Annotated in this window: 52 protein-coding genes, 2 tRNA genes and 1 other RNA gene (1 of these 55 running past the window's edge); 40 read left to right on the top strand and 15 right to left on the bottom strand. The window is 65.8% G+C overall.

Annotated elements, in window-relative coordinates; genetic code table 11:
* The 4 genes from V5A19_RS03070 to V5A19_RS03055 form a co-directional block, all read right to left on the bottom strand.
* On the bottom strand, positions 1-3,154 hold the 5' portion of the coding sequence (locus V5A19_RS03070) for an efflux RND transporter permease subunit (RefSeq protein ID WP_332318190.1). Its footprint begins 146 nt before the window's first position; only the first 3,154 of its 3,300 coding nucleotides appear in the window; it begins with the start codon at positions 3,152-3,154; its stop codon lies beyond the left edge, outside the window.
* Positions 3,155-3,188: 34 nt separating this feature from the next.
* Complete coding sequence (locus V5A19_RS03065) at positions 3,189-4,250, bottom strand: efflux RND transporter periplasmic adaptor subunit (protein ID WP_332318191.1); 1,062 nt, start codon at positions 4,248-4,250, stop codon at positions 3,189-3,191.
* Positions 4,251-4,291: 41 nt separating this feature from the next.
* Positions 4,292-5,641: a TolC family protein gene (locus tag V5A19_RS03060; protein ID WP_332318192.1), complete on the bottom strand. Its 1,350-nt coding sequence runs from the start codon at positions 5,639-5,641 to the stop codon at positions 4,292-4,294.
* Between the two features lie 181 nt (positions 5,642-5,822).
* On the bottom strand, positions 5,823-6,146 hold the full coding sequence (locus tag V5A19_RS03055) for an ArsR/SmtB family transcription factor (RefSeq protein ID WP_332318193.1): 324 nt from the start codon (positions 6,144-6,146) through the stop codon (positions 5,823-5,825).
* Between the two features lie 288 nt (positions 6,147-6,434).
* On the opposite strand from V5A19_RS03055, the gene gpmI reads away from it, so the two are divergent.
* The 7 genes from gpmI to V5A19_RS03020 all read left to right on the top strand — a co-directional run bounded on the left by gpmI (position 6,435) and on the right by V5A19_RS03020 (position 14,745).
* Complete coding sequence (gene gpmI / locus V5A19_RS03050; RefSeq protein WP_332318194.1) at positions 6,435-8,009, top strand: 2,3-bisphosphoglycerate-independent phosphoglycerate mutase; 1,575 nt, start codon at positions 6,435-6,437, stop codon at positions 8,007-8,009.
* Positions 8,010-8,023: 14 nt separating this feature from the next.
* Entirely contained in the window at positions 8,024-9,202 is a 1,179-nt protein-coding gene (locus V5A19_RS03045) for a murein hydrolase activator EnvC family protein (protein ID WP_332318195.1), read from the top strand.
* A gap of 184 nt (positions 9,203-9,386) precedes the next feature.
* On the top strand, positions 9,387-10,685 hold the full coding sequence (locus tag V5A19_RS03040) for a S41 family peptidase (RefSeq protein ID WP_332318196.1): 1,299 nt from the start codon (positions 9,387-9,389) through the stop codon (positions 10,683-10,685).
* Positions 10,686-10,799: 114 nt separating this feature from the next.
* Positions 10,800-11,633 (top strand): divergent polysaccharide deacetylase family protein, encoded by an 834-nt coding sequence (locus V5A19_RS03035; protein WP_332318197.1) that lies wholly within the window; start codon positions 10,800-10,802, stop codon positions 11,631-11,633.
* A gap of 12 nt (positions 11,634-11,645) precedes the next feature.
* Positions 11,646-12,212 (top strand): DJ-1 family glyoxalase III, encoded by a 567-nt coding sequence (locus V5A19_RS03030; protein ID WP_332318198.1) that lies wholly within the window; start codon positions 11,646-11,648, stop codon positions 12,210-12,212.
* A gap of 749 nt (positions 12,213-12,961) precedes the next feature.
* Entirely contained in the window at positions 12,962-14,287 is a 1,326-nt protein-coding gene (locus tag V5A19_RS03025; protein ID WP_332318199.1) for a hypothetical protein, read from the top strand.
* Positions 14,288-14,352: 65 nt separating this feature from the next.
* Positions 14,353-14,745 carry an HIT family protein gene (locus V5A19_RS03020; RefSeq protein WP_332318200.1) on the top strand — a complete coding sequence of 131 codons (393 nt, stop codon included), beginning with the start codon at positions 14,353-14,355 and terminating at the stop codon, positions 14,743-14,745.
* A 198-nt stretch (positions 14,746-14,943) separates the two neighbouring features.
* Here the strand turns inward: V5A19_RS03020 and V5A19_RS03015 are convergent, their stop codons facing one another.
* The 3 genes from V5A19_RS03015 to V5A19_RS03005 form a co-directional block, all read right to left on the bottom strand.
* Positions 14,944-15,396 carry a hypothetical protein gene (locus tag V5A19_RS03015; RefSeq protein WP_332318201.1) on the bottom strand — a complete coding sequence of 151 codons (453 nt, stop codon included), beginning with the start codon at positions 15,394-15,396 and terminating at the stop codon, positions 14,944-14,946.
* Between the two features lie 15 nt (positions 15,397-15,411).
* Positions 15,412-16,419, bottom strand: coding sequence for a sulfite exporter TauE/SafE family protein (locus tag V5A19_RS03010; protein ID WP_332318202.1), 1,008 nt, complete (start codon positions 16,417-16,419; stop codon positions 15,412-15,414).
* A 272-nt stretch (positions 16,420-16,691) separates the two neighbouring features.
* On the bottom strand, positions 16,692-17,615 hold the full coding sequence (locus V5A19_RS03005; protein ID WP_332318203.1) for a carbohydrate kinase family protein: 924 nt from the start codon (positions 17,613-17,615) through the stop codon (positions 16,692-16,694).
* 193 nt (positions 17,616-17,808) lie between these two features.
* On the opposite strand from V5A19_RS03005, the gene V5A19_RS03000 reads away from it, so the two are divergent.
* From V5A19_RS03000 to pgl, 10 genes are all read left to right on the top strand, one after another.
* A complete protein-coding gene (locus V5A19_RS03000) occupies positions 17,809-18,438 on the top strand; it encodes a TetR family transcriptional regulator C-terminal domain-containing protein (RefSeq protein WP_332318204.1) in 630 nt (209 codons plus the stop codon).
* On the top strand, positions 18,431-19,084 hold the full coding sequence (locus V5A19_RS02995) for an RNA polymerase sigma factor (protein WP_332318205.1): 654 nt from the start codon (positions 18,431-18,433) through the stop codon (positions 19,082-19,084). Before V5A19_RS03000 ends, V5A19_RS02995 begins: the two co-directional genes overlap by 8 nt.
* Positions 19,069-19,818 carry an anti-sigma factor gene (locus V5A19_RS02990; RefSeq protein WP_332318206.1) on the top strand — a complete coding sequence of 250 codons (750 nt, stop codon included), beginning with the start codon at positions 19,069-19,071 and terminating at the stop codon, positions 19,816-19,818. Before V5A19_RS02995 ends, V5A19_RS02990 begins: the two co-directional genes overlap by 16 nt.
* A 184-nt stretch (positions 19,819-20,002) precedes the next feature.
* The gene (locus V5A19_RS02985; protein WP_332318207.1) at positions 20,003-21,358 is read left to right on the top strand and encodes an NAD(P)/FAD-dependent oxidoreductase; all 1,356 of its coding nucleotides are present in this window, start codon (positions 20,003-20,005) and stop codon (positions 21,356-21,358) included.
* A 114-nt stretch (positions 21,359-21,472) separates the two neighbouring features.
* Entirely contained in the window at positions 21,473-24,328 is a 2,856-nt protein-coding gene (locus V5A19_RS02980) for a bifunctional transaldolase/phosoglucose isomerase (RefSeq protein ID WP_332318208.1), read from the top strand.
* Between the two features lie 17 nt (positions 24,329-24,345).
* Positions 24,346-25,320 carry a phosphogluconate dehydrogenase (NAD(+)-dependent, decarboxylating) gene (gene gnd, locus V5A19_RS02975; protein ID WP_332318209.1) on the top strand — a complete coding sequence of 325 codons (975 nt, stop codon included), beginning with the start codon at positions 24,346-24,348 and terminating at the stop codon, positions 25,318-25,320.
* Between the two features lie 9 nt (positions 25,321-25,329).
* Positions 25,330-26,865 carry a glucose-6-phosphate dehydrogenase gene (gene zwf / locus V5A19_RS02970; RefSeq protein WP_332318210.1) on the top strand — a complete coding sequence of 512 codons (1,536 nt, stop codon included), beginning with the start codon at positions 25,330-25,332 and terminating at the stop codon, positions 26,863-26,865.
* Entirely contained in the window at positions 26,865-27,842 is a 978-nt protein-coding gene (gene glk, locus V5A19_RS02965; RefSeq protein ID WP_332318211.1) for a glucokinase, read from the top strand. The genes zwf and glk overlap by 1 nt, the downstream gene beginning before the upstream one ends.
* Before the next feature lie 35 nt (positions 27,843-27,877).
* On the top strand, positions 27,878-29,290 hold the full coding sequence (locus V5A19_RS02960; protein ID WP_332318212.1) for a glycoside hydrolase 100 family protein: 1,413 nt from the start codon (positions 27,878-27,880) through the stop codon (positions 29,288-29,290).
* Between the two features lie 7 nt (positions 29,291-29,297).
* Complete coding sequence (gene pgl / locus V5A19_RS02955) at positions 29,298-30,032, top strand: 6-phosphogluconolactonase (protein WP_332318213.1); 735 nt, start codon at positions 29,298-29,300, stop codon at positions 30,030-30,032.
* Positions 30,033-30,238: 206 nt separating this feature from the next.
* On the opposite strand, the gene V5A19_RS02950 is transcribed toward pgl, so the two are convergent.
* Entirely contained in the window at positions 30,239-31,480 is a 1,242-nt protein-coding gene (locus tag V5A19_RS02950; RefSeq protein ID WP_332318214.1) for a cation:proton antiporter, read from the bottom strand.
* A 128-nt stretch (positions 31,481-31,608) separates the two neighbouring features.
* On the opposite strand from V5A19_RS02950, the gene V5A19_RS02945 reads away from it, so the two are divergent.
* The 11 genes from V5A19_RS02945 (at position 31,609) to V5A19_RS02895 (ending at position 38,608) form a co-directional block, all read left to right on the top strand.
* Positions 31,609-31,941, top strand: a complete 333-nt coding sequence (locus V5A19_RS02945) for an HvfA family oxazolone/thioamide-modified RiPP metallophore (protein ID WP_332318215.1) — start codon at positions 31,609-31,611, stop codon at positions 31,939-31,941.
* 328 nt (positions 31,942-32,269) lie between these two features.
* Entirely contained in the window at positions 32,270-32,707 is a 438-nt protein-coding gene (locus V5A19_RS02940) for an HvfX family Cu-binding RiPP maturation protein (RefSeq protein WP_443081418.1), read from the top strand.
* Positions 32,708-32,780: 73 nt separating this feature from the next.
* Entirely contained in the window at positions 32,781-33,302 is a 522-nt protein-coding gene (locus tag V5A19_RS02935; protein WP_332318217.1) for a DsrE family protein, read from the top strand.
* Positions 33,303-33,472: 170 nt separating this feature from the next.
* Entirely contained in the window at positions 33,473-33,988 is a 516-nt protein-coding gene (locus tag V5A19_RS02930) for a hypothetical protein (protein WP_332327699.1), read from the top strand.
* Between the two features lie 58 nt (positions 33,989-34,046).
* Positions 34,047-34,487: a hypothetical protein gene (locus V5A19_RS02925; protein ID WP_332318219.1), complete on the top strand. Its 441-nt coding sequence runs from the start codon at positions 34,047-34,049 to the stop codon at positions 34,485-34,487.
* Positions 34,488-34,618: 131 nt separating this feature from the next.
* On the top strand, positions 34,619-34,837 hold the full coding sequence (locus tag V5A19_RS02920; protein WP_332318229.1) for an EAL domain-containing protein: 219 nt from the start codon (positions 34,619-34,621) through the stop codon (positions 34,835-34,837).
* Between the two features lie 116 nt (positions 34,838-34,953).
* Positions 34,954-35,574 carry a TetR/AcrR family transcriptional regulator gene (locus V5A19_RS02915; RefSeq protein ID WP_332318220.1) on the top strand — a complete coding sequence of 207 codons (621 nt, stop codon included), beginning with the start codon at positions 34,954-34,956 and terminating at the stop codon, positions 35,572-35,574.
* 79 nt (positions 35,575-35,653) lie between these two features.
* The gene (locus V5A19_RS02910; protein WP_332318221.1) at positions 35,654-36,208 is read left to right on the top strand and encodes a carboxymuconolactone decarboxylase family protein; all 555 of its coding nucleotides are present in this window, start codon (positions 35,654-35,656) and stop codon (positions 36,206-36,208) included.
* Positions 36,205-36,993, top strand: coding sequence for a peroxiredoxin-like family protein (locus tag V5A19_RS02905; RefSeq protein ID WP_332327698.1), 789 nt, complete (start codon positions 36,205-36,207; stop codon positions 36,991-36,993). The genes V5A19_RS02910 and V5A19_RS02905 overlap by 4 nt, the downstream gene beginning before the upstream one ends.
* 79 nt (positions 36,994-37,072) lie before the next feature.
* On the top strand, positions 37,073-37,447 hold the full coding sequence (locus tag V5A19_RS02900) for a DsrE/DsrF/DrsH-like family protein (protein WP_332318223.1): 375 nt from the start codon (positions 37,073-37,075) through the stop codon (positions 37,445-37,447).
* A gap of 39 nt (positions 37,448-37,486) precedes the next feature.
* Positions 37,487-38,608, top strand: coding sequence for an alkene reductase (locus tag V5A19_RS02895; protein WP_332318224.1), 1,122 nt, complete (start codon positions 37,487-37,489; stop codon positions 38,606-38,608).
* Between the two features lie 500 nt (positions 38,609-39,108).
* Here V5A19_RS02895 and V5A19_RS02890 read toward each other — a convergent pair whose 3' ends face one another.
* On the bottom strand, positions 39,109-40,050 hold the full coding sequence (locus tag V5A19_RS02890) for a hypothetical protein (RefSeq protein ID WP_332318225.1): 942 nt from the start codon (positions 40,048-40,050) through the stop codon (positions 39,109-39,111).
* Positions 40,051-40,385: 335 nt separating this feature from the next.
* Between V5A19_RS02890 and V5A19_RS02885 the strand changes: the two genes are divergently transcribed.
* The 9 genes from V5A19_RS02885 (at position 40,386) to V5A19_RS02845 (ending at position 47,916) form a co-directional block, all read left to right on the top strand.
* Positions 40,386-41,306, top strand: coding sequence for a DUF1207 domain-containing protein (locus tag V5A19_RS02885; protein ID WP_332318226.1), 921 nt, complete (start codon positions 40,386-40,388; stop codon positions 41,304-41,306).
* A 109-nt stretch (positions 41,307-41,415) separates the two neighbouring features.
* Positions 41,416-43,428, top strand: a complete 2,013-nt coding sequence (locus V5A19_RS02880) for a UvrD-helicase domain-containing protein (RefSeq protein ID WP_332318227.1) — start codon at positions 41,416-41,418, stop codon at positions 43,426-43,428.
* A 317-nt stretch (positions 43,429-43,745) separates the two neighbouring features.
* Positions 43,746-43,985, top strand: coding sequence for a hypothetical protein (locus V5A19_RS02875; RefSeq protein ID WP_332318228.1), 240 nt, complete (start codon positions 43,746-43,748; stop codon positions 43,983-43,985).
* Positions 43,986-44,300: a cell division protein ZapA gene (locus tag V5A19_RS02870; protein WP_332319573.1), complete on the top strand. Its 315-nt coding sequence runs from the start codon at positions 43,986-43,988 to the stop codon at positions 44,298-44,300.
* A gap of 38 nt (positions 44,301-44,338) precedes the next feature.
* A non-coding RNA gene (gene ssrS, locus V5A19_RS02865) (6S RNA) lies at positions 44,339-44,516 on the top strand.
* A 4-nt stretch (positions 44,517-44,520) separates the two neighbouring features.
* A complete protein-coding gene (locus tag V5A19_RS02860) occupies positions 44,521-45,141 on the top strand; it encodes a 5-formyltetrahydrofolate cyclo-ligase (protein WP_332319574.1) in 621 nt (206 codons plus the stop codon).
* 173 nt (positions 45,142-45,314) lie between these two features.
* The gene (rny, locus tag V5A19_RS02855; RefSeq protein WP_332319575.1) at positions 45,315-46,856 is read left to right on the top strand and encodes a ribonuclease Y; all 1,542 of its coding nucleotides are present in this window, start codon (positions 45,315-45,317) and stop codon (positions 46,854-46,856) included.
* 143 nt (positions 46,857-46,999) lie between these two features.
* The gene (locus V5A19_RS02850) at positions 47,000-47,782 is read left to right on the top strand and encodes a TIGR00282 family metallophosphoesterase (protein ID WP_332319576.1); all 783 of its coding nucleotides are present in this window, start codon (positions 47,000-47,002) and stop codon (positions 47,780-47,782) included.
* 57 nt (positions 47,783-47,839) lie between these two features.
* Positions 47,840-47,916: transfer RNA gene (locus V5A19_RS02845), tRNA-Arg, on the top strand.
* A 270-nt stretch (positions 47,917-48,186) separates the two neighbouring features.
* On the opposite strand, the gene V5A19_RS02840 is transcribed toward V5A19_RS02845, so the two are convergent.
* The 4 genes from V5A19_RS02840 to pdxH form a co-directional block, all read right to left on the bottom strand.
* Positions 48,187-48,263, bottom strand: a tRNA-Arg gene (locus tag V5A19_RS02840).
* A gap of 12 nt (positions 48,264-48,275) precedes the next feature.
* The gene (locus tag V5A19_RS02835; protein ID WP_332319577.1) at positions 48,276-48,716 is read right to left on the bottom strand and encodes a hypothetical protein; all 441 of its coding nucleotides are present in this window, start codon (positions 48,714-48,716) and stop codon (positions 48,276-48,278) included.
* 828 nt (positions 48,717-49,544) lie between these two features.
* The gene (locus tag V5A19_RS02830; protein ID WP_332319578.1) at positions 49,545-49,847 is read right to left on the bottom strand and encodes a hypothetical protein; all 303 of its coding nucleotides are present in this window, start codon (positions 49,845-49,847) and stop codon (positions 49,545-49,547) included.
* Between the two features lie 190 nt (positions 49,848-50,037).
* The gene (gene pdxH / locus V5A19_RS02825; RefSeq protein WP_332319579.1) at positions 50,038-50,628 is read right to left on the bottom strand and encodes a pyridoxamine 5'-phosphate oxidase; all 591 of its coding nucleotides are present in this window, start codon (positions 50,626-50,628) and stop codon (positions 50,038-50,040) included.
* 267 nt (positions 50,629-50,895) lie between these two features.
* Between pdxH and V5A19_RS02820 the strand changes: the two genes are divergently transcribed.
* On the top strand, positions 50,896-52,062 hold the full coding sequence (locus V5A19_RS02820; protein WP_332319580.1) for a glycosyltransferase: 1,167 nt from the start codon (positions 50,896-50,898) through the stop codon (positions 52,060-52,062).
* 16 nt (positions 52,063-52,078) lie between these two features.
* On the opposite strand, the gene V5A19_RS02815 is transcribed toward V5A19_RS02820, so the two are convergent.
* Positions 52,079-53,065 (bottom strand): tetratricopeptide repeat protein, encoded by a 987-nt coding sequence (locus V5A19_RS02815; protein WP_332327697.1) that lies wholly within the window; start codon positions 53,063-53,065, stop codon positions 52,079-52,081.
* Positions 53,066-53,299: 234 nt separating this feature from the next.
* On the opposite strand from V5A19_RS02815, the gene V5A19_RS02810 reads away from it, so the two are divergent.
* Together V5A19_RS02810 and V5A19_RS02805 are read left to right on the top strand one after the other, a co-directional pair.
* A complete protein-coding gene (locus V5A19_RS02810; protein WP_332319582.1) occupies positions 53,300-54,568 on the top strand; it encodes a hypothetical protein in 1,269 nt (422 codons plus the stop codon).
* Positions 54,569-54,590: 22 nt separating this feature from the next.
* Positions 54,591-55,586, top strand: a complete 996-nt coding sequence (locus V5A19_RS02805) for a lysylphosphatidylglycerol synthase domain-containing protein (RefSeq protein WP_332319583.1) — start codon at positions 54,591-54,593, stop codon at positions 55,584-55,586.
* Here V5A19_RS02805 and V5A19_RS02800 read toward each other — a convergent pair.
* Positions 55,551-56,630, bottom strand: coding sequence for a glycosyltransferase (locus V5A19_RS02800; RefSeq protein ID WP_332319584.1), 1,080 nt, complete (start codon positions 56,628-56,630; stop codon positions 55,551-55,553). The two genes, V5A19_RS02805 and V5A19_RS02800, sit on opposite strands and share 36 nt — an antisense overlap.
* Positions 56,631-56,867 lie beyond the last annotated feature (237 nt).

Below are 56,867 nucleotides of genomic sequence, written 5' to 3'. Positions count from 1 at the left end.
TGGGGTCGAACAGGATCACGAAGGCCCCCACCATGGCCGCCGCGGCGGTGAGCACGATGGGCCGCAGGCGAACTGCCCCCGAGCGGATTACCGCCTCCTTGAAGGCGACGCCGCCTGCGGTCTCGATGTTGATGAAGTCCACCAGCAGGATGGAGTTGCGCACGATGATGCCGCCCAGGGCGATCATTCCGATCATGGAGGTAGCCGTGAAATGGGCCCCGAACAGGGCATGGCCCGGCATGACACCGATCACTGTCAGCGGGATGGGGACCATGATGATGATCGGCGTCAGGTAGGAGCGGAACTGGCCCACGATCAGCAGGTAGATCAACACCAAGCCAACGGCGTAGGCGGCGCCCATGTCCCGGAAGGTCTCGTAGGTGACCTGGGACTCGCCGTCCCATTTCATGGCGTTCTTGTACTCGTAGGGCGGTTGTTGGGTGAAGAACTGGGGCAAGGTGTAGCCCTGATCGATCTCGGTGCCCCGCAGGTCCGACCAGATCTCATATAGCCCGTAGAGGGGGCTGTCGTTGGCCCCCGCCTTATCGCCGGTGACGTAAACCACCGGTTTGAGGTTCTTGTGATAGATGGTCTGGTCGCGGCTGGTTTCCATGGGAGTAACCAGTTCCGACAGTGGCACCAGCCGGCCCTCGCGCGATTGCACCCGCATGCCCAGCAGGTCCTCGATGCGCGCCTTTTCCTCCTCCGGCAGCTCGGCGCGGACCAGCAGCGGGTACTTCTCGCTGGGTCGGTGGAGGGCGGAGATGTCTTCCCCCTTCAGCGCCATGTGGATGGCCTGGACGATGCGGCGTTCGGAGACCCCGGCACGGGCGGCCTTCTCCTTGTCCACTAACAGCCGGGTCTTGGGCGCATCTGCTTCCACGGTGGAGTCGACGTCGGTGACGCCCTCCACCGCCTCGAAGCGCTTCCGGACCTGCTTGGCAACGTCTATCTGGCCCTCATAGGAGGGGCCGTAGATCTCGGCCACCAGCGGTGCCTGAACCGGCGGTCCAGGCGGCACCTCCACCACCTTGACGTTGGCGCCAAAGCGCTCGCCGATGCGGTGCAGGTCGCTGCGGATGGCCATGGCGATTTCGTGGCTAGCCCGTTCCCGGTCCTCCTTGTGGGCCAGGTTGACCTGGATGTCGGCCATGTGGTCGGCGCTGCGCAGGTAGTACTGGCGCACCAGGCCGTTAAAGTTGATCGGCGAGTGGGTGCCCACGTACTCCTGATAGTCGGTGACCTCGGGCACCGTGGCCAGGTAATCGCCCAGCGCCTGGGTCGCGCGGGCCGTGGTTTCCAGGGCGGTCCCTTCGGGCATGTCCACCACCACTTGGAGCTCGGACTTGTTGTCGAAGGGCAGCATCTTGAGGGTCACCGCCTGGAAGTAGGTCAGCGACAGGGCCCCTCCCATGAGCATGATCACCACGGCGAACATGCCCCACCGCATGGCTCGGCTGTCGAAAAACGGCGTCAGGAACCAGCGGTAGAACCGGAAAGTCCAGCCTTCCTCCGGGTGGCGGTCGGGCCCGCCCTGGTCGAGGTGGTGGCCCTCGTCGGGTATCTCTTGATCGCTGTCTTGGCCCTCACTGCTTTGGCTGCGGCGAAGCAGAAGGTAGGCCATCCATGGGGTTATGACGAACGCCACCACCAGGGAGAAGAACATGGCGAAGGAGGCATTGATGGGTATGGGGCTCATGTAGGGCCCCATCAGCCCGGTAACGAAGGCCATGGGCAGCAGCGCGGCGATCACCGTGAAGGTGGCCAGGATGGTGGGGCTGCCCACCTCGTCGACGGCGAAGGGCGTGGCCTCCTCAAGCGATCGCTCGCCGAGCATGTGGTGGCGGTGGATGTTCTCCACCACCACGATGGCATCGTCCACCAGGATGCCGATGGAAAAGATCAGGGCGAACAGCGACACCCGGTTGATGGTGAAGCCCCACATGTAGGAGGCGAACAGGGTCAGCCCCAGGGTTATGGGGATCACCACCAGCACCACGCCGGCTTCCTTGCGGCCGAGGGTGAGGCCGATAAAGATCACCACCGAAATGGTGGCAAGGGCCAGGTGGAACAGCAGTTCGTTGGCCTTGTGGTTGGCGGTGTAGCCGTAATCGCGGGTGACCGAGTAGTTGATACCTTCGGGCACCACATGGCCCTCGACCTGCTCGAAGCGCGCCTCCACCGCGTCGGCCACATTCACCGCGTTGGTGCCCTTTTTCTTGGCCACCGCCACGGTCACCGCCGGCGCCCGCCGGCCGGACTCCAGGCCCTTGTGGGCGGCCCCGGCTCCGGTTCCCATCCAGACGTAGTGGTCGGGCTCCTCCGGGCCCTCGGAAATCTCGGCGATGTCCTTGAGATACACCGGGGCCTGGTCGGCCACCCCCACCACCAGGTTCTGCACCTCCGCCACCGAATTGAGGAAGCTGCCCGTCTGAACCAGCACCGATTCATTGCCCCGAGTCAGCTCGCCCGAGGGCAGCGAGCGGTTGGAGACCTTCAGGGCATCACGTATGGCGCCGGGGCTGATGCCGAACTCGGCCATCTTGTCCGGCTGCATGAGCACCCGCACAGTGCGCTGCGGCCCGCCCAGGGTGTAGATATCGGCGGTGTTGGGGACCTTCTTGAGCTCGTGCTCAACCGCATGGCCGGCCTGGCGCAGCTCGTAGCCGGTGAACCGGCTATCTGCCTCGGGGAAAAGGGTCAGGGTGATGACGGGGACGTCATTGATGCTCTTGGGCTTGACGATCGGCTCGCCCACCCCCGCCTCCGGCGGCGCCCAGTCGCGGTTGGCCATGACTTTGTTGTAGGTCTTGACCAGGGCGTCGGTGCGATCCGAGCCCACCTCGAAGCGCACCGTGATCACCGCCATGCCGGGCTTGGAGGCCGAATAGACGTACTTGGCCCCTTTGATCTCGGTCATTACCTGCTCGGCCGGGGTGGCTACCAGGGACTCCACCTCCTCCGCCGAGGCACCGGGGAAGGGGATGAAGATGTCCACCAGAGGCACCTTGATCTGAGGCTCCTCCTCGCGCGGCGTCATGATCACTGCCAGGCCCCCCGCCAGCAGGGCGAGCAGCCCGAGCAGGGGAGTCAGGCGGGCGCGCATGAACTTGGCGGCGATGCGTCCGGCGATGCCGTGGGTCTGCTCGGCCATGGGGCTCGTCCTTATCCCGGGGCGCTAGTAACCGCTAATGGGCGGATTCGGAGGGTGTTTGCGAAGCGACTTGGCGTTCCTTGAGGTGACGCAGGGCCTGCTCGGGCTCCAGGGCGATGCGCTCGCCCGCCTCCAGACCGGCGAGTACCTCCCGGCCCTGGGGTTTGGCCTCGCCCAGCTCCACCAAGCGGAAGCTCACTCGCCCGTCCGCCACCACATAGACGCCGGTGATCTCGCTGCGCCGGACGATGGCTCGCTCCGGTACCATCAGGCTCTGGAAGGTGCCCAGGTGGAATTCGGCGCGCCCGAACATGCCCGCCGAGGCCGGAGCGGCTTGCGGCAGGCGCAGGCGCACCTGGAAGGTGTGGGTCTGTTCGTCGCCCTGGGGCACGATGGTGATGCGCTTGGCATCGAAGCGCCGATCCAGGGCGGGGACGTGGATGGTGGCCGGGCCGTCGCCCATGAGGTCCGGGATGCGGCTCTCCTGGACCCGGGCCATCAGGCGTAGACGGGCCGAGTCGAGCACGCTGATCAATGGCGTGCCGGGCTGGGCCAGCTCACCGCTATCGATGTGCTTGGCCACGACCACGCCGTCGAAGGGAGCCCGGATGGTAGTCTTGGCCAGCCGGATTTCCAGCTTGCGGATCTCGGCCTGTGCCTGGCTGCGGCGGGCCTCGGCCTGATCCAGGGCGGCGGTAGCTTGGTCCATTTGTTGCTCGGAGGCCGAGTCTTGCTCGTACAGGTTCTTGGTCCGCTGGAAGGATTGGCGGGCTTCCTGGAGTCGGGCTTCGGCGGCCGCCAGAGAGGCCTGGGCCACCTCCATCCGGGCCTTGAGGTCGGCATCATCCAAGCGCACCAGGACCGCCCCGCTGTCTACCGTGTCTCCCACATCAAAAGGCAGCCCCTGCACGGTGCCGCTGACCTCGGCCGAGAGGCGGGCCCGGTTGCGCGCCTCGATGGTTCCTGGGGCCGTGCGGATTCGATCCACCGCCTCCGGTTCAACGGTGGTGGTTTCGAAGCGGACGGCCTGCTCGGCCGGGGCCGCGGGTGCGGTGATTAGGCCGAGGCCGGCGAGGGCAATGACAAGCCTGTGCATGGGGGGTACTCCTGTAGCCGTTGGCAGGCCGGGGCGGGGCTTCAGTCGGCCTTCGCCTGCAGCCTTTCGAGAACCGGGACGCGGCCCACCGCCCGCTGGAGCTGGGCATGGCTGAGCCGCAGGTCATAGATCGCGGCAAGCCGGCGCAAACGGGCCTGACGGCGATCCGCTTCGGCGTCCAGGACCTCAGTGATGGTGGTGGCGCCTTGCTCGTAGCGGTTGGCGTTGGTGCGCAAGCTCTCACGGGCGCTGTCCACGGCGTGGCGGACCGTCTCCAGGCGCCGGCGGGCGTTGACCAGGTTGAGCTTGGCCTCCTTCACGGCCAGGCGGCTCTTGCGCATGGTATCGGTGAGGCGGGCCCCCGCGGCGAACTGCTCGGCGGTAGCTGCGTCACGGCTGGCCCAGCGGCCGCTTCCGAAAAGCCGCCAGCGCATCTGCAGCCCCACTAGCCAGCTTTGATCGGCCACCTCGTCGCGATGGTCCTCAAGCCGGGCCTCCAGATTCAGTTGCGGCAGGAGCTCGGCACTGGCAGCGTCCACCTGGGCCCGCGCCTCCTCCAGACTGGCGCGCTGGCGGGCGATTTCCGGGCGCTGGGCCAGGGCCTGCTCGGTCAGTGCCTCCAGGGAGGGCGATTTTTCGGGTAATCGGTCCTGAAGCTCGCCCTCCAGGTTCAAAGGGGTATCCAGGGCCCGGCCCAGCCGCTCGTTGAGGGAGCTCTCGGCCAGGGCTAGGGCGTTTTTGCGCGCCAGCAGGCGTTCCTCCAGCTCACTGACCCGAGTGCGGGCCTGAAGCATGTCCGAGCGCAGGGCGGATCCGGCCTCGAAGCGATTTTCGGCCATGCGCAGATGGCTGCGGGCGGCTTTCAGGGCCTCGCGGGTCACCTGGACCCGCGCCTGGCCCAGCTGGACCTTCAAAAAGGCTTTGGTGGCGGACAGGGCCACTTCCAGCCGGGTGCCCTGCAGGGCCTTGCTGGCCCGCTCCCGGCCCGAGCGGGCCTGAGCCACCTCGGCCCGGGTGGCCCCGCCCCGGTACAGCGGCTGGCGAACCGCCAGTGCCGAGCGGATGTCGGTGGTGGTGTCGGGGTCGTTCACCACATCAGTGCCAAAATCTTGTGGGGTCGCCGCGCCCTGGTTGATCTTGGTCCTAAAGGCCCGACCGGGGTTGTCAGTGGCGGTAGCGCCGATCTCCAGATCCACTTGCGGCAGATAGCCGCTGCGGGCGGCGTCCATTCTGTGGGCCGCGGCAGTGGACTGGTGGCGGCGGGCTTCCACCCGGTTGTTGTTTTCCAGGGCCTGCCGGACAGTGGCCTCCAAGTCCAGGGCCAGACTGGGGCCCGAGAGCATGGCGGTCACTACCGACAGGAGAGCGAGGAGGGGATAGTATTTTGGCATTTTATAAAATAACCAAATTCTAATTATGTTGGCCATAAATAAATCCGAGCGCCCTGCCCGGATGGTCGGATAGACGGGTGGCTGCATAGCTGGTGCTCCCAATGCGTAGGCCCCTTACCACAAGTTAGGAGGCCAACCTGGGACTGGAGCGAGTCGCCCCGATTTCACCAATCAGCCTACCCTATTGGCGGTCTTCCTCGAAGGGGCAGAATACCTCACGCATCAGGGAGATAAGCTTGAGGGTGCGGGGATCACCGACCCGGTAGTAAACCTTGTTGGCGTTCTTACGGGCTTTGAGGATGCCCTTGTCCCGCATGATGCCCAGGTGCTGGGAAATATTGCTCTGTGAGGTTCCCACCTCTTCCACGATCTCCTGAACGCTGAGCTCCTGGTCGTTCAGTGTGCACAGGACCTTGAGTCGCAGGGGATGGGACATCGCTTTCAGAGAGCGAGAGGCCTGCTCGATGTTCTCGTCGCCCTCGAGCAGGTTGTCTGTGGAGTCCATGGACCCTTCCTCCCCCAGTATTTTGGGACGTTTACCGATTAATAATAATATTATATACGGGAGTCAAGAGGCGCGCTAGGATATCGACTAGTCCCCGGGCCTCACAGGCGGGGTCGGTTTTGATAGAATTTAGAACCATTCCACCCTGCGCCCAACCCGGCGGGCGCGGTTAGGGTAGCCTGACACCTTTGAAGGGTGTTGGCGAATCCCGCGCCCGCCTCCTAATAAGGCCCCGGCGGGGTTCCGAGGCCGACAAACGATCCGCGGGTTGAGCAAGAGGGAAGCCTGATGGCGCTGCCGCATCGTCCCATGGTGCTGATGATTCTCGATGGCTGGGGCTACCGGGAAGACTCGGGATCCAATGCCGTCGCCGCCGCCCGTCTGCCCGTTCTGGATAGGCTCTGGAACGATTACCCCCACACCCTGATTCAGGCCTCCGCTGCCTCCGTGGGTCTGCCCTCCGGTCAGATGGGCAGCTCCGAGGTGGGCCATCTCAACATCGGTGCCGGCCGGGTAGTCTATCAGGAGTACGCCCGGGTTAACCGAGCCATCGAGGACGGCTCGTTCTACACCAACCACGAGCTTATCGCGGCCGTCGATGCCGCCAAGGAAAGCGGGGGCGCCGTCCATATCATGGGCCTGCTCTCCGACGGCGGCGTGCACAGCCACCAGTCCCATATCGAGGCCATGGTTAAGCTGGCGGTGGCGCAGGGGGCGCCCCGGGTCTTTGTGCATGCCTTCCTGGACGGCCGCGATACCGCGCCCCAGAGCGCCCACCGCTACATCAAGCGGCTCCACAAGCAAATGGCCGAGGTGGGTGGCGGCCGTATCGCCACCGTGATCGGCCGCTACTACGCCATGGACCGCGACCGCCGCTGGCAGCGGGTTCAAGAGGCCTACGACCTGCTCACCCAGGGCCAGGGACATGCCGCCCGCGGTGCCACCGAGGCGGTGGATAGGGCCTACGAGCGCGGCGAAAGCGACGAGTTCGTCCGGGCCACGGCTATTGTCGATGACCAGGGCGAGCCCATCGGCACCATCGGTGACGGCGACGCTCTGGTGTTCATGAACTTCCGCTCCGACCGCGCCCGTCAGATCACCCAGCCCTTCATCGAACCGCAATTCGACAAGTTCACCCGCGCAATGGTCCCGCAGCTGGCGCACTTCGTTTGCTTGACGGAGTACAACGACGCCTTCGATGTGCCTATTGCTTTTCCGCCACAGCGGCTCAAGAAGATCTTCGGCGAATATCTGGCCGAACGCGGTCTGCGCCAGCTACGCATCGCCGAGACCGAGAAATACGCCCACGTCACCTTCTTCTTCAACGGCGGCGAGGAAACCCCCTTCCCCGGAGAGGACCGCATTCTGATCCATTCGCCGCAGGTAGGCACCTACGACCAGGCGCCCGAGATGTCCGCCTATGAGCTCACCGACGAGGTAATCAAGGCCGTCGATGCCGGGACCTACGACGTCATTGTCATGAACTACGCCAACGCGGATATGGTAGGCCATAGCGGCGACTTCGATGCCACTGTGGAGGCCCTGGAGGTGGTGGACGACTGCGTCGGCCGGGTGGTGGAGTCGGTCCAGGCCCACGACGGCGAGCTGCTGGTCACCGCCGACCATGGCAACGCCGAGCAGATGGCTGACCCGGAAACCGGCAAGCCCCACACCGCTCATTCCACCAATCCTGTCCCCTTCATCTATGTCGGCTATCGCTCGGTGACCATGGCCGAAACCGGCGCCCTGGAAGATGTTGCCCCGACCCTGCTCCATCTCATGGAGCTGCCCCAGCCGGACGAGATGACCGGTCACGCCCTGGTCCGGCTCCGGTCCCCCGCCGAGCAGGCCCAGGGAGTGTGAGGCCGAAGGTGTGGATGCGGTTGGTGGCGGTGGGGGCATGCGCGCTTGCCGCGGTTCCGGTCGCCCCGCCTGCCCAGACCGACGCGGAAGAGCGCTTGCGCCAGAAGCAGCAGGAGCTTGAGCGGCTCAAGGAGACCGCGCGGGATCTGGCGGGCGAGCTGGAGCGCACCCGTTCGCGCCAGGCCAGCGCCCGGCAGGCGGTCTTCGATCTGGAAGAGGATATCGCCGCACTGCGCGAAAAGCGCCGGGCCAACCAGGATGAGCTGGGGGCGGTCCGCGACCGGCTTACCGAGCTCGAGGATCGCCGGGACCGCCTCCGGCGGCGAGTCGAGCATCAGCAGCAGCGTTTGGCCGCCTATCTGCGTGCCGCCCACCGCGCCGGTGATCACGGCTTCTTGCGCCAGCTCTTCGGGCACTCGGATCCCAGTGCGGTGGGACGTTCCCTGACCTACCTGGGGTATTTGCACCGTGCCCGGCGGGATCTGGTCGCCCAGCTACGCGCCGACCGCAAGCGCTTGGGCCAGGTAATGGCCGAGCTTAGGGATCAGCGCGACGAGGCCGAGCGCCTCGAGAAACGCCTGGCGTCCCAGAAGGCGGAGCTCGATCGCCGCCTTGCCGAACGTCAGGGGCTGCTAGAGGAGCTGTCGGAGCGTGCCGATCGCCAGAACCAGCGCCTTGCCGAGATCCGCTCCGACCAATCGGCCCTAAAGGAGGTGATTGAGCGCTTGCAAGCGCTTGGGCGGCAGGGCGTCCAGGTCGATGTCGACGACCAGTCGGTGACCGAGCTCAAGGGCGAGCTGGCCCTGCCGGTTGCCGGGGCGGAGATCCTTGCCCGTTATGGCGCCCCCCGCCAGCGCCAATCGCTTCAATGGCGGGGGCTGCTACTGGGCGCCGAGGCGGGCTCCAAGGTGCGCGCCGTATTTCGCGGCCGGGTGGCCTATGCCGAGCGCTTGCGCGGTTACGGCCTGCTCACCATCGTCGATCACGGCGACGGCCTGCTATCCCTGTATGCCCACAACCGCGCCCTGTATAAAGAGGTTGGGGAGTGGGTAAAAACCGGCGAGGCCTTGGGTGCCGTCGGCACTAGCGGCGGTCGTCGCCGGCCCGCTACCTACTTCGAGATTCGCCGAGACGGCCAGCCGGTTGACCCCCTGCGCTGGTGCCGCTCTCCGGGAGACAGCCGACAGGGGTGATTCTCGACGGTCATCCAAACCAAGCCATTGCCCCAGACGGCTCCGGGTCGTTTGTGGGGGGCACCCTGACAGCTTAGAATGAACCCTTATCCTCGGTTTACGCTGGCACCGGGGGGGCAGCGGGGCGGCCCGGTGCCCCCCCGGGCCCTTCCGGGCAGGAGGGCAACCCCATATGGAGTCACCGATGCATTCGCGCCAACGCCTGCAGACCCTGTTCATCCTTTTCCTGGGCATCCTGATCGGGGTGGGCATAACCGTGGAGCGCATTTCCCAGGCCGAACGGGGCCAGGGAGAAACCTCCATTCCCTACGATCAGCTCCAGGAGTTCAGCGAGGTCTATTCCACCATTAAGGACAAGTATGTGGAAGAGGTCTCCGACGACAAGCTCATGAAGGGGGCCATCGACGGCATGCTTGCCGAGCTCGACCCCCACTCGTCCTACCTGACCCCGGATATGCTCAAGGAAATGCAGGTGGAAACCGAGGGCAAGTTCGGTGGCCTGGGCATCGAGGTGACAACCGAGGACGGCTTCATCAAGGTGGTCTCTCCCATCGAGGGCACTCCGGCCGATAAGGCGGGATTGGAGGCGGAGGACCTGATCGTCCGCATTGATGAGGAGCCCACCAAGGACCTCACCCTGATGGAAGCGGTGAAGCGGATGCGGGGCGAACCCGGTACGGACATCTTGCTCACCGTGGTCCGCGAGGGTTTCGAGGAGCCCCGCGAGTTCACCATTACCCGCGATATCATCCGGATCGAAAGCGTCAAGTCGCGCATGCTTACCGACCGGATCGGTCTGGTTCGCATCATCCAGTTCCAGGAGGACACCGGTGCCAAGGTCCGCGACGCCATCACCCAGCTCAAAGGCGAGGCCGAGGCAGGTCTTGGCGGGGTGGTGCTCGACCTCCGCAACAACCCCGGTGGTGTGCTCTCGGCCGCCGTGGAGGTGGCCGACGCCTTCGTGACCGGTGGCAAGATCGTCTACACCGAAGGTCGGGTGGGCAGCAGCGACATGACATTGCGGGCCAACGCGGACGACGTCCTCGACGGCGCGCCCATCGTGGCACTGGTCAACGGCGGCTCGGCCTCCGCTTCCGAGATCGTCGCCGGCGCCCTGCAGGATCTGGACCGGGGCATCGTCATGGGCACCAGCACCTTCGGCAAGGGGTCGGTGCAGAGCATCATGGAGATGGAGAGTGGGGGTGGGCTCAAGCTGACCACGGCCCGTTACTTCACGCCCAAAGGCCGTTCCATCCAGGCGGAAGGCATTGCCCCCGACATCGTTGCTCGTGCCCTTGAGGTCAAGCAGCCCGATAAGGAGGCCGAGCGAATCAAGGAGCAGGACCTGCCGGGCCATCTCCAGGGAGACGGTGGTGACGGTGAAAACAGCAAGCGGCCTTCCTACCTGGACGACTACCAGCTCAATCAGGCGGTGAACCTGCTGCGCGGGATTATGCTGGTAGGAGCCAAGCAGGCTTCCTGAGTGGGCGGCAAGGGTCCCACTAAGGCCGAGCGCCGCCGCCGGTATCGAGTGGCTGGTTGGGTGGGTTCCGGCGTTGTTGCCGGGCTTGTCCTAAGCATCGGTATCTGGGCCGTCATGGAAGGGTACGAAAGCACCGAGGGAGAGCCGGCAAACAAGGCTGCCCCGGCTTCGCCGCCGCCGCAGCCCCCGGGACCGCCTACAGGGCACGGTGGTAAGGGGCTCGACCAACGTGGGCCGCGGGCCGCGATCATTATCGATGACCTGGGCAATAGCCGTCGCCACGCCAGTGTTGTCAGCGAGCTGTCCTACCCGGTGGCCGTTGCCGTGCTCCCTCAAACGCCGCATGCGGCCCAAACGGCCCGCCAGGCCCATGCCTCGGGCAAGGAGGTGCTGCTCCACATGCCCATGGAGCCGGGCGATTCCGGCGTCCGCCTGGATGGGAGCTTCCTGCGCGCCGGCATGGGGCGGGAACATCTACTGGCGACCCTGCGGTCCAATCTGGCGGGAATCCCACATGTCCAGGGGGTAAACAATCACATGGGTAGCCGCCTGACAGCCCGCTCCCGACCCATGCGGTGGGTGATGGAGGCCTTGGACCGGCGCGGCCTTTATTTCATCGACTCCCGGACCACCGCCGCCACCAAGGGCCTGAAAGAGGCGCGGGCAGCAGGCCTCCCCGCCGCCGAGCGGGACGTTTTTCTGGATCACGATCCTGCCGAGGAAGCGGTCCGGGAGCAATTTCGGACCATGCTGACTCAAGCCCGGGAGCAAGGCACGGCCCTCGCCATTGCCCATCCTCATCCGGTAACCCTCAAGGTCCTGCGGGAGATGCTGCCGCAGGCTTCCCGCCGGGGCGTGGAGATCGTCCCCTTGCGGGAGGTGGTGGCCGTGCGCAGCGGGCAGGCCGCCAAGGGCGGTTCGCTGGCCTATAAAGGTTCGGACAACTAACAGGAGGGTGCCATGAGCCGCGTGGTGGTACCGCTGGTAGACGGTTTCGAAGAGATCGAGGCCCTGACCATCGTGGATATCCTGCGTCGAGCCGGTAGCGACGTAGTCACTGCCGCGGTTGCCAGCAATCCGGTGAACTCTGCCCACAACATCCGGGTGGAGGCGGATACCAGCCTGGCTGCAGTAAGGGAGGATCCGGAGGTGGAAATGGTGGTTTTGCCCGGGGGGCCGGGAACCGCCAAGCTCGGAGAGAGCGCCGACCTGCGGGCTATGGTGGAGCGGCTCCAGAGCCAGGATGGGGAGATCGCCGCAATCTGTGCGGCCCCCAGCGTGCTCGCTGGGTTCGGGGCTATCGACGGCAGACAGGCCACCAGCTTCCCTGCCGTCCGGGACAAGCTGGAAGAGGTCGGGGTTGACTACCGCCAGGATCCGGTAGTGCGGGATGGCAAGGTCACCACATCGCGAGGGCCGGGCACCGCCATGGATTTCGCCCTAGAGTTGGTGGCCATCCTCGAGGGTAGCGAGGTTCGCAACGAGGTGGAATCCCGGTTGATGCGGCCAGAGACCGCGACCGCTTGACCGGTTGCCCCTGTGCCTTACTTCGACGTTTGATAGGCGGCCCCCTGCCCGGGGGGCCGCCTTGTTGTTTGGGATCGTGCGCTCGAAGGGCCGAGACGGGGGTCAAGGTTGATGTTGCTAGTAGGCGACATCGGCAAACGCCCCCACCGCCGAGACATGACCGGCTGGCTCGGTCCAAGGGTGTTGTCGGTGGGGGACACTTTCTAGGGGTATGGCCCGTAGAAAAGGCCTGCAGGCCCGAATCCTCTCTGTCGCTATTGTTCTTCTTTCTGATTTAAAAGAGCTTTTGTTTTTGGCACATCGCTTGCATATTAAGGTTGAAAGCCTTGCGACTCGGTTCTCTCACCTTCCGGGAACCCGAGAGTTCACTTCCAAAGGAGGGTTCTATGACGGGACGGCTGATCTTTCTCTTGGTGTTCGTTGCCATGGCCTGGGGCTTGCCCAAGTTCATGTAAGACGGAAAGCCCGGTTTAAGTGCGCATTTGTGGGTTTCGTGCCATACCGAATTCTTGAAAGGCCGGGAAATGGTGGGGGGAAGCAGCCGTGGGCCCTGACCCGGGCCCAAAAAGGTGCCCGGTAACTGGTGTAGGCGTGATCCGGGTGTGGGGGACGGCCCTCCTTGGGGAGGGCCTTTTTACGTAGTGGCCCCCTGCTTCCTCGCTGCTGGTCGAATGCCTCGGCGGTAGGATAGGCTGACCCCATGGCCGTTTAAGGGGTGCCATGGACCGGAAAGGAACGGGGGTAGGCTGGTGACTTCGGGCAATCGCTTAATCATCGACGATACCAATTTCTTTACCGAGGCCGTGGGCGACCACGGCCTCGAGCAGTCCGATCTGGAAGCTCTTTCTCCCCGCTTGGACGGCCTTCGCGAACGCCTTAAGGGCTGGCGCCAAGGGTCCGAGCCCACCTTCTTCCATCTACCATTCGAGCCGGACCATTTGCAGACTGTCTACGAGTGGGGCCAGCGCATCACCGCCGGCTTCCAACGGCTGGTGGTCCTTGGTATGGGCGGCTCCAGCCTGGGCGGCGAAATGCTCGTGCAATGTCTCGGCGGCTCGGAGGCGCTCAGCAATGTCCTGTTCATCGACAACGTTGACCCCGTGGGGATCGAGGAGACCCTTCAGGGGGTGGCCTGGGACGACACCATGGTCCTGGCCATCTCCAAGTCCGGGAATACCGCCGAGACCCTGGCCCAGCTCCTGACCCTCCTGCCGCACATGGAGCGAGCCCTCGGGGCCCGGGTGGTTCGCGACCATTTGCTCGCGATCACCGAGGACGAAGACGGCGCCCTGGCCCGGGTGGCTCGTTCTTTCCAGGCCCCGGTCCTGCCCCATCCCCCGGTGGGTGGCCGCTATTCGGTCCTTTCCCCCGTGGGCCTGCTGCCCGCCTATGCCGCCGGCATCGATGTGGAGGCGGTTGTGGCTGGCGCCGCCCACATGGCCGAGAAATGCCTGGAGGCGGACATTACTACCAATCCCGCTCTCCGCGGCGGCGGGGCCCAGTACCTGCTCGCCGAGCAGGGCAAGAGCCAGACCATCCTCATGCCCTATTTCGAGCGCCTCAATAAAGTGGGCTCCTGGTTCCGTCAATTGTGGGCCGAGAGCCTGGGCAAGCTGGACGCCGAGGGCCGGCACCGCGGCCTGACTCCGGCGCGGGCGCTGGGTGCCACCGACCAGCACTCTCAGCTACAGCTCTATCTGCAGGGTCCAGCGGACAAGACCTTTACCCTATTCATTGCCGACGAGATGGTCTACTGCGGGGACCGCATCCCCGCTCGGTTCAAGGAGGTCGGGGCGGTGGCTTCGCTGGCCGGCCATTCGCTGGGCGAACTGCTGGCCGCAGAGTTCATGGCCACGCGCGAGACCCTGACCCGCAACGGCCGGCCCAACCGAACCATCCGCATGCCGGCCCTGGATGGCTCGGTGCTGGGCGAGCTGATCATGCTCCTGGAGGTGGAAACGGTCGTGGTGGCCGAGCTGCTCGGTGTGGACCCCTTCGATCAGCCGGCGGTGGAAGAGAGCAAGGTGCTTACCCGGGAGTACCTGGCCCAGATGGAAGGACGTATCAACCTCTGACGAAATCCCGCCAACCCGGCCGGGCCGCAACCAATTCCGCCGCCCAGCGATTCCAGGAGCGATTCATGGCGACCATCTTCACCCAGATCATCAATGGTGAGATCCCGGCCGAGAAGTTGCTCGAGGACGACCGTTTTCTGGCCTTCCTCGACGTCCGCCCTATACGACCCGGTCATACCCTGGTGGTCCCCAAACAGGAGGAGGACTACCTGTTCGACCTGGATGAGGCCACGCTGGGTGGCCTGCTGCCCTTCGCCCGGCCATTGGCGCGGCCCATCGAGCGGGCCACCGGCTGCACCCGGGTGGGGGTCATGGTGGCCGGCCTGGAGGTCCCCCACTGCCACGTCCATCTGGTGCCCATGGACAGCGTCTTTGATCTGGATTTTGGCAAGGCCAGGGAGGCCTTCCAGGAGGATCTGGCGGCCATGGGCGAAAAGATCCGCGCCGAGCTGGCCTGAAAAGGTCGCCGCCAGGCCCCGTCTATAATGGGGAGAAGGAAAGGGTCGCCACTGACGCCCCGCCCTATCTTGCTCGGCGAAACTGGGCCGGGGTGATGGGACGTCGCCATTACCCGGCAGCCGAGCCTTGAGTTCGAGAAGCCACGAAAGAGGCCCGCGCCCAAGGGGGCGGGCCTTTTCAACGTCGATGCTGGCGCCTCAGCCCACCGGCATCTGGATCACACCCACGAAGGAGGCGAGGGTAATCAGGGCGGCGATAATCGCCAGCACTCCGAACAAAGGGCGGCCTTCCCGGGTCAAAAGCACCCAGGCGCTGGCCAGCAGGGCGGGGATCACCACGAACACGCCCACGGCGATGCCGAACATGGTCAGGCCCTCGCCAGTGGTGATCTGGGCGAAGTACCAGTGCTCGTTGGCCGGCCGGGCGACACCGACCCCCTTCCAGATGCCTTCAACGCCTTTGCCATCCCAGATCCGCGACAGGAGGATGGACGGCGAGATGGCGCTTCCGGGGGTCAGGAAGGTCAGGACCTGGCCCAGTATGGTGACCACCGCCGAGGCGATGGTGCCCCAGTAGATGGTTTCGCCGTAGGCCACCCCGGACTTGGGGATGTCGGGGCGGCTCTCCTCAGGATGCGATTGTTGGCTCATGGTTGCGCCCTCTCCTTACAGGACCGGGATATCGATGCCCAGGAGGGTCTCCACCCCGCGCGACATCAGCTTCAGACTGGTCAAAAAAAGCAGTACGATCAGGATGTAGCGGATGAAGTTGGCGCGCACGCGGGCGAGGATGTGCGCTCCCAGGATGCCGCCGATGACCTGACCCAGCATCCACGGCGCCGCCAGGGCGGCGATCAGCGCGCCCACCTTGATGTAGGGCCAGATGGCGGCACTGTTGCCCATGGCCAGGAGGACCCCGGAGCTGGCGGCGGAGATCTTCAGCGGCGTGGTCATGACCAGGTTCAGCACCGGCACCACGGCCCAGCCCCCGCCGAGGCCGAAGAAGCCGCCGGTGAAGCCCACCAGCAGGAACAGGATGCCGCCGATGCCCACCCGGGTGGCCTGGTAATGCATGGGCCGGCCCAGGGACTCCTCGTAATAGGAGCCCTTGAGGCCCATCCACTCGCTGAAGCGGCTCACGTGGCCGGCCTCGGGGTATTCGGTGTTGGAGCCGCCCACGATGAACAGGATGGCGATAAACACCAGGATGAGGCCGAGCAGTAGCCGCACGATGGCGTCGCCCTGGGCGCCCATTACCTCGGCCAAAGCGATGGCGGCGTAGGAGCCGAGCATGGCGCCGGCAATGATGGGAATGGCGCAGTACAGCACGATCTTCACGTCCGCCAGGCCCTTGCGCATGAAGGGCCCGGACGACACCAGCCCGCTGAACATGGCCACCACCAAACCGGTGGAGCGGATGATCAGGGTGTCGATGGAGGTGAAGGCCATCATGATCGGCGTGAACAGCACGCCGCCGCCGACGCCAGCGATCACGGCCACGATGGCGATCATGATGCTCAGGACGAACGAGGCCAGCACCAGGAGGAAGGCCCCGCCGCCGGTAAGCGCACCGGCTTCGCCTACCTGGTTGAATGCCCCCATGACGAAATAGCCGACGATGCTCAGCCCGATGAGTAGCGACAGCTCGGGGACCCGTTTCATCAGGTCTTGCATGAAGTTTCCTCCTTTGCGGACAGGCCGTTGGAAAACGGCTGCGCCGGTTGCCGGGCAAGCCTGTGGTCCCACCTTGTCGGCAGGGCCCAGCGCGGCCTGGTCGGCACGCCCAATGGCCGCGGCCGAGCGGGCCGCTTTTCAACGGACTGGTCGGGAACGGCTGGGGACGGCCGGAACGGTTCCTGGCCCAGTCATGGTCTGGACTTCGGGAAGCGGGCTACCTTACGCGCCAAACCGCAAAAACGGAAGGCGTACCCCTTTGTGAGAGGGGCTTAATCCGGTCGGGTCAGGCCTTCGGTGGCTCCGGCCCGGGTGGTGCTGGAGGCGGCCACGCGATTGGCCCAGTGGCCGAGGCTGGCCAGGGTGTCGGTTTCCAGACCGGCCAGCTCGTCCGCTCCCAGGCCCCGTTCAAAGAGCCCCGTAAGCAGGCCGGCGGTGAAGGCATCGCCGGCGCCCGTGGTTTCCACCACCGAAACCGGTACCCCGGGGACATCCACCCGCCCCTGCGCGTTGGCCAGGGAGACCCCGTCCGGGCCCCGAGTTACAGCCGCCAGCCGGACGCCGTGGTCGAACAGGTAGGCCAGGGCGCCGGATTCGTCGGTCATGCCCGATAATTGCAGGAGCTCCTCGCTGCTGAGCTTGATCACGTGCGCCCGGGGGATGGCCGATTGGGCCGCCTCGAGCGTGCCGTGGCGAGTGGCCATGATGGCTGGACGCAGGTTGGGGTCGTAGCTGACCAGGCCGCCGGCTGCCCGTACCTTGTCCGCTGCCGCCCGGGTCGCCCCGGCCGCGGGCTCGCTGTACAGCGAAATACTGCCGAAATGGAAGGCGCGCGTGGCGTCGAGCAGCCGGGCGGGCACGTCCTGGGGCCGCAGCATCTCGTCGGCGCCGGGGTCCCGGTAGAAGCTGAACTCCGGAACCTGTCCGGCCCGGTGCTGGATGAACGCCAGGGCCGTCTTGGCCTCGCGGGTGGTGGTGAAGGCCGTGGTATCCACGCCGCATTGCGCCAGGTGATGGTGGAGCTGCTCCCCGAAGACATCCTCACCCCGTTTGCCGACAAAGGCCGCGGATTGACCCAGGCGGACCGCCGCCACGGCGACATTGGCCGGAGCGCCGCCCGGGTGGGGGCAAAAGCAGCCCCGGTCATCGGGAACCATATCGATCAGGGATTCGCCGCAAGCGATCAGGTCGGGCATAAAGGGCTTCGCGTCCACGGTTGGGTGTTCCCTTGAAATGGCCCCGCGAAGGGGGCTTTGTCAACCTTCGCCGTTGGGGTGCGCGGCTATGGCCGGGGTTGCCAGGAGGGGAGTTGTCTGCCAAATTTGACTGACCGGTCTGTTTATTACGGTGAGCGCGCCGCCCGACGGCGGGTCGCCAAGGAGGGAAACGATGCAGGAGCGAGGCCGTCAGACCCGTAGGCAATTGATCACCGAGATGCGCCGAGCCATCCACCAGAAGGGGGTTACCCGGACCAGCATCGGGGATATTCTCAAGGCCACCGGGGCCAAGAAGGGCAGCCTGTATTTCCACTTCCAGGATAAGGACGACCTCGCCCTGACCGCCCTGGATGACGCCGGCAAGTACTTCCAGACCTTTGTGGCCAACGCCCTGAGTCACGGTGAAACCCCGGAAGAGCAGCTGGCGGGCTTTTTCCAGGCGGCTCTGGACCTGCACCGCCGCAAGGGCTTTGTGGGCGGTTGCGTGTTCGGCAACACCGCCCTGGAGATGGCCGATACCGATGAGCGCTATGTCCGGCTGATGCAGGACGTCTTCGAGGCCTGGGGGGATCAGCTGGCCGCGGTTATCGAGCGCGCCCAGGAGGCGGGTCGGTTGAATGCGGATGCGCCGGCCCAAAGCCTGGCGCGCCAGATCCTGGCCAGCGTCGAGGGCGGCATCATGCAGGCCCGGCTGGCCAAGTCGGAGGAGCCCCTGCGGGAGGTTCTGGATACCACCTGGCGCCTGATCGGCGGCGACCCGGCCCTGAGCCCGGGGCTAGCCGAGGAGGCCAGCCATGACTAGCGCTGCCCTCCATTCGCTGTTCACCCGTGGCCGAGATGCCAAGCCCCATGAGCCCGAGCCCGATTCCGCGGCTGCCGCCGAATCAGCCGTTACGGCAGCTCGCCAGCACCTCGCCGAGCTGCTGCAGGCAACCGCCGGCGGTGATCAGGACGCCTTCGCCGAGCTCTATCAGGCAACCTCGGCGAAACTGTATGGCTTGGCCCTGCGTATAGTGAGAGACGACAGTACGGCCCAGGAGTGCATGCAGGATGCCTTTATCCGGATCTGGGAGCATGCCGGTGAGTATCGTCCCAACCGGGGGGCGCCCCTTACCTGGATGGGGACCATCGTTCGGCGGCGGGCCCTGGACCGGGTTCGGCGCCAGGATCGGGAACGGATGCTGGACGATCCCGAGGATCTGACCCGAAAGATGGATCAGGTGGAGCATACCGAGGGTCCGGAGGAAGGGCGAAGTCCCGGGGAGTGGGAGGCGCTGGCGGCCGCCCTTGGGCAGCTTCGGCAAGAGCAGCGAGAAGCCTTGCGCCTGGCCTATTTCGAGGGCCTTTCTCATCCCGAGGTAGCCGTACGCATGGGCATTCCATTGGGCACCGTCAAAACCTGGATTCGGCGCGGCATGGAGAAATTGCGGACGTGCCTGGAAACGTGACCCAAGAAAAGCCGGGGGTCCGGCCGGGGCGGGGCAGCCCGGAGGCCCGCGACCTGCTGGCTGCGGAGTACGCCCTGGGCACCCTCCGCGGTCCGGCCCTGCACCGCTTCGAGCGGCTCCTGGCGGTAGATGAGGATCTGCGTCGGCGGGTACGGCATTGGGAGAATCGGTTGGCGCCCCTGGCGGAAGAAGTTGCGCCCCAGTCCCCGCCGGCATCGGTCTGGGCCGGGATCGAGGATCGGATTGGTGGTTCGGCGTTTGACGGGGCTGGGGATGGCCGGGAAAAGAACCGCTGGTGGAACAGTCTTGCCCTCTGGCGGGGGGTTGCCGCTGCCGCCACCGTGGCCCTGGCCCTGGTTGCCACCTGGGCCTTTACGGGGGGCTCCGGCGAGCTGGCGCCCGAGCGCATGGCCGTGGTTACCGATGCCGAAAGCAAACCCCTGTGGGTGGTGAGCAGCGGCGCTCCGGCGGGCACGATCCGCGTCCGAACGTTGGGCTCCCCGGAGATGGGGCCGGATCGGGTCTGTCCCCTGTGGCTGCAGTGGGGCAACGGTGATCGGACCCGCCGGGTTGCAGTGCTCCCCGAGGAGAAGGGCACCTACACCTATCGGGTGCCACGGGATATGCCCCTTGAGCGGGCCCGGCTAGCGGTAAGTGTCGAGCCCGCCGGTGCCGTTCCCGAAGAGGGGCCGACGGGGGAGGTAATCTTCCAGGGCGACTGGATTCGTCTGTAGCGTTTCGGGTCCATTTTTCGAATCGGCCAGCCGTTTGGCTCAGGAGGTATGCCGGAATTCGGGCTCGAGTCTGCTGGGATGGCTCGCCCGTTTCGGAGGGCTCGGCCCCCGGCACAGCTCCGGGGATTTCCAAAACGCCGGCTCCGGAGCCGGCTGGCTAACCACACGCAGCGGGGGCCAGGCTATGGCAGGCGCGAGCTCCCTGGAATTCGACGTGGTGGTTGTCGGTGCCGGCTTCGCCGGCGCCACGCTCGCCTCGCAGCTGGAGCGCCAGCTTCCCTCCGGCACCCGCATCGCCCTGGTCAATCACGAAAACTACGTGACGTTCACCCCCCTTCTGCCGGAGGTGGTGGGTGCCTCCATCCTCCCGGGCCAGGTTGTGGCCCCGATCCGCCAGATGGTGCGCCGGGCCCATCTGTACATGGTCCCGGTGACGGGGATCGACCTGGAAGCCCGCCGGGTGGCCTACGCCGGCGATGGCCCGGGGGCCATCGCCTACCGCGAGTGCATCCTGGCTTGTGGCCGAGCCGCCGATTCCGGCCTGCTGCCCGGGATGGCCGAATACGCCACACCGCTGAAGACCGTCGGGGATGCCCTCTATCTGCGGAACCAAGTGATCACCCGGCTGGAGCAGGCGGAGCTGGAGCCCGACCCCGAGCGCCGCCAATGGCTCACCACCTTCTGGGTCCTCGGTGGCGGGTTCAGTGGGGTCGAGGTTGCCGGGGAGATCCACGATTTCCTGCGCCGGGCCCGGCGATACTACCCGGCCCTTCAGCAACAGGGGTTCCAGGTTGGCCTGGTCCACAGCAGGGACCGCATCCTGCCCGAGCTCCCCGACGGGCTAGCCGATTACGCCCAGCGCAAGATGGCCGCACGCGGCATCGTCTTTTGCCTGGGGCAGCGGGGGGCCTATCTGGACGGTTCGGGGGTGGCTCTGCAATCGGGCGAGCGCTTGGAAGGCGGTACGGTGGTCAGCACCGTAGGAGCCACGCCGCACCCCCTGGTGACCGACCTCGGCTTGCCCATGAGCAAGGGCCGCCTGATCACCGATCCCGATATGGCCGTGCCCGACGCTCCAGGCCTGTGGGCGCTTGGCGATTGCGCCGCCGTTCCCAATGGCTACGACGGGCAGGTCTCCCCACCGACCGCCCAGTTCGCTACCCGTCAGGCCCGCCAACTGGCCCGGAATCTGGCGGCGGCCTGGCGGCAGCAGCCGACCCGAGCGTTTGCCTATCGCCCCTTGGGCCAGCTATCCAGCATCGGCCACCACAAGGCCGTGGCGGAGCTGTTCGGCCTCCGCCTTTCCGGGCTGCCCGCCTGGCTCCTGTGGCGCGGCCTGTATCTCCTCAAGCTGCCCACCCTGGCCCGCAAGATCCGGGTCTATTTCGAATGGAACTGGCAAATGCTGTTCCCCCCCGAGATTGCCAACCTGCGCTTCACGCCCAGCTCCGGGCGGGCACCGGCGAGGGTGACGGGAACGGTTGACGGGCATGCCGAGAAAGCCGGCAACCCCGATCAGGAGGGTGGGGCCGGCAGCTGAAACCATCCCCGGGCCGGCCGGCGTATCCCTATAGGAGGGCTGGACCACCAGCCCTGTATCGCGGGGGGTCTCCCCGACTGCCCCTATGAAACGAGGTTGTAGGAGGAGGGAGTCATGACCAACCCGCTTGCGCAACTGCATGATTACGGCCAATCGGCTTGGCTGGATTCCATAAGGCGCGGCCTGATCGAGGCCGGTGACCTCGAGGCGATGCGCGATCATGACCGGCTGGGTGGGGTAACCTCCAACCCAGCCATCTTCGAGAAGGCCATGGGGGCCAGCAGCGACTACCGTACCGCCCTGGCCGAGACCGTGGAGGCCGGAGTCACCGACGCGGAAGCCCTTTACGAAGCCCTGGCCATCACCGACATCCGATCTGCCGCGGACCTGTTCGGGCCGCGCTTTGAGGCCACCGGGGGCCGGGACGGCCTCGTCAGCCTAGAGGTCAGCCCGCGGCTCGCCCGGGATACCGAAGGCACGGTCAGCGAGGCCCGCCGCCTATGGGCTGCGGTTGGCCGGCCCAACGCAATGATCAAGGTGCCGGCGACGGAGGAGGGCATTCCGGCCATCGAGACCCTTATCGCCGACGGCATCAACGTGAATGTCACCCTGCTTTTCGGTCGACCCATGTACCGGCGGGCGGCCGAGGCCTACCTGCGAGGGCTCGAACGGCGTGCCGAGGCCGGTCTGGCGGTGGATGGGATTGCCAGCGTCGCCAGCTTCTTCCTGTCCCGCATCGATGCGGCCCTCGACAAGGGGGCCCGGAGCCGACTGGAGCACGGTCAAACCGGGGCCGAGGCGGCCCTGGCTCAAGTGGGGCATCTGGCCGTAGCCAATGCCAAGATGGCCTATCAGGACTACGGCGAGCTGTTCGCCGGTGACCGCTGGCAGCGCCTGGCCCGGCAGGGGGCCCAGCCCCAATGGCTGCTGTGGGCGAGCACCGGCTCCAAGGACCCCGATCTGTCCGATGTGCATTACATCGAGAACCTGATCGGCCCCGACACCGTGACCACCATCCCCCCGGGTACCTACGAGGCGTTCCGGGACCACGGCCGGGTCGGCCGCACCGTGGACAGTGGGCTGGAGGAAGCCCAGCAGGTTCTGGCTACCGTCGACCGGGCCGGGATCGATCTGGAGGCATTGACTGACGACCTGCTGGCCGACGGCATCGGCAAGTTCGAGGCGGCCTACGACCGCCTTCTGTGTGCGGTGGACGGCGCCAAGAACGCCTTGGCTTTGCCGGCCGCCAAAAGCCATAGCTTCCACCTTCCGGCCGGTCTGGAGGAGCGGGTGCAAAGCGAGATCCAGACCTGGAAAGATGAGGACCGGGTAGCGCGTCTCTGGCAGCGCGATGCCAGCCTCTGGACCGGTACCAGCGAAAGCGATTGGATGGGTTGGCTGTGCGCCACCGAGGAGTGCGAGGCCCAGGCCGAGCGCCTCAAGGGGCTGGCCTATCCGCTGGCCGAGCACTTCGATTACGTCCTGCTGCTTGGTATGGGCGGGTCCAGTTTGGCGCCCCAGGTCCTGGCGGAAACCTTCGGGTCGCGTCCGTACTTCCCCGAACTGAAGGTCCTCGATTCCACCGTGCCCGCTCAGGTGCGGGCCGCCGAGGAGGCCGTGGATCTGGATCGCACGCTGTTCTTGGTTTCCAGCAAATCGGGCACGACCCTGGAGCCCGACCTGTTCCTCGACTATTTCTATGAGCGGGTGGCCGAGCGCCAGGGCCGCGAGATCGCGGGCCATCAGTTCATGGCCATTACCGATCCCGGCTCGGCGCTGGAGAGTCGGGCCCGGGAGCTAGGCTTTCGCCAGGTATTCTACGGGATCCCAAGCATCGGAGGTCGCTACTCCGCGTTGTCCAATTTCGGGCTCGTACCCGGTGCCCTGATGGGTGCCGACGTGGCGGAGGTCCTCGAGCGTGGGGAGGAGATGGTGCAGGCCTGCTCCAGCTGCGTCCCTGTCGAGGAGAACCCCGCCGTGGGCTTGGGGGCCTTCCTGGGGGTGCTCGCCAACGCCGGCCGGGATAAGCTGACGGTGGTGACTTCCCCGGAAGTGCGTGGCTTCGGTGCCTGGCTGGAGCAGCTTCTGGCCGAGTCAACCGGCAAGGAAGGCCGAGGCATCATTCCCGTTCACGGGGAGCAAGTGGCCCCGCCCGACTATTACGATGACGACCGGATGTTTGTTTGCCTCGGATTGGGCGATAAGCCCGATGCCGATTTGGAGGCCGATATCCAGCGGTTGCAGGAGGCCGGTCAGCCCGTAGCTCACCTCCATCTGAACGATGCCTATGACTTGGGGCGCGAGTTCTTCAGGTGGGAGATGGCAACGGCGGTGGCCGGAGCCATCATGGGCATCAACCCCTTCGATCAGCCGGATGTCGAGGCCAGCAAGCAGGCAGCCCGTGAGCTGACCGAGCGCTACGTGCGCGAGGGCACTTTGCCCGAGGGCGAGCCCCTGGCCACCGAGACCGGTTCGCCGCTGCTGGGTCTCTACGCCGATGAAACCGGGGCCAAAGGCCTGCGCCGTCGGTCCGGGGACGACAGTCTTGGAGGCTTGCTCAGGGCCCATCTAGACCGTCTCGAGCCCGACGACTATTGCGCCCTTCTGGCCTATTTGCCCCAGGATCCAGAGATCGAGCAGGAGCTAAGCGCGCTTCGGCATCGGATCCGGGACAGCAAGGGGGTGGCCACGTGCCTGGGCTTCGGCCCGCAGTACCTCCATTCCACCGGTCAGGCCCACAAGGGCGGCCCGGCTAAGGGGGTCTTCCTGGAGCTGACCGCCCGGGACCCCGACACCCTAGCCATTCCCGGCCGGGATCTGGATTTCCACGCGGTTTCCAGGGCTCAGGCCCTGGGCGATCTCCAGGTGCTGGCCGAGCGCGGTCAGCGCCCGCTAAGGATCGACCTGGGCGCCGATCCGGGGGCGGGGCTGGCCCATCTGGGGCGCGTCATCCAGCGGGCCCTTAACTAAACGCAAGGAGGGACCCCATGCAGCTGGGGATGATCGGAACAGGGCGCATGGGCGGCAATATGGTGCGCCGCCTGCTGCGGGCCGGCCATGACTGTGCCGTGCTCGGCCGGCGCGAGGACCAAGTGGATGCCTTGCGTCAGGAGGGCGCCGCCGGATTCTTGGATATGGACGGGTTCCTGGCCCACCTTGCCCCGCCCCGGGCCATATGGGTCATGGTCCCCGCGGGTGCTCCCACGCAGGAAGTAGTGGATCGGCTGAGCCAGCACCTGGATCCGGGGGACTGCGTCATCGACGGCGGCAACTCCCACTACCGGGAGGCCATCGACCGGGCAGGCGAACTCGCCCACCGCGGCATCGACTTCCTCGACGTGGGGACCAGCGGCGGTGTCTGGGGGGTGGAGCGGGGCTATTGCCTGATGATCGGCGGTCCCGCGGCCGCCTTTCGGCGCCTGGAGCCCGTCCTCCAGAGCCTGGCTCCCGGGGTGGCGGCCGCCGAGCGTACGCCGGGGCAGGGCGGTGACCCCGCCCCGGCGGAGGAGGGCTACCTCCACTGCGGCCCCAATGGCGCCGGCCACTACGTCAAGATGGTCCACAACGGCATCGAGTACGGCATCATGCAGGCCTACGCCGAGGGCTTCGACCTGCTCGAGGCCGCCGACCGCGACGAAGTGGATCCCCCCGAGCGCTTCGACCTGGACACCGCCGCCATCGCCGAGCTGTGGCGCCGCGGCTCGGTGATCGGCTCGTGGCTGCTCGACCTGACCGCTGCCGCCCTGCACGAGGACGCCGATCTGGACGCCTTTTCGGGCCGCGTTTCCGATTCCGGGGAGGGGCGCTGGACGGTCCAGGCCGCGGTGGACCGCGCGGTGCCGGCCGATGTCCTGTCCGCCGCCCTGTACGCCCGCTTCCGCTCTCGCGACACCCCTACCTATGGTGACCGCCTGCTGTCGGCCATGCGCCGGCAGTTCGGCGGCCACGGCGAAAATCAATAGGGAGCGGTCATGGCCGAAGCCGGTACGGGAAGTCCGGACATCGTGCAGACCCCGCGAGGCCCCGCTGCCCCCTGCGTGCTGGTCATCTTCGGCGGCTCCGGGGACCTGGCTCAGCGCAAGCTCATCCCGGCCCTGTACAACCTTGCCGAAGAGGGCCTTCTTCCCGAGCAGTTCGCCATCGTCGGGGTGGGCAGCACCGATCTGGGCGACGAGGGCTACCGCGAGCGCATCGGCGACACTGTGCCCCGCCACCTGACCAAGGCCTGCGATCCGGAGCGCTGGCGCTGGTTTAGCGAGAGGCTCCATTACGTCCAGGCCGATTTCGGCGATGGTGAGGCCTATGAGGCCCTGGCTCGCCGCCTGGAGGAGGTGGCCGAAACCTTTCACACCGGGCCCAGCTTCCTGTTCTACCTGGCCACGCCGCCGACCTTCTTCCAGACCATCATCGAGCACCTGGGGGCTGCCGGCCTGACTCGCCAGGACCGGGGCTGGCGGCGGGTCATCATCGAGAAGCCCTTCGGCCGCGACCTGGACAGCGCCCGCGAGCTCAACGCCGCCATCGGCGAGATCCTGGACGAGGACCAGATCTATCGGATCGATCACTACCTGGGCAAGGAAACGGTCCAGAACATCCTGGTCTTCCGCTTCGCCAACGGCATCTTCGAGCCCATCTGGAACCGCTTCTACGTGGACCACGTGCAGATCACCGTGGCCGAGACGGTGGGCGTCGAGACCCGCGGCCGCTATTACGATCGGGCCGGCGCTTTGCGGGATATGGTCCCCAACCACCTGTTCCAGCTGCTTTCCCTGATCGCCATGGAGCCCCCCAATTCCTTCGATGCCAATGCGGTGCGGGACGAAAAGGCCAAGATCCTGCAGGGCATCCAACCTATCGGCCAGGAGCAGGTGCTCCACCGGGTCATCCGCGGCCAGTACGGGGCCGGCGAGATCGAGGGGCTGGGCGAGGTGCCGGGCTACCGCGGTGAGTCCGAGGTGGATCCCGCCTCCGCCACCGAGACCCACGTTGCCATGAAGCTGCTGGTGGACAACTGGCGCTGGGCGGATGTCCCCTTTTACCTGCGCACCGGCAAGCGCATGCCGCGGCGCGTCACCGAGATCGCCATCCAGTTCAAGCGCGCGCCCTACGTGCTGTTCCGCGATACCCCGGTGCACCATCTGCCGCCCAACCAGCTGCTCATCCGCATCGCCCCGGAGGAAGGCATCTCTTTGCGCTTCGGAGCCAAGGTCCCGGGCCCCGGGCTGCGCATGGGCAATGTGGAGATGGACTTCGCCTACGCCGACCACTTCGGCAGCTCCCCGGCTACCGGCTACGAGACCCTGCTGTACGACGCCATGAACGGCGATGCCACCCTGTTCCAGCGGGCCGACAGCGTCGAGCTCGGCTGGAGCGTGATCCAGCCCATCCTGGACGTCTGGGGCGCGCTGCCGCCGCGGGCCTTTCCCAATTACGCCGCCGGCACCTGGGGCCCGTGGGAGGCCGATGAGCTGCTGGGGCGGGACGGCCGCGCCTGGAGGAAGTGCTGATGAAGGTCCTTGCCGCCGATGTGGGCGCCACCAAGACCCGGTTGGCCGTGGTGGAGCCGGGCGAGAGCTTCCTGCGCATCGAAGCCGAGGCCACCCACCGCAGCGCCGCCTACGACGGCCTGGAATCCCTGGCTCTGGCGTTTTTGGCCGAGCAAGGAGTGTCCGTGGACGCCGCCGCCTTCGGCATGCCGGGTCCGGTGGTGCGCGGCCGGGTGCGTACCACCAACCTGCCGTGGGAGGTGACCGCCGGCGATCTGGCCCGAGCCCTGGGCATCCGCCACGTAACCCTGCTCAACGACCTGGAGGCCACTGCCTACGGCATCGGTGAGCTGGATCCGGAGGATGTGGAGGTGCTCGCCGAGGGCGATACCCAGGCCGGGGGCAATGCCGCCCTGATCGCCCCGGGCACGGGACTGGGCGAGGCCGGCCTGTTCTGGGACGGCGGGCGGTTCCGGCCCTTCGCCACCGAGGGCGGTCATTGCGATTTCGGGCCTGCCGACGACACGGATTTCGCCCTCCAGCAGCACCTGGCCGCCCGTTCCGATCATGTGAGCTGGGAGCAGGTGCTTTCCGGCCCCGGGCTGCTCAACATCCACGAGTTCCTGCGCGACCACCGCGGTAGCCCCGTTCCGGAATGGCTGGAGCGCGACATGCAGACCGGGGATCCCGCCGCCGCCATCGCCAACGCCGCGGAGGCCAGGACCTGCCCGGTCTGCAGCGAGGCCATGGACCGCTTCGTCTATTACTTCGGCGCCGAGGCGGGGAACCTGGGGCTTAAGTTCATGGCTACCGGGGGGGTGTTCCTGGGGGGCGGCATCGCCCCGCGGATTGCGGGTCGCCTGCTGGAGCCGGACTTCCTCGAGGCCTTTCTAAGCAAGGGGCGCATGCGAGAGCTCATGGAGCGGATGCCCGTCAAGCTCATCCGCAACGATCGCGCGGCCCTGCTGGGGGCTGCCCGATCCGCGGCGCTGGCTTGAGCCCAGGGACGGCAAACGGTGAAGGGGCTTTTTCCATGAACGACATCAGCCGGGCAGGCGATCCGGCAATGGGTGCCGAGCTGCACCGCCGGGGCCGTGACCTGCTGGATCGAGCCGTGGTCACCTTCAATGGCCAGGCCGTGGGGACGGTGGCGGCTACCGACCCGGAGGCCCCGGCCCTCAATTACGATCAGGTCTTCATCCGCGATTTCGTTCCGGTGGCTTTGTATTACCTGGCCGAGGGCGAGCCGGCCATGGTCCGCCATTTCCTCATCCGCTGCTGCGAGCTCCAAGCCACCGAACGCTCCATGGACTGCTACCGGCCGGGGGCGGGGCTCATTCCCGCCAGCTTCAAGGTGGCCGCCGACGATCGCTCGCTGATCCCCGACTACGGGGGGCACGCCATCGGTCGGGTGGCACCGGTGGACGCCAGCCTCTGGTGGCTCTATCTGCTCCGGGTCTACGTCCGCGCCACCGGTGACCGCGAGCTGGCCGCCCGGGCCGATTTTCAGGCGGCCATCAAGCGCATCCTGGAGCTATGCCTGATCGACCGGTTCGACATGTATCCCACTCTGCTCGTCCCCGACGGCTCCTTCATGGTGGACCGGCGCCTGGGGGTGTATGGCTTCCCCCTGGAGGTCCAGGCCCTGTTCTACATGGCCCTCCGGGCCGCCGACGAGCTCCTGACGGATGCCGAGGACGGCCCGTTCTATCGGGAAGCTGTGGCGGGGCGGCTGGGCAAGCTGGTGCACTATGTGCGCGCCTACTATTGGCTGGACCTGGGCGTCCTCAATCGGCTCTACCGCGCGGACACCGAGGAGTACGGCGCCGAGGCGTTTAACGCCTTCAACATTGTGCCCGAGTCGATCCCGACCTGGCTGCCGGACTGGCTGGCCGAGGGCGGGGGCTATCTGGCCGGCAACCTCGGGCCGTCGCGGCTTGATTACCGGTTCTTTACCCAGGGCAACCTGCTGGCGGTGCTGTCGGGCCTCGCCGACGGTGATCAGGCCTCGGCCATCCTGACCCAGATCGGCGAGCGCCGCGACGACCTGATCGCCGACATGCCCCTAAAGCTCTGCTACCCCGCCCTGGCGGGGGACGACTGGCGGACCGTTACCGGAAGTGACCCCAAGAACACCCCGTGGTCCTATCACAACGGCGGTAGCTGGCCGGTTTTCCTCTGGCTGCTGGCGGCGGCCGGCCAGCATAGGGGGCAGCCGGGGCTGGCGCGCACGGCCGTGGCCCGGGCCGCCGAAAGGCTTCCGGCCACGGCGTGGGCGGAGTATTTTGACGGGCCGCGGGGCCGGTTGGTGGGTAAGCAGGCGCGGCGCTATCAGACCTGGACAGTGGCCGGGGTGCTGCTCGCCGATCGGTTTTTGGCCCATCCCGACATCCTGGGGGCCCTGACCTTCGGTGAGGATGTGGCCCCGGAGCAATGCGCCATCTGACGCCGCCATGGATCGCCCGTCGCCCGAAATCAGCGTCGCCGAGGACCGCCAGAGCCTGTACCGTGCCGTGGCCGAGCGCCTTACCGCCGCCGCCCGCGGCGACGCCGCCGGCCGCGGGGCCTTCCACTGGGCCCTGGCCGGCGGCTCCACCCCCGAGGGCCTGTACCGCCTCCTGGCGGGGCCGGACTTTGCCCGCCGCATCCCCTGGCCGCAGGTTCATGCCTGGTTCGGCGACGAGCGGTGCGTCCCTCCCGGGCATCCCGACAGCAACTACCGCATGGCGCGGTCGGCGCTGCTGGACCACGTCGCCGTGGGCCGGGTCTACCGCATGGCGGGCGAGGCCGAGCCCCGGGAAGCTGCCGCGGCCTACGCTCGGCAGCTGCGCGAGGCCCTGCCTGCCCCGGAAGGGGTTCCGGTCCTGGACCTGGTGGTTCTCGGTCTGGGACCGGACGGCCATGTCGCCTCCCTGTTCCCGGATACCGATGCCCTGGTGAGCGAGGCCCCGGTGGCGGCGGCTTACGTGCCCCGCCTGGCGGCCTGGCGACTGTCCCTGACGGTGCCCGTAATCAATAGCGCGCGGCGGGTTTGGCTGCTGGCCAGCGGCCCGGACAAGGCTGCGGTGGTTGCCACCGCCCTTGCCGAGCCGGGCGCCCAGCCCCTGCCGGTGCAGCGCCTGGCCCCGCGGGGGGAGTGGCTGTGGTTTCTGGATGCGGCAGCCGCCGCCGAACTCCCCCGCCCCTGATCGACTCCGGTCCAAGCGTTCCTTGGGCTAGCGCGTCCGGATGGGGGGGGCGGGCCCACCGGCATGGTTAGGAAAAGGACAGAAGGAAAGTCTCCTAGCCTGTCCGGGGGCGGAGGCAAACCGCTCCGGGGAGCCCTGCCCTTCGGGCATCCCCCAGTCGCTTATTGCCTCCGCCCCCGGATGGGCCCCGACAAGACTTCTGTTTCTTAGTGGGAGGGGCGATTGGTGGCCCGGACCGCCCATCGCAAAAGCGGGGGTATGCTCGGTGCCTGCACGAAAAGGGTGAACAGGACGACGCCGTAGGCGATGGACTGGATGGTCCACCAATAATCCAGGGCCAGCGGCAGGGAAAGGGCCAGGGCCAGGGTCACGGCGCCCCGCTGGCCGCCCCAGAAGACGACCGCCTGCTGAGCCAGGGGCACGGGCTGGGATCCCGGAAGCCTTCCGGCCAGTCCCAGGCCGGCGAGCACCCCCATGGCCCGCGCCAGGAGCACGGCACTGATGCCGATTAGCATGGCCAGCCAGCGCTCGCTGAACATGTCCAGCGTGATGGTGACGCCCACTAGCAGGAAAACCACGGCGTTGGCCAGATAGTCCGCGCCGGACCAGAGCTCCTCCACGAGGCCGGGCAGGCCCCCCCCCCGTTGCTTGCGCCGCCAATGGCCGATGATAAGACCGGCGGCCAGGACCGACATGACCCCGGACAGGCCCAGCGCATGCTGAGCCAGCCAAAAGGCCAGATAGGAGCCGATGAGGCTGGCTACCGCCTGCCGCATGCTACCGCTCACCCAGCGCATTAACCCCACAAAGGCAACACCCACCACGAACCCCACCAGGGCCCCGCCGAGGAATACCAGCAGGAATCGGCCCAGCGCCATCAAAGCGCTGGCATCCCCTATTTGGCCCAGCGCCATTTCCAGAAGAAGCCCGAACGCCACTATGGCAAGGGCATCGTTAAACAGGCTCTCCCCTTCCATCAGCACCGTTAGGCGTCGGGGCGCGCCCAGGCGGTGGAACAGGTCCAGGACGGCCACGGGATCGGTGGCCGAAAGCAGGATGCCGGTGAGGGCTGCGGCCATCCAGGGAAAACCGCTGGGGTGGCCAATGCCGTAGTACACCAAAACCGCCACGATCGCTGCCGAAACCAGGGTAACCGGGAGGGCCAGGAACAGGGTGGGGACCAGGTTGGCCCGCAGCTGACGCAGGTCGAGGGTGAGGGCGGACTGGAAAATGATCACCGGCAGTAAGGCGAACAGGATGAGATCGTGGAAGTGGTGCCAGCGCAGCCCGGTGTCCCCACCCGCCGCTACCACGGCTTCGGACCCGACAAAGCCGCAAATCACCAGAACGGCGCTGAAAGGCAGATGGAGCCGGCGGGCCAACGGTTCCACCAGCAGGGCAACCAGCAAAAGGGTGGTCATTAGGCCGATGGTATGGGGAATGTCCATAGACGTCGCTGCCTGGTTCCGGGTGGGGAAGTGAATCCGGTGCCGTCATTACCGCGTATAGCTTATCCAAGGCCGGCTTCTGGAGCCGGACAGTCTTTTGACCCGATTATTCCTGTGGAGGGAAAACCATGTCCATGAGCTTCAAGAAAAACACCGCCTACCTGAGCGCCGTCGGTACCGCCTTTGCCATTAGTATGGCGCTATCTTCCAACGCTGGCGCCGCCACTAGCGCTAACCCCTTCATGGTCGCCGAGCTGGGCAGCGGCTACATGGTGGCCGAAGCCGGTGAAGGCAAGTGCGGCGAAGGCAAGTGCGCCAGCAACAATGGCGAAGAAAAGGCCGGTGAAGGGAATTGCGCCGCCGACAAGGGCAAGGAGGGCAACTGCGCCGCCGACAAGGGCAAGGACAGCGAAAAGGGCGGCGAGGGCAAGTGCGGCGAGGGCAAGTGCGCCAGCGCCTGAGCACGGGCTCGGCCGTTTTCCTCGCCCTTTGAGCGGATGGGACCTGCTAACGGCCAGGCCGGGCTGCTCCGTCCCGTTCCCATCACGGTCCCCTGGGAGAATCTCTGCCTGTCGGAGTCGGGATAGATTCCCGGGGGTTCTTATGCCAAGAGCTGGTGGCGTATGGCTTACGAGCGGCCGCATGCCGGCGCCTCGCTGGGCTAGGACAGGAGGGGACCTCTGGACTAGCACCGCCACCAGGAGCGAGGGAAACCCGGAAGGAACAAAACCAGCGCGAGGTTGAGCAATGGGCAAAGTAATGCCGCGAATTCTGGGGCTGTACTCGGGTATGGACCGGGTTGGGGACTATCTGGCGCCCCTGGGCCTTCGTCTGGTGCTGGCATACGAGTTCTGGGAATCGGGTGTGATGAAGTTCTCAGCCAACGGTGCTTGGGGACCCCCGCCGGGCTGGTTCGCCGGGATTGACTATCCATTTCCGTTCGGTCTTTTGCCCGACGCCCTGAACTGGGTCATGGTCATGTGGGCGGAGCTGGTGGGCGCGGCGCTCCTTCTGGTGGGCTTGGCTACCCGACCAGCGGCCCTGGTGCTGATCATCGTGGACATCGTGGCCTGGGCCAGTGTGCACGCCGGTAACGGCTACAATGTTTGCGATAACGGCTGGCAGCTTCCACTGCTGTTTCTGGTCATGCTGCTGCCCTTGGCGCTCAGGGGAAGCGGTAAGCTGAGCCTGGACCATCCCATCGGCAAGCGCATGAAGGGGGCATAGGCGCGACCAGCCCGAAGCGTAGCGGGCGGCTCGGCCGCCTGGCTACCCAGAAACCGCAAAGGAGGAGTGACTGATGACGGACAAGCTCTTGAACACCCTGACCAAGGTTGTGGCGATCGGCCTTTTGGCTTTGCCCCTGGCGGTTGAGGCCGAATCCCTGGACTACAAGCCCGAGGCAACCAAGGGCATGTACCACCCGGAGCCGGTCAGGGCTCAGCCCAAGACTGCCCCGGAGGACACCGCGTTCGCGGAGGAGTTCGTCGTCTTCCAGGTATCCCGTTCGGATAAGTGGAGCCAGGTGCTGGCGCTGAACAACGCCGCCAACACCAAGTTGGCCTATGGCAACCAAAAGGCGGCGTCTGAGGTCGTGGCCTACGGGCCGGGCCTCAAGCTGTTCCTCGCGGACAACAAGCACGCCGATCGCATCGAGCGCATGGCCGAGCAGCAGAACGTCCAGTTTTCGGCCTGCGCCAACACCATGCAGGCCATGGGCAAGACCAAGGACGATCTGAACCCCGTGGTGGATGTGGTTTCCAGCGGGGTCAAGCGCATCAACGAGCTGCAGAAGGCTGGCTGGACCTACGTGCGGCCTTAAGCCCTTGGGGCAAGGGCTTGGGGCCTCAGAGGCTAGCCACCGGTCCCGAGCCCTGCCCATTGCTGCTGGAAGTGATTGGCTTCCAGGGGTGCCCAGAGGTGGGGATGCTTTTCCCGGAGCGGTTGCCTCCAGCCCCGGGAAAAGCATCCTAGGCAGACCATCGACCCCTTGTGGAAAAAGGAGTCGGAAGGGAGGGAGATATGCGGTGGATAAAAGCCGGAGCCGTTGGACTGCTTGGCAGCCTGATTATCTTTGTGGTTATGGTTCTGGGGGTTCAGGTCACCGGGGCCGCGCCATTCAATTTGGCCCCTTCGGCGGCTTTTCTGGAAGCCGTGGGACTGAATATCGGACCCATCGCCCCCATCGTTCACTTCCTCTACGGTATTGGATGGGCGATCATCCTATTAGCGCTGTTCGGCGATGGGGTCAACGTCGCCAAAGGCCTGGCAGTGGCCGGGTTCCAATGGTTGTTATTCATGGTGGTATTCGCCCCGATCATCGGTTGGGGATTTTTCGGTATCGGGGGGCCTGCCCATGCATTGGCCGCCGACGAAGTCCTCTATTTGGGAAGCCCGGTCAAGTTTCTGGTCTTGACCCTGATTCTGCACGCCGTCTATGGGGCCCTGAATGGCTGGTTGATCCCCCGCTGGACCGGTGACAGCCACAAGCTGAAGGTTGCCAGCTGATGTGGGCCGCCGCGTGTTTGATTTGGGAAGCTCACCTTTGCAAGGAGAGGGGTAAGCCTTGAGCGAGTTCGAGCAGCGCTACTGGGGTAACTTCCGGGGCTGCATCCGGTGGTCCGATGCCGATCAGGTTGCCGATCGAGTCGCCACCTCCCCGGGGCCGTGGTATGCCGCCTTGCCGGAGGCGGGCAGTGGCGCCCGGGTCGTTGAGCTGACTCCGGATGAGGCTGCCGAACGGCTCCGTCAGCGCCTAGCGGAGATGCGGCGGCTCAAGCGGGGGGATTACTGCAATCTAGTGTTCGTGGACGAGCCCGAGGCCCCCTCCCTGATCAAGGCCTTTCATCCCAAGCGGGCCGGAGACGCTTGTCGGGTCGGGGGCAATCCCATCCCGCCGTGGGACCTGATCAGCGATACCCCGATCGATCCGGCGGTCTTCGCATCCAGCGAGCCACCGGCCCAGGCGCAGGGGATTTGGCAGCGGGTGCTTCGAATCGGGTCCTGACTATTAGCCTTGATCCGTCCCCGGCTTGGCAAAATGGCCGGTAAGGCCGGTGCGCGCTATCGACTGCCGGTGGCCGGTGTGCTGCAACGTGTGGAGGCTTTTGGGGTGCCGGGGGCGAACCTAGAGTCGAGATTACCGAACGCGTGGTGGTCGGTCCCGAAGATTGGGTAACCGTGACCAATCTGCGCCAGCTCCGCTCCGCCGGCGTTCAGGTTTCCAACGATGACTTCGCCACCGGCTACTCCGCCTTGGCTTCCCTCCACCGTCTTCGCGTTAGCCGGGTCAAGATCGACAAACAATTCGTCGACTCCCTGCCTGGCGCCCCCGGTAAAGAAGGCTGGCCCGAATGATCGCGGCGATGGCCGAGGGGCTGGGTGAGCGGCCGATCCGGGAACTGGTGGCACCGGGTTTGATCCGACGCAGACAAGGCCCCAATTGGGTAGCTGACCGGTCAACGGGGATGGCAATGGGTCGGCCGAGCGATGCCAAAGAAAAATTGATTGCGGCTGCTGCCGATGAGCTGTGGCGTCGGAGCTACGGTTCTGTAGGTGTTGGGACCCTGTGTACTGCCGCTGGGGTCAAGCGGGGCAGCTTTTACTATTTCTTCGAATCCAAGGACGAGCTGGTCCTGGCTGCTCTGGAGCATGCTTGGGAGCGAATGCGTCAGCGCTTCGACGCCACTCTGGGCGATACCCGAACCCCGCCCTCAAGCCGCCTTTCCCGCCTTTTTGAAAGCATCGCGGCGCTTCACGAGGAGTTTCGGGATGAGTCCGGCGTTGTCCCCGGTTGCCCCTTCGGTAATCTCGGCGTGGAGCTGGGCGCCATCCATCCCCCGGTCCAAGAGCAGGTGGCAAGTATCTTCGCCCAGGCCCGGGGCTATCTGGTTGCCCTGCTCCGAGAGGCCGGCGCGAACGGAACCGATGCCCAAGAGTTGGAACGCCGGGCGGAGCAGATCCTGGCCTGCCTCCAGGGCGCGCAGGTGCTGGCCAAGACTCAAGCCGATCCTGATGTCATACGGCGCATGGCCCCGGTGGCCGTTGGTGTTGCCTGCGGTCCGGATGAATCCGTAGTCAAGACTGGCGCGTAAAGCGATTAGGGGCCGGGTTGACCCCGATGTCCCACCCTTTATAGATGACCGGTAAACTACCCAAAGCGGAGCGAGTAAAATGAGCGATTTCCCCGTCAATACGCCCGATTCCGTAACGGCGCAGGCCGGTGACTTCATGCGCGATCTGGAGAAGGGCTACGGCTTCATTCCCAACCTGGCCGGCGTCATGGCTACCGCCCCGGCGCTGATGCAGGGCTATTTCAAGCTCAATGAGCTTTTCGAGCAGACCAGCCTGACCGGCCCCGAGCGCCAGGTGGTCCTCCTCGCCGCAAGCTATACCAATGCCTGCGATTACTGCATGGGCGCCCACACCGCGCTGGCGGAGATGGCCGGGGTGCCCCAGGCGTCCATCGAGGCCCTGCGCGCCGGGCAGCCCCTGCCGGACGAGCGCCTGGAAGCGCTGCGCCGGTTTACCCAGGCGGTGGTGTATCAGCGCGGGCACATGCCCGACGCCGACCTCCAGGCCTTCTACGAGGCCGGCTTCACCCAGCAGAACGTCCTCGAGGTGGTCCTGGGTGTGGGTATGAAGACCTTGTCCAACTACACCAACCACATTGCGGGCACGCCCCTGGACAGTGCCTTTTCTGGCAAGGAATGGAACCCGCCGGCATGAGCCTGGCGGCGGTCACCTTGCCCACCGATAGGGGAACCATCATGCAGCGGTCGGTGCTCTGGGTGCTTGGGCTCTTCCTGCTTGGGCCGTTCCCGGCGGCCGCGGAGGGGCCTCAGCTTCCCGACCTGAGCGATCGCATCGAGGCCTTCCAGGAGCAGCGGGCGGCGGAAGGGGACAGCAAGCTGAGCCCGGCCGACCGCAAGGCGCTGGATCGGGCGATGGCGCAAGTACGGGCCGAGCTGCCGGATCCCGGTCTGGCGGTCGGTGACGAGGCCCCGGAGTTCACCCTCCCCAACGCCTTCGGCGAGCCGGTCAGCCTTGCCGATCAGCTGGCGCAAGGGCCGGTGGTCCTGACCTTCTACCGGGGGGCCTGGTGTCCCTACTGCAACCTGGAGCTCAAGGCCCTCCAGGAGAGCCTTTCCGCCTTTCGCGACCACGGTGCCAGTGTCCTGGCGGTTAGCCCCCAGAAGCCCGGCAAGTCGCTGGAGCAGGTGCGGGAGGACGGCTTCTCGTTCGAGATCCTGAGCGATCTAGATAACCGGGTCATGAAGGGCTACCGCCTGTTCTTCCGGGTGCCCGAGGGCATGGTGCGGGTGTACCGTGAAAAGTTAGGCCTCGATCTTGCCGACTACAACGGCGATGGCCGCTATGTCCTGCCCGTGCCGGCCACCTTTGTCATCGACCGGGAGGGGGTCATCCGGGCCGCCTTCGCCAAGGTGGACTACAACAAGCGCATGGAGCCGGCGGCCATCCTCGAGGCCCTGCGCCAGCTGCCCAAGCCCTAACCGCCGCCCCCGTGCCGGAAAAAACCGACGGGGCGTCGGCCCCGGAATTAACCGAAACAGCCCAGCGAGAAACGCAACCATGGACGAATCCCAGATCGATTTCGCCATCGTCATGACCAGCGGCCCCGATACCCCCAAGCGCCTGGCCTCGCCCTTTTTCCTGGCCGCCACATCGGCCGCCGAGGAGATGAACGTGGTGGTCTATTTCACCGGCCAGGGCACGGTGCTGCTCAAAAACGGCGAGGCGGAAAACGCCTACCCCAAAGAAGGCGGCAAGCCGGTAAAGCACTTCATGGACCAGGCCGTTGCCAACGGCGCCCAGTTCGTGGCCTGCAAGGCGTCCCTGGACCTCAACGAGATCTCTCCCGACGACCTGGCTTATGACATCCCCATGGTGGGCGTGGCCGAGGCCCTGCCCTATCTGGAGGCCTCCAACAAGCTGATCTCCTTCTGAGCCACACACAACCAGCAGCATCAAGCCAGGGAGCCGAATGTGACCGACGCCCCCGACCCGCTTATCCAGCCCTGGATCCTTGGGGATCTGCAGCTTCCCAACCGAGTGCTCATGGCCCCCCTGACCCGCGCCCGCGCCGGTCAGCCCGGGGACGTGCCCACGGCGCTGAACGCCGGGTATTACCGCCAGCGTGCCGGGGCCGGGCTCATCGTCACCGAGGCCACCCAGGTGTCGCCGCAGGGTAAGGGGTATGCCTTTACGCCGGGCATTCACAGCACCGACCAGATCGAAGGCTGGCGGCGGGTGACCGATGCCGTCCACGACGCCGGTGGCCGTATCTACCTGCAGTTGTGGCACGTGGGTCGGATCTCGCGGCCCGAGCTCCAGCCTGGCGGTGAGCGCCCCGTGGCCCCCTCGGCCATCAAGCCCGACGCCATGACCTTTATCAGTGCCGACTCCGGCATGGTGGAGGTGGGCGAGCCGCGCGCCCTCGAAACGGAGGAGATCCCGGAGGTGGTGGAGCAGTTCCGCCGGGGTGCCGTAAACGCCCGCGAGGCGGGCTTCGACGGTGTGGAGATCCACGCCGCCAACGGCTACCTGCTCGACCAGTTCCTGCGCAGCGGCAGCAACCGCCGGACCGACGCCTACGGTGGCTCGGTGGCCAACCGGCTGCGCTTCCCCCTGGAAGTGGTCGATGCCGTGGTGGGCGTTTGGGGCACGCAGCGAACCGGCATCCGGGTCAGTCCCACCGGCAGCTTCAACGATATGGTCGATGAGGATCCCGTGGCCACCAACGCCGCCCTAGCCGTAGCCCTTCAAACGCGGGGCATCGCCTTCATGGAGGTGGTGGAGGACTCGTTCCAGGGCAATCATGCCGACGGTCGCCCGGAGTCGGTCATCGAGGCCATTCGTACGGGCTTCCATCGCAGCTACATCGGCAACGGCGCCTATAACGCCCGCGAGGCCCGTGAGCGTATCCGGGAAGGGCGCTGCGACCTGGTCACTTTCGGCCGCCCCTTTATCGCCAATCCCGACCTCCCCGAGCGCATCCGCCGCAACGCCCCTCTCAATGACTGGGACGAGGCCACCTTCTACGGCGGCGACGAGCGCGGCTACACCGATTATCCAACCCTGCCCGACAACCAGGCCGGATCGGCCTGACCCCGGAGGGGGCCACCCCGGGCCGAGCCAAAGCGGCCAATCATCGAAAAAACCTTTTGTACCAAGGAGTGCAAAAGTCCTGTCAGGATCTGGTTGCCCGAACTGCCTATCCGCCTCATTCAGGGATGATGGCTGTGGCAGGGGCTACCAGCCCTGATCCGGATCGGAGGCCCTTCCGGTGGCGGTCAATGGCCGCTGCCCCAGGACTCGAGCCTGAATTCGGGCAAACTTCCTGACCCAACCGGATAGCCAATTCACCCGGAAGGTTCAGCCAGGCTGCCCGGTTTCGGCTATAGGAGCCCGGCTTTGCCGGGCGAGGTTTGGGGTGGACCGGGCCGGAGGCTAACGGCTCGCCCAATGGATTGGGCGCCTACCGTAGCAAATCGGATCCGAGTGAGTGCGGCTGAGCCATCTGGGAGTCAGGTGTCGGGATACCGCCCAGGGAGGAGGGCCAGGGCCGGCGGGCTGCCGGCCTCCCGGCCTTGGCTCAGGGGGTGGCTTTAGCCCCGCTGGGCCTGGATCTTCAGGCTGCCGAACATCACGTGCCAGAAGGGCAGCTCCTTGCTGTTGGGCAGGGTGAAGCCGGTATGCACCGCCTGGCGCCGGAACTTGCCCTCACCCATGACAGGCTTCATAGGCGCCACCATGAGATGGAAGTGGCGCTTGGTGGGAGTGACCTCGCTGTCCATGCCGAGCTCGTAGGCCTCCCTGCGCACGTACTCGGTAAGCATGCCGTGGACCAGGCGCGGCTTGTCTAGCACCTCGCCATTCTTGCGCACCTCGCCCATGCCCCAGAACGCCAGGTAGGTATGCTCGGTGGGCATGAGCGTGGTCCCGATGCGGCTGGAGCCGTGCAGGATGTGGTTGGTCATCACCCCGCCAAAGGTGGGGAATTCCAGGCCGTGGGTGGCCAGCTTGGCACAGCAGCGCACGCCGTAGGTGTTGCCGGCCTTGTCCTGCCAGCTGGCGCGGAAGCCCACGCTGTCCTGGCTGGTGGCGGCATCGGTGGCGGTTGTGTCCACCGCCTGCAGCTCAAGCTCGCCGCCGCGCATCACGGCGTATTTGTCCCCGCAGGGGCTTACCTTTTTCATACGGGTATAGTGGCCGTCCTCGCTCCCTCGGACCATGGGCGGGACCCCGGTGATGCCCGGTGTGCCGGCAAAAGCACGGGGCATCGCAGGGGTGCCGAACACGGCGGAATCCAGCTCGCGCTTGGCAGGCAGGGCCACGAACACCCCGCTTCCTTCCTGTGTTACGTTGGCCTCTATCGGACCGCCCAGCAGCCCAATCGGCTGCTCGACCCCTTGGTGGGCCGCCGGGTAGCCGTCGTAGGGACCTTGGGCCTGGAGCTGGGCGATCTTCTCCTGCTTGGTCGCCTTTGCAGGCTCGGATCCGTGCTTCATGCCACCGGCGCACCCGGCGGTCAGAACCCCGCCCAGCATCAGCACGCCGACTGGGCGTAGGCATCCGGCCCCGAAATCTATGGGCCGAATAGGGACGTGGTCGCGTCCTCCTTTTTGCCATTTGCCTGGCCACGACGGGGGTCGCGGCCTTGCCCAGGGGTATACGACGGCAGGTTAGACGGCAGTTTTAGAGCCAGGCGGCCAGCGCCCGCGGCTAGGCCACGTGGGCTTCCGATGGGCCAGCGGCCTGGTCCGGCGAGCAAAAGCGGCTTGCCAAAAGCCCTTGAGACCCGATGCTGGCGGTAGCCGAATGCCCTGGTTTTGGGGTAAGGCTTAAGCGGAGAAACGCGTTAGCGACCTTGCAGGAGGATCTCATGCGGATCGCCAATCTCCCCTTCGCGTTGTTGGCCTGGCTGCTTACCGCTTCGGCCGGGGCCATGGAGGTAAGCACCGGGCGAACCCCCGCCGATTGCCGGTACGAGGCCAATCCCGCCCCCGCAAGGGAGGAGGTGGAAGGCTTTTTCCTGCCCAGTGATCACCTGTTCCGACCGCTTCTGGCAGACCTCAAGGAGCCCCGCTTCTACGGCCACCTCCGGCGGGTGCGCTTTCGGACCAATCCCACTCCCTCGGGGGATCGCCGGAAGATTACCGCCGGGGTGGTCGGCATGGGCAGCAATATCGGGCTGTGGAGCCAGCGTCGGCGTGGGACCTGCAATGGCTATCAGGTGGGCTTTTTTGCCGCGGCGTTTTCCCAGTTCAATATGTCCACCTCCTCGGACAACCTCATCAATACCGACTACCAGGTGGGCTTCCCGCTGACGGTCCGCAAGGGAGCCCTCTCGGCGCGGCTGCGCCTTTACCACCAGAGCAGCCATCTGGGCGACGAGCTGCTGCTGAACAACCCCGGGATCACCCGGGAGAACCTGTCCTTCGAGGCGGTGGATGTGCTCGGGTCCGTACACGGGCAACGCTGGCGGCTCTACGGTGCGGGCGCCTATCGCTTTCGGACGGAAACCGATATCGACCGCAGCTCCGCTCAGCTGGGCTTTGAACTGCGGTGGCCCCGCATGCTCACTCATACCCACGGGGTCTTCGGCGCCGATTTCCAGGCCTTCGCCGAGCAGGACTGGGCGGTGACCACAAGCCTGGTGGCTGGCCCCGAGTTCGACGTGCCTAACTCAAACCAGCGCGTCCGGATCCTGGCTTTGTACCTGAATGGTTTCATTCCCTTTGGTCAGTTCTTCAACGAAACCCGTTTGGAGAACTACGGCGTTGGGTTCCAGTTCGACTTCTGACGATCCAGGCAGGGGGCATCGACGGGCTGGGTCCCGGGTGGGATACAATCGGGCACCAGTGCAGTCGGGCTCGTTTCCCATCGTCCGCTACCGTTTGATCAAGGAAGCCATGCAAGGGCTCAATCCCCAACAGCGCAGCGCCGTGACCACCACCGACGGGCCGCTCCTGGTCCTCGCCGGGGCCGGCTCGGGCAAGACCCGGGTGATCACCACCAAGATCGCCCATCTGATCGAGGAAGCAGGCGTGCAGCCGCAGGGCATCATTGCCGTGACCTTTACCAACAAGGCCGCACGGGAGATGGTGGAGCGGGTCAAGGGCGATCTGTCGCGGGGGTCCACGCGCGGGCTGACCCTGTCCACCTTCCACCGCCTGGGGCTCAAGATCCTGCGCCGGGACATCCAGCGGCTGGGTTATCGGGAGCCCTTTTCCCTGTTCGACGTCGACGATCAAGTCGGGCTGGTGCGGGGGCTCATGCAGGAGTCGGGAGGATTCGGTGCTGTCCAGCCGGAGGAAGTGCGGGGCCGCATCTCCGGTTGGAAAGGGGATGTGGTGGCCCCGGAGGAAGCCTTGGAGCAGGCCGACGACGAGGCGGCCCTGGCTGCGGCGCGCATCTATGCTCGCTACCAGGCAGCCCTGTACGCTCACAACGCCGCCGACTTCGACGATCTCATCAACCTGCCCGTCCGCCTGTTCCGGGAGCATCCCGAGGTTGCGGCACACTGGCAGGCGCGATGCCGCCATCTCTTGGTGGACGAGTTCCAGGACATCAATGGCGCCCAGTACGCCCTCATGCGCCACCTGGTCGGGGACGCGGGGGCCCTCACCGCGGTGGGCGACGACGACCAGTCCATCTACGCCTGGCGCGGCGCCGATCCCCGGTTGCTGGAATACCTCAAGTGCGACTATCCCCACCTTCAGGTGGTCAAGCTGGAGCAGAACTACCGCTGCAGCGGCCGCATCCTCAATGTCGCCAACCACCTCATCGGCCACAATCCCCACCTGTTCGAGAAGCGGTTGTGGTCGGACCGCGGCGGCGGCGAGGCCATCCACGTGGTGGAGGCTTCCGACGCCGAGCACGAGGCCGAGCGCGTGGTGGCCTCGCTGTTGCGGCACCGCTTCCAGAACGCCAGCCACTACGGCGATTACGCCATCCTGTACCGATCCAATCACCAGGCGCGGGAGTTCGAGCGGGCCCTGCGCGACCAGGGCATCCCCTACCAGCTCTACGGTGGAATGTCCTTCTTCGACCGCACCGAGATCCGGGACCTGGTGGCCTACCTGCGTCTGCTCGCCAACCCCGACGACGACATGGCCTTCCTGCGTGCGGTGAACACTCCGCGCCGGGGCGTGGGCGCGGAGAGCCTGGAGCGGTTGTCCCAAGCCGCCGGCGAGGCCGGTGTCAGCCTGCATGCCGCTGCCTCCGATGCGGGAATACGGGAGGGTTTGCCCAAGCGCGCCGCCGAAGGCCTGAGTGACTTCGCCGCGTTAATCGAACATTACGTCGTCCGTTGCAGCGACGGCGATCCGGCCGGGGGAGTGGCGGAGCTGGTGGTGGAGGCCGGCTACCGGGACTTCGTTACGGAGCGGGCCGACAGCGACAAGGATGCCGAGCGCCGTGGGGCCAACGTCGACAACCTGCTCAACTGGCTGGCCAGCTTCGACGCCGAGCAAGGAGATGAAGGCACCGAGGATCCCTTGGCCGCCTTCGTCCGCCGGCTCACCTTACTTTCCGCCCTGGACCGCAAGGACGAGGAAGAGGCCTTCGACGGCGTCCACCTGCTCACCCTGCACGCCGCCAAGGGCTTGGAGTTCCCCTATGTCTACCTGGTGGGTATGGAGGAGGAGATCCTGCCCCACCGCAACAGTCTCCAGGCGGACACCCTGGAGGAGGAACGTCGCCTCGCTTATGTGGGGCTTACCCGTGCCCAATATGGGCTGACCCTGTCCTGGGCCCGGCGCCGGCGCCGCTATGGTGAGACCCTCGAGTGCGAGCCTTCCCGCTTCCTGGACGAACTGCCCGAGGCTGAGCTCACCTGGCATCGACTGAACGGCGAGGACCCCGAAAAAAGCGCCGAGCTGGGCGCGGCCAGCCTGGACCATATGCGCCAGCTCCTGGACTAGCCGAACCCATCCCCTGTCGTGGGGTCCTAGGCGGTAGCGGGCCCCGGGCGCCCTTGCTCCGAGATTGCTTTATTGCCGCCCGGTTATGGGCCACAATAGAGCTTCAGGGGCGGAGCCAGTGGCCAAGCGGCCCGTAAATAGGCGTTGGCCGCCCTGTCTGGCCAGCTGTAAGACCCCCAGTGCCTGGCGGCTCGATCCAGCTCTCCCAACCGGGCTGGGCCAGCCGGGGTGAAATAAGGCGTCGACCGCTGCCCGGTTACGCCGGTTCCATGGGGAAGCGGGGGCAGGCAGCGTGCACCGTTGCGTAAGGGGAATACGTGCTTGATAGGCTGGCGCAGCTCGAGGCCGAGCTGGGCCGATTGGCTCGCGAGATGGAGGCGCTTCGTGCGGAGAGGGATCGCCTCCGAAACGAGGTCGAGGAGGCCGAGGTGCTCCGCAAGAAGGTGGAGCACCTGGAGCGGACCAATCGCGATCTGGAAACGGAGCGCCACCAGCTTCGTGAGCGGGTGGATAGTCTGATCGACCGGGTCGATTCCGCGATTGCGGGCGGCGAATGAATGAGCGAAGGTAGCGATACCGTCCCCATCGTCATCCTGGGAAAGGAGTATGCGGTTCGCTGTCCCCCAGGCGAGCGCGAGCGGCTTGAGCAGCTTGCCCGGTTTGTGGACGAGCGCCTGCGGGAAGTGCGAGAGTCCGGGGCCGCCTTGGGAACCGATCGCATCGCTGTACTTACCGCCCTGAACATCGCCAACGAGCTGTTTGACCTTCAACAGCGACATAGCCAGGAAACGGAGGAAGCCGGCGCCCGCACCTCGCGCATGCTGGAGATGGTGCAGCGGCTGCTCGACGAAGAGCCCGACCGGACGGGGTAGGCAGGAGCGCCAGCCGGGAAAACACGATTTTTCGAATACATCCCCTGCGGTGTTCGCCGACGCCGAAGCGTAACTTGAACCAACACTTTTGAACCCAGGGAGCCCCCACTTGGCGTGGAAGAGAACCCGCCTGCCGGGTTCCGGAAGCGCTAACGGGGCGCCCACTTGTTGAGATGGGGTTCAAATACGCGGCGAAGCGACGTCCGCGGGGGATGTTTTTATGCATAACGAATCGGCTGCGGCCAAGAAGCAGCGTATCCGGACCGAAGTGCGCCGGTCCCGGCGGGACCTGGCTCCGCGTCAGGTCCGGCAGCGCAGCGAAGCGGCCGGCCGGCTCGTGGCGCGAACCGGCGCCTTTCATCGCGCCGACAAGCTCGCCTTCTATCTGCCCAACGATGGCGAGCTGGATCCGCGGCCCCTGATGGAGCGGGCCCGCGCCCTCCATAAGCGGTGTTACCTGCCCGTCATCGACACCATGCTGGGAGAGCGGCTGGCCTTCGCGCCGTGCCAGCCGGATACCCCCTTGCGGCCCAATCGCTTCGGTATTCCCGAGCCCCAGGTTCCCCGCCGGTCCTGGGAGACCCCGCGCATGCTCGATGTCATCTATGCTCCCCTGGTCGCTTTCACCCCGGAAGGGCATCGATTGGGCATGGGCGGCGGTTTCTACGACCGCACCCTGGAAAAGCGCCGCCACTTCAAGGCCTGGCGTCGGCCGCGGGTATTCGGCCTGGCCATGGAATTGCAGAAACGCGACTGGCTGCCCACCGAGGAGTGGGATGTGGCCATCGATGGCATCGCCACGGAAGCCAGGTTGTATCCCGACCTGGGCGGATTCCGCTAGGGCGGAGGCGAATGAATGCCAAAGGCTTGTTAATTGCCGGGGGGAATGACTTGGGGGAAGGCTATGCCAGGTCGTTTGGTTCGGGGTTGGGGAGTGGAACGCTGCGCCCTCCTTTACGTCCGAGCGGGTGAAATTCGGCGGGGCGGAAAAGCCAATGACGTGGAGGATAAAGCGTGGAATGGATAATCGGAATCGTCCTCGGGCTCGCCGCTGGCAGCGGGTCCGTGGGCGTTGCCATGCAGATACGGCTGTCCCGGCTGCGCCAAAATATGGAGCGGCGGCTGACGGATCAGCGCCATGAGCTCGAGAAGGAATTCGACCGACATGTTCAGGAGCAGGTGGCATCCCGGGATCAGGAGGCCCAGCAGCGCTTCCAGCAGGTTGAGGGACGCGAGCAGGAGCTCGAGGAGCGCGAGCGCCAGAGCCGGGAGCGCGAGGACAAGGTGGTCCGCAAGCTGGAGGCCCTGGACGAAAAGGAGACCCATCTGGTTGAGCGCGAGAACCGGCTGGAGCAAACTCAGAAGGACCTACAGCGCGAGCGCGAGGAGCTCCAGCGTCTGGAAGAGGAACGCAAGCGGCGGCTGGAGGAGGTCAGCGGTTACAGCCTGGAGCAGGCCCGTCAGGAGCTGGTCGCGGTCCTCAAGGAAGATGCCCGCAAGGAAGCGGACCAGTACGTGCGCGAGGTGGAGGCCGAGGCCAAGGCCAACGCCCAGGCCAAGGCCAGCGACATCATGGCCACGGCCATTCAGCGCTGGGCCGGCGAGTACGTGGCCGAGCGAACTGTGTCCGTGGTCAATCTCCCCAGCGACGACATGAAGGGCCGCATAATCGGCCGGGAAGGCCGGAACATCCGGGCCCTGGAGCGTGAGTTGGGGGTGGACATCGTAGTCGACGACACCCCCGGCGCCGTGGTGGTCTCCTGCTTCAATCCCATGCGCCGCGCCATTGCCGTGCGGGTCCTCGAAGAGCTGGTGGAGGACGGCCGAATCCATCCCGAGCGCATCGAAACCGCGGTAAAGAAGCAGCAGGAGGCCATGGAGACCGAGATCAAGGAGGCCGGCGAGAGCGCATTATTGGAGGCTGATGTGCACGGGGTTCCGGAGGACCTGGTGAAAATCGTGGGACGGCTCAAGTTCCGCACCAGTTACACCCAGAATGTCCTCCACCACTCCATCGAGGTGGCGCATTTCGCCGGCATCATGGCCTCCGAGCTCGGCCTCGATCCCGAAGTGGCGCGCCGGGCCGGCATCCTGCACGATATCGGCAAGGCAGTGGACCACGACCACGAGGGAGGCCACGCTCCCATCGGCGGCGATCTGGGCCGGAAGTACAAAGAGGCCGATGAGGTGGTCAACGCCATCGAGGGCCATCACTTCGACGTCGATGCCATCACCCCCTACACACCGCTGATCCACGCTTCGGACGCTCTGTCGGCCGCCCGTCCCGGGGCTCGTCGCGAGCAGATGACCAGCTACATCAAGCGCCTTGAGGACCTCGAGGCCATTGCCGGGCGTTTCCCGGGCGTGGCCTATGCCTACGCCATGCAGGCCGGCCGCGAGCTGCGGGTGATCGCCAAGCAGGAAGAGATGGACGACCAGGGGGCGTTCATGCTGTCGCGCAAGATCGCTCACGAGGTCGAGGACGAGCTCACCTATCCGGGCGAGATCAAGGTCACCGTGATCCGCGAAACCCGGGCCACCGAGGTGGCGCACTAGGACGCGGTTGCAAACGGGCGAAACTTTCCCCGGCCGTACCCATCAAAGCCTCATCCAGAAGGGACCGCAACGCCGGTCCCCTTTTGCTGTACCGGAAAGCGGTCGGCAAGGGCAGCACGTAACGCACCAGGGAACCCAATCTGATGAATATCCTTTTCGTCGGCGACATCTTCGGCAAGCCGGGCCGGCGCGTCCTGCGGGACCATATCGACAGGCTCCGGCAGGAGCTCGAGGCCGATCTGGTTATCGTCAACGGCGAGAACGCCGCCGGAGGCTTCGGCCTAACCGAGGAGATGGGCGAGGAGATCCTGGCCAAGGCCGATGTCATCACCTCCGGCAACCACATCTGGGACAAGAAGGAGACCCAGCCCTACATCGGCCGCCAGCGTCGCCTTCTCCGGCCCCATAATTACCCGGCCACCACCCCCGGGCGCGGTTGGTACGTCTTTGAGTCCGCCACCGGCCACGCCGTGGGTGTCCTCAACCTCATGGGTCGGGTCTTCATGGACCCGGTGGACTGCCCCTTCCAGGCCGCCGACCGGGCCCTCGCCGACAAGCCCGAGAATGTCAAGACCGTGTTCGTGGACATGCACTGTGAGACCACGTCCGAGAAGTGGGCCATGGGCTGGCACCTGGCCGGTCGGGCGAGCGTGGTGGTGGGCACCCATACCCACGTGCCCACGGCCGACGAGCGCATTCTCAAGGGTCACACCGGCTTCATCTCCGATGCGGGTATGACGGGAACCTATGACTCGGTCATAGGCATCAAGAAGGAGAACGTCCTCAAGCGCATGGTCCACAAGCTCCCCGAGCGCTTCGAGGCAGCCAGCGGTCCGGCCGAGCTCAACGCCATCCTGGCCCAGGTTGACGAGGAAACAGGCGCCTGCACCGGCATCCGCCGCGTCCGGGTGGACGAGGAGGGGTGAGCCGTCTCCTGCTGGACAGGAACCCCGTCTCGGGGCTACCCTTTCCAGCCTCAATACGCGCGATTAGCTCAGTTGGATAGAGCGTCGGCCTCCGGAGCCGAAGGTCGCAGGTTCGAGTCCTGCATCGCGCACCAAATTATCAGAAACTTAAAAAGCCCGACCGCAAGGTCGGGCTTTTTTTGCCCTGATTGGGGCCTGGGAGTAAAGCGCCGGGGTTTGTTCCCAATTCGGTCGGCTTCGATGGATCAGCTGCGAAGCCAGCCCAGGCCAAGATAGCCCATGGCACCATTTGGGGTACGGTGATCAGGAATCCGGAAGGTGTCGCCGTTTCTTGGCCAGTTACCCGACCAGAGCGCTCAACCAGCCCAGGAAGGTCCCGGATCCCATAAGTCTTCCAGACCGTTTGGTGCGCCCGGCAGGATTCGAACCCGCGACATCGAGATCCGAAGTCTCGCGCTCTATCCAACTGAGCTACGGGCGCTTGCCTGCGAGCTTAGCCGGGTTCTTCGGCGGCGACAAGCCCCACCTGTTTTAGCCGAATCTGGACCAGCTGGGGAGCGACCTGGAGGGTTCTGGCCAGAGCCTCCGGGTCCCGGATCCCTCGTTCCCGAAACAGATAGGTCATAACCGCTACGGGCATCAGGATCTGCAAAGCCTCCCCCTGGGCTTGTGCGTCGGGATTCTCGGGGGTTTCGCCACGGACCACCTGAAGCAGGCGTCCCATGGCGTGAGCAATCCGGAGGCGCTGATCCTCGCCGGATTCCCCCAAGGGAACACGGAACTGGACGCCGCTCCCTGCCTTGCTCTCGATCTGGGTCAGGCCCTCGCCATCGTCTCCGCGCACCACCTCCACGCCCCAATGGCTGGCGATCCGTTCCACATCGACGGGGACCCGGTTGTCCCAAAGATCATCCAAGAGTTGATCCGCGTCCATGGCCTACTCTTTCTTCGGTCCTCGGTGGCTAAGTTGGCGGAGTCAGCAAAGGTGCAACCCGGGTAAACCCGCCTGGAAAATGCTCCGTGGGTAGCCGGGATTTTGTTTCTAGGTGCCCCATACTGGTGATTTGAGCATTGGCCAACCGTGAGCATGATTCCCCTAATTACGGGCTCGGCGAGCTTTGGACTGAATGTTGGAGGCGATTCGGTCCGCCGCCCGAGCCCGCCAATCGATTGCGGCTAGGAAGGGCTCCCAATCATCTCCGGGTTTATAGCCCGCTTCCAGCGCTTCCTCCCAAGCCGCCTCGGCAAGGGTGTCCGCCAAGTGGCGAGTGACGCTATTGCCCAACATTTCTTGGACTTGGTCCCCAAGGTCGGTGGGCGAATGGACGATAGCTTTCAACCGGTTTCCCTCTCGAGTGGTTCACGATGCCTGAGGATAGCCCGGAAATACCCTTTCGGCCCAGTTCGCCCGCGGGGCAGTGGCCGGCGGTCCCCGTGCCCGGCGGGGCTCTGGCCACTGCGGGTGAATGATCTCACCACAGGTAATCCGCAAGGAGGGGAGGGAACCCTTTCGAGGGGGAACCAGCGTGGCGGTAGACCGATACCTTGGCGTGGCACGGGGAGGTGGTGCCTATTCCCTGGCAGATCGTTTTTCAATTTTAATTTCAGCTAGTCGGTGTTTTGTTACCGGCACCAGGCCAGAATCCGAGGAAGTCGGGCGTGCATGCTAACGCCCAACCCGCGGTCGGGGAGAAAAGACAATCCTCGATGCCGGCGTGATTGAGGATGGTACGGTGTGTCGGGACCGGCTGAGCGAGCCGGGCTAACCGGAGACACAGCGCTCCAAATCCAGGATGGCCTTGAGAAGCTGGTCGTGGTTTTCCGAGCTGTCCTCGTGGCGTTTTTGGAGGCTTTCGTGGCTCTGCTCCATTTCCGCTCCGCCGGCGCCCTGCTCGTGACGCATGATTTCCAGCCGATGCCGTTGGATGGTCGCCTCGTGGCGATAGATCTGGGCCTCTGCCTGCCGGAGGACAGCGAGGGCGTGCATGTGCTCGGCGCTCCACCGGAAATGGTCCTCGGCGTCAATCTCGTGCTCGGCATGGGCGTTCTGATGCTCTTGGCTCATGGGATAGCTCCTTCGATCGGGCTTTGGGGAGGGGTGGTGAAGTTTCCTCTTTGCCTAGATTGCGGCGTCGGTCAATCCGGGCAGTCCCCCGAGCGTACTGCAACCTAAGCGCCTAGCCGGGTCACCCCCGGAGCGTCTTTGCCTCCCGGACCTCGTGGAATAGGGAAGGGGCGCCTGGGACGGGGGCCGGCTAGGGGTAAAGGCGCTCAGCTTCCCAGCCTCCGCCTTCTTGGCGATGGTAGGCGATGCGGTCGTGCAGCCGGAAAGCGCGCTCTTCCCAGAACTCGATCCATTGGGGAAAGACCCGATAGCCGGACCAATAAGGGGGTCGGGGGATCGCCCCCACCCCGAAGCGGACCGAGTAGCGCGCCGCTTCTCGCTTGAGCTCGCTGCGGCTCGCCAAGGGTTGGCTTTGGTGGGAAGCCCAGGCTCCGATCTGGCTGCCTCGGGGCCGGCTGGCGAAGTAGGCGTCGGCCTCCACCTCGCTGACCGGTTCCACCGGGCCCTCTACCCTCACTTGGCGGCCCAGAGACTTCCAATAGAAGCACAGGGCGGCCCGGGGGTTGGTTTCTAGCTCCTGGGCCTTGCGGCTTTCCAGATTGGTGTAGAACACGAAACCTTGCTCGTCCGCTTCCTTGAGCAGGACCATACGCACCGAAGGCAAGCCGTCAGAGTTGGCGGTGGCCAGGCTCATGGCATTGGGATTGACGGACTCGTGGGCCTCGGCCTCCCTTAGCCATTCGTGAAAACGTGTGAGCGGATCGGTCTGGGGCTGCGTCATGGGTAGGGAAGCTATCATTGTACCGGTTTGGCCTCTACCCCGGGTACTTTTGTTCGGTTGATCCGTTTCCCGGGAGTTCCAAGCGGCTCGGCTGGGCCTCCGGGGCGGAAGCATTGAGGCAAAGGTGGCCTTACCTCTCGACCTGTCGGTATGGCCCGGGCATTTTGGGGGGCCATGTTGCGCCCCTTGACCGCCCGTTGTTGCCGGAGAAGGATCCCAGGCCCGTGGGGCGGCTCCTGAACCGCTTCGGCCAAAACAGGGAGGCTCATGCAGATCCTGATCGAGCTGGTTGCCGGACTGGGGGCCGCTGTGTGGGTGGGCCTGTGGGCCTTCCCGGGACAGCCCTGGCGTGCCCGGCCGCGGTTGGAGGCCGATTCCGAGATGGCTGGTGCCGACTTGAGTGATATCACAGCGGTTATACCGGCCCGGGACGAGGCGCCCTATATCGGGACGGCGTTGGCTTCCCTGGCCGCTCAGGGGGAAGGCCTGGCCATTGTAGTGGTTGACGACCACTCCCGGGACGGCACCGCCGAGGCGGCCCGAGCGGCGGGAGAGGCGGAATTGGCGGTAGTGCCCGGGGAACCCCTGCCCGAAGGCTGGTCGGGTAAGGTCTGGGCCCTGGAGCAAGGCCGGGCACGAACCTGGGGACGGTATCTGCTGCTCATGGACGCGGATATCGAGATGGCCCCGGGAATGCTGGCGGTGCTCCGGGACCGGCTGGAGCACGAGGGGGCCGGACTGGTATCCCTCATGGCCGCCCTGCGCACCGAGGGAAAGTGGGAGCGCCTGCTGATCCTGCCCTTCCTGTTTTTCTTCCGGGTGCTGTACCCTTTCGACCGGGTGAGCCGGAGGGACTCTCGGGTGGCGGCCGCGGCGGGGGGCTGCCTCCTCCTGGACCGCCAGGCCCTGGAGGATGCCGGTGGCTTCGCCCCCCTCCGCAGCGCCGTCATCGACGATTGCGCTTTGGCCCGGCGCATCAAGGACCAGGGCTACCCCTTGTGGCTGGGCTTGACGCGGTCGGTGCGGAGCCTCCGCCCTTACCAACGGCTGGGGGAGGTGTGGGCCATGGTGGCGCGCACGGCCTTTACCCAGCTGGGGTACTCGGCCGCCCTACTGGGCTTGGCAACCTTGGCCATGGCGGCTGTTTTCTGGGGACCTTCGCTGGGCCTGGTCTGGGGTGTGTTTGGGGGCCAGTTCACCTGGGCGATCGGCGGGGCGCTGGGGATTCTTGCCATGGCGGCCGTGTATAGCCCCACCTTGGCCTTTTATGGGCGGTCCCGGTGGTGGTCTTTGACTTTGCCCTTGGCTGGTACCCTTTTCCTGGCCATGACTTGGACGTCGGCCTGGCGGTACTGGCGAGGTGTGCGCTCCCGTTGGAAGGGGAGGACCTATGGCCGTAGCGTTACCGGCCCCTCTGCAGAGGGGGATCGCTGAGGGAGGAACGCTGGGCTTACAGGCCCGCCTTGAGAGGTTCCAGGACTGCCTCGGCTCGGGGGTGCTCGGGGGCACGGTTCAGGGCGTTGCGCAACGCGGTGCGGGCGCGGCCGATCCGCCCTTGCTTTTCCAGGACTTGACCCAGCAATACCAGGGCGTCCGCGCGAGAGGGTTGTTCGGGTGCTGAACCGCGCTCTAGATAGGTATGCAGCCGCTCCTCCGCCTCCTCTAGCCGGCGGTTGGCTTTTTCCGCGGTAAGGGCGAATTCGTAAAAGGCCACCCGGTCCGGCTGGTCGGCGTTCATACGGTCCTCGTAGACGGCGAAGGCCTCCTGGTAACGCCCTTGATTCCGCAGGAGCCCCGCTAGCCAGCGATGAGGGGGATTGCGGTCGGGGGCGATTCGGGTCGCCTCGCGATAAAGGGACAGGGCCTTGTCCGGGTTCCCCGCCTGTTCCTGCAGCAAACCACGGGCCCGCAGACCCGCTACCTGATTGCGCTGGGCCACCGCCTTGGCTTGGGCTTCCGCTTCCGCCCGGGAGCCACCGAGGACACCGGGAGCCTGGAGGGTGTACATGACCAGGGCGACTCGGGCGTGGACGTGGTCCGGATCGGCTTCAACCGCCTTCTTGAACTCTTTCTTGGTATGGCTGGCGAAGTAGGCGCGCTGGAAAATGTTGGCGTGCTTGGCCCGCTCTCCGTAGGCCCGTCCCAGCCAATAATGATGGTCCGCTTGGTCCCCAGCCTTTTCGACGGCCTGTTGCAGGAGATCCACCGCCCTCGCCCGCTCGTGGTTGTGCAAGGCAATGCGACCGAGGTAGTAGGGGATCGTGCTTTTGTCGGCGCTGTGGCTTCGGGCCTCTTTCAGGCGAGCTTGGGCTTGTTTGAACTTGCCTTGCTGGAAAAGGGTCCGGGCCTGATCCAGGGAACCGGATCCGGCTTGGGTCGGGGCCGGAAGAAGGAAAAGGGCGAATAAGACTGGCAGGATCCAGGAAGTTGGCTTCATCATACCTATCAGGGTGACCGCAATGGCGGGTGGAGGAAAAGCAGCCAAAGCTGCCAAAAGGGCAGAGAAAGATCCCTTCTGCTTTCGTAGATGGCAGACGCCAGTGCAAGTTCCCGATTCGGTTCGTACGCGCAGAAAGGCCCCCTCCCCATGGCGATCCGGTCCCGAAGGCGACTGCCTCGATTGCCAAGCTCGATTGGGCGATATGCTACGAAGCTGTTGCTGGATCTGATCTTGCATCGTCAGCACCTCATCCATTGTTCTGGCCGCGGCCACTATCGGCCAGGGCGGCCCACCCTGATCATCACCAACCACCGCCGCGACACCGACGGTCCGCTGGTGGCCACCATGCTGCTCGCCCGCAAGGGGCTGCGCTTTACCGGGCCTCTCCCGCATTTCGTCGCCCGGGAGGACCTCATGCGGCCGGGGTTCCTGCGGCGGTATATGACTTCCTGGCCGGACTGGATTCGGACCCTTGTGGGTTGGTTTTCGCTGGCGCGATTCGTGCGGGCCATGAATGTCCACCCCATGCGCCGGTTCTCCGAGCAGACCCTGGGCGAGGTCCTGGATGATGTCTACCAGACATTCGGGGACCTTCCCTTGGACGAGGTGCTCAAGCCCGCGTGGGTTGCGCGGTTCCGACGAATGAGCCCAAGGGAGGATGGGCCTCACCGGGTTAGGGAGGCCCGATCACGGCGGTACTGGTCGGTGCTGGAGTCGCCCTACGGCCTTCGGCGGCTGAATTTGAGCTTCTTCCGTCGCCTCAAGCCCTACGAGCGGCAGACGGTGGTGGCTCAGATCGGCGAGGTAGCCCAACAATTGCAGCAGGGGCAACCGGTCCATTTCGTTCCGGAGGGAGCCATATCCCCGGACGGGCGATCGGGGCGGTTTCGAGAAGGCACCCACCGACTGCTAAAGGCAGGGGGGCCGGATCTCGCCGTGCTGCCCCTGGGAATCCTGTACGACGATGTAACCCTCCAGCAACCGCGTATTTTCCTAGTAATGGGGGAAGAGCTTCACGGTGTGCGCGGCAGGGACCGGGCCGAGTCGGAGCGCGAGCTTCGGGAGGCCCTGAGCGCCCGCCAGGTCCTGACCCTCTCCCAGGTCGCTAGTGCCCTGCTTCTCGACCGGGCAGCCCCGGAGCGCAATGTGACTGCCGCCGAGCTTGACTGCCAGGTCGCCGGGCAGGCTGAAACCTTGCAGGCCCTGGGTTCCCCCTTGGATCCCTTGCTGGAGGAATCGGCACGGCGCAGGGATCGGCTCGAGGGCTTCCTTGGCTTCTGCCTGCGCTACAATCTGATGGTTGCCGAGGGCGGAGGCTACCGGCTGCGCCCGGAGGGAGTAGGGCAGCCCGATCCCTGGAGTCCGGCGGGACGTCTCCGTTACGCGGCCAACGAGTTTGCCGAGCTGGCTGCCTTCTGGGGGCATCCCGACTTTCGATCCGCGAGCCCGCGCGGTTCTCGGCCCGGGGACTCCATGACGGCCATCGCCCCCCATGCCTGACTGGTCATCCCCGAGGTACGACGTGGACCGTCACCCCCAATGGCCCCGGTGGCTTCGGACCCTGCTGCAGCCTTCGGTGCTGCTGCCCACTCTGCTGGCGGGTGCCCTTTTGGCCTTTGTCCTGAGCATCTCCGACCTGCCCCAGGTGTTTGGTCGCATTCGGGAAATTAGCGCTGTGGCGGTTCTGCTGTGTGCCGGTTGTGCCGTCTATTACCTGGTTCTTAAGGGGCTAGTTTTCCGACTACTGCTGCACGGGCTGGGATTCCCGGTGCCGTGGCGGCCCTTTCTCTTGGCTTATGCGGTGGGGGAGATGACCTTGCAGCTCCCGGCCGGGACCTACGCCTCCAACTACCTGCTGAGCCGCATGGGCCAGGCCCAGCCGGGACGCTCGTCGGCGGCAACCACGGTTCTACTGATCCTGGAGACGGTGGTGGTCATGGCGGTGCTGGCGGCCCTGGGGATCCCCGGGTGGCAGTGGCTGCAGCCCGCCCTGGTAGTGCTTATCGGGCTCCACCTGGGGGTGATGGCGTTGGTGGTGACCTCGGTGGCGCTGCGCCGGCGGCTGGACGGCTTCCGAGGGCGGTTCCTCGGACCCATAGCCCACGGCCTGCTGGATCTGGTCAACGGCCTGCGTGCCCTGAGCACCGTCCGGTACCTGGGCCTGGGTACGCTGTTGACCCTGGTCTATCTGACCGGTCTCGGGGTCGGGCTGGCCATCATCGGGCGGTCCCAGGGCCTGGACCTGTCCTTCCAGCAGGGCTTGACCATCTATTTCGCCGGCCTGCTGGTTACCCTGTTCTTGGGCAGCGTGCTCACCCAGATGGGGCTTATCGAGGCGGTGGGCCTGGGCGCCGCTCAGGCCTGGGGCTACGGGATCAACGAGGGCCTGGCCGCTGTCCTCGGCTTCCGCCTCGTATGGATCGGCTCGGTCTGGCTGATCTGCGGCACCCTGGCCTTCCTGCTGCGGGGCGAGCTCAAGGGATCAGTCGGAGATGGCGTCCAGGAACCGCCGAACTGAATCCTCAGGCGGCCGAATGCGAGGTAGGCCCGGGTATCGCTCGGCCTCGGCGACGTCCCTGGGCAGGTCCAGGTCGTTCTGACTGACGGCGTAGGTGTGGCCCCGGTGGCAGTGGTAATCGGCCAGGTGCTCCTGCTCGCTCTGGCCCGGCGTGGGCACGAACAGGGCCGGCTTGTGGAGCTGGGCCAGCTCCATCAGTGTGGTGTAGCCCGAGCGGCAGATCACCAGGCGGGCCCGGTTCATCATCGCCTGCTGGTCCTGGCGGTTAAGGTAGTTGTAGATGACCACCCGGTCCTGGTCGGGTTTCCTGGTCTCGCTGTCGGGCTTGCCCAGGGCCACCACCACCCGCCCCGGCAAGTCGGCTACCTGGGCCAGGACCCGCTCCTCAAAAAGAGTCCGCTGCGGCTCGGCGCCCGAAATACTGATGAAATAGTCTACCCCCGTTTGCCCAGCCTGGGCCGACACGCTTGATAGCGCACCGATGTAGCGCAGCCGGTCGCCCCAGTCGCAGGACAGGTCGTGGGCGAGCTCGCCGGACAGGCCGTTTTCCGGCTCGTCCGGGACCAGGATGCGCCGGGCCCGCGACAGCAGCCCCTTCTGGGCGCACTCCACCATTTTTTCCAGGTAATACGGCCGGCCCGGAATGATCTGGCGCAGGGAGTGGAAGACGTAGTAGCTGGGCACCTCCCGCAGGGCCACCCCGAAGCGGCTGTCGGAGACGATGCGGTCGATCCCCTTGCGGGCCACCAGGGCCCGGGCGAAGCGGCGCTCGCGCACGAAGGTGGCGAACACCAGCGGCAGGGCTAGGCTCATCTTGACGTAGAAGGCCGCCGGCCGGCGGCTCAGCGGCTTGGGGATGTCCCGCAGCTCCACGAGCTCGCAGCGGTCGCCGATCTCCTCCTGCAACAAGCGCAGGGCTCGCCCGGTGGATAGTACCACCACCTCGTTATTTGCTTCGAGCAGCCCGCGGATGAGCACTAGATCGCGGGTGGCGTGGCCCAGGCCCCAATCGTGTACCGCGAAGAGGATCCGTTGGCCGGTCATGGCGCTTCCGGTTGGGTGGAAAGCAACAGGTGGCCCCGGGCCGGCGCGGCCGGTCCGGGGACCAGTCTACATGCGGCCGGTCCCGCGGACACCCGGGGCCGGCTTGTTCGGTTAGCGGGTGTCACTCGCCGACGTATTGGCCCTGGGCGGAGGAAGCCGGCTGGCTGTCCGCGATCCCCTGGCGCAGCCGGGCGGTGATGCCGGCGGCGTCGAGGCCGTACTCGGCGAGCAGGTCGG

Origin of the sequence: Thiohalorhabdus sp. (genome assembly GCF_036628635.1) — a bacterium.
Classification (GTDB): domain Bacteria; phylum Pseudomonadota; class Gammaproteobacteria; order Thiohalorhabdales; family Thiohalorhabdaceae; genus Thiohalorhabdus.
This window is presented reverse-complemented; position numbering and strand designations above follow the sequence as displayed.

Coding starts and splice junctions, on each gene's coding strand:
- V5A19_RS03065 (WP_332318191.1), bottom strand. CDS start 4,250: ATGCACAGGCTTGTCATTGCCCTCGCCGGCCTCGGCCTAATCACCGCA.
- V5A19_RS03060 (WP_332318192.1), bottom strand. CDS start 5,641: ATGCCAAAATACTATCCCCTCCTCGCTCTCCTGTCGGTAGTGACCGCC.
- V5A19_RS03055 (WP_332318193.1), bottom strand. CDS start 6,146: ATGGACTCCACAGACAACCTGCTCGAGGGCGACGAGAACATCGAGCAG.
- gpmI (WP_332318194.1), top strand. CDS start 6,435: ATGGCGCTGCCGCATCGTCCCATGGTGCTGATGATTCTCGATGGCTGG.
- V5A19_RS03045 (WP_332318195.1), top strand. CDS start 8,024: ATGCGGTTGGTGGCGGTGGGGGCATGCGCGCTTGCCGCGGTTCCGGTC.
- V5A19_RS03040 (WP_332318196.1), top strand. CDS start 9,387: ATGCATTCGCGCCAACGCCTGCAGACCCTGTTCATCCTTTTCCTGGGC.
- V5A19_RS03035 (WP_332318197.1), top strand. CDS start 10,800: ATGGAAGGGTACGAAAGCACCGAGGGAGAGCCGGCAAACAAGGCTGCC.
- V5A19_RS03030 (WP_332318198.1), top strand. CDS start 11,646: ATGAGCCGCGTGGTGGTACCGCTGGTAGACGGTTTCGAAGAGATCGAG.
- V5A19_RS03020 (WP_332318200.1), top strand. CDS start 14,353: ATGGCGACCATCTTCACCCAGATCATCAATGGTGAGATCCCGGCCGAG.
- V5A19_RS03015 (WP_332318201.1), bottom strand. CDS start 15,396: ATGAGCCAACAATCGCATCCTGAGGAGAGCCGCCCCGACATCCCCAAG.
- V5A19_RS03010 (WP_332318202.1), bottom strand. CDS start 16,419: ATGCAAGACCTGATGAAACGGGTCCCCGAGCTGTCGCTACTCATCGGG.
- V5A19_RS03005 (WP_332318203.1), bottom strand. CDS start 17,615: ATGCCCGACCTGATCGCTTGCGGCGAATCCCTGATCGATATGGTTCCC.
- V5A19_RS03000 (WP_332318204.1), top strand. CDS start 17,809: ATGCAGGAGCGAGGCCGTCAGACCCGTAGGCAATTGATCACCGAGATG.
- V5A19_RS02995 (WP_332318205.1), top strand. CDS start 18,431: ATGACTAGCGCTGCCCTCCATTCGCTGTTCACCCGTGGCCGAGATGCC.
- V5A19_RS02985 (WP_332318207.1), top strand. CDS start 20,003: ATGGCAGGCGCGAGCTCCCTGGAATTCGACGTGGTGGTTGTCGGTGCC.
- V5A19_RS02980 (WP_332318208.1), top strand. CDS start 21,473: ATGACCAACCCGCTTGCGCAACTGCATGATTACGGCCAATCGGCTTGG.
- gnd (WP_332318209.1), top strand. CDS start 24,346: ATGCAGCTGGGGATGATCGGAACAGGGCGCATGGGCGGCAATATGGTG.
- zwf (WP_332318210.1), top strand. CDS start 25,330: ATGGCCGAAGCCGGTACGGGAAGTCCGGACATCGTGCAGACCCCGCGA.
- glk (WP_332318211.1), top strand. CDS start 26,865: ATGAAGGTCCTTGCCGCCGATGTGGGCGCCACCAAGACCCGGTTGGCC.
- V5A19_RS02960 (WP_332318212.1), top strand. CDS start 27,878: ATGAACGACATCAGCCGGGCAGGCGATCCGGCAATGGGTGCCGAGCTG.
- pgl (WP_332318213.1), top strand. CDS start 29,298: ATGGATCGCCCGTCGCCCGAAATCAGCGTCGCCGAGGACCGCCAGAGC.
- V5A19_RS02950 (WP_332318214.1), bottom strand. CDS start 31,480: ATGGACATTCCCCATACCATCGGCCTAATGACCACCCTTTTGCTGGTT.
- V5A19_RS02945 (WP_332318215.1), top strand. CDS start 31,609: ATGTCCATGAGCTTCAAGAAAAACACCGCCTACCTGAGCGCCGTCGGT.
- V5A19_RS02940 (WP_443081418.1), top strand. CDS start 32,270: ATGGACCGGGTTGGGGACTATCTGGCGCCCCTGGGCCTTCGTCTGGTG.
- V5A19_RS02935 (WP_332318217.1), top strand. CDS start 32,781: ATGACGGACAAGCTCTTGAACACCCTGACCAAGGTTGTGGCGATCGGC.
- V5A19_RS02915 (WP_332318220.1), top strand. CDS start 34,954: ATGGGTCGGCCGAGCGATGCCAAAGAAAAATTGATTGCGGCTGCTGCC.
- V5A19_RS02910 (WP_332318221.1), top strand. CDS start 35,654: ATGAGCGATTTCCCCGTCAATACGCCCGATTCCGTAACGGCGCAGGCC.
- V5A19_RS02905 (WP_332327698.1), top strand. CDS start 36,205: ATGAGCCTGGCGGCGGTCACCTTGCCCACCGATAGGGGAACCATCATG.
- V5A19_RS02900 (WP_332318223.1), top strand. CDS start 37,073: ATGGACGAATCCCAGATCGATTTCGCCATCGTCATGACCAGCGGCCCC.
- V5A19_RS02890 (WP_332318225.1), bottom strand. CDS start 40,050: ATGCTGGGCGGGGTTCTGACCGCCGGGTGCGCCGGTGGCATGAAGCAC.
- V5A19_RS02885 (WP_332318226.1), top strand. CDS start 40,386: ATGCGGATCGCCAATCTCCCCTTCGCGTTGTTGGCCTGGCTGCTTACC.
- V5A19_RS02880 (WP_332318227.1), top strand. CDS start 41,416: ATGCAAGGGCTCAATCCCCAACAGCGCAGCGCCGTGACCACCACCGAC.
- V5A19_RS02870 (WP_332319573.1), top strand. CDS start 43,986: ATGAGCGAAGGTAGCGATACCGTCCCCATCGTCATCCTGGGAAAGGAG.
- V5A19_RS02860 (WP_332319574.1), top strand. CDS start 44,521: ATGCATAACGAATCGGCTGCGGCCAAGAAGCAGCGTATCCGGACCGAA.
- V5A19_RS02850 (WP_332319576.1), top strand. CDS start 47,000: ATGAATATCCTTTTCGTCGGCGACATCTTCGGCAAGCCGGGCCGGCGC.
- V5A19_RS02835 (WP_332319577.1), bottom strand. CDS start 48,716: ATGGACGCGGATCAACTCTTGGATGATCTTTGGGACAACCGGGTCCCC.
- V5A19_RS02830 (WP_332319578.1), bottom strand. CDS start 49,847: ATGAGCCAAGAGCATCAGAACGCCCATGCCGAGCACGAGATTGACGCC.
- pdxH (WP_332319579.1), bottom strand. CDS start 50,628: ATGACGCAGCCCCAGACCGATCCGCTCACACGTTTTCACGAATGGCTA.
- V5A19_RS02820 (WP_332319580.1), top strand. CDS start 50,896: ATGCAGATCCTGATCGAGCTGGTTGCCGGACTGGGGGCCGCTGTGTGG.
- V5A19_RS02815 (WP_332327697.1), bottom strand. CDS start 53,065: ATGAAGCCAACTTCCTGGATCCTGCCAGTCTTATTCGCCCTTTTCCTT.
- V5A19_RS02800 (WP_332319584.1), bottom strand. CDS start 56,630: ATGACCGGCCAACGGATCCTCTTCGCGGTACACGATTGGGGCCTGGGC.